Here is a 55106-nt window from a genome sequence, read left to right on the forward strand (position 1 = left end):
TAAACGCGCGCTGGTCGAGGCCGACAATGCGCTCTCGCCGGAACTGGTGCGCATGAAGGTTGACCTCGCCCGCATCGAGGCGATGCCCTCGATCATTGCAGAGATGGTGAAACCGGCCGAGAAAATCGACTCGATCAAGATCCATCAGGTCGGTGGCGTCGGCGGCGGCGCGGCCTACAGCAGCGCAGGTGCCGGCGCCGGGGCCTCTGGCGACAAACCCGTGGTCAATCAGGCGCTGGATTCCATCATGGGCATGGCGGTGCAGATGCCCGCACTGAAAACGCTGGGGCGTGAGCTGGGCATTTCCATGGAGGACGGCGTGTCCGGCGTGGTGAATGGCATGCTGGACGGCACTGACATCGCCCCCGAAGTCGCTGCCGACGTCGCGTCCGATCCGGAGGCCACCGATGCAGCGAAGGCCTCAGAGGTGCACTGAGATTTAGAGGTGCACTGAGATACTGTGCACGGATGCGTTGAGACATCAGGAAGGGCCGGCCACGGGCTAGCCCTTCCTATCTGATCCACAGCCGGCACACCGCGCACCGCCGTTTTTGTGTCTACAGCGCCCGGGCAGGTTTGCTCACCGAGGCGCACCAATGGCGCGGCCCAGTCCCTCGGGCGCAGGCAGTGCTTCATGTGCCGCCGCGATCTTCGTCAGATTGGCCTCGATCTGTGCCGCGGGCGGGGCGGAGCGACGGGTCTTCAGGTCCACATGCAAGAGCATATGCTCCCCCGTCGCCAGCAACCGGTCGCCCTCATACATCTCGTGCCAGAGGTGCATTTTCTTGCCCGCACCCATGATGACCCGGGTCCTCACCTGGATCGGGTGGCCCGCGTGCACCTCGTCGATATGGCGGATGTGGGTCTCGGCGGTGAAATAGCTGCCGCCAGAGGCGATATAGTCGGCGTCACAGCCGATGATCTCCATCAGCCGGTCGGTCGATTGCGCAAACGCATCCAGATAGCGGCTCTCGGTCATATGACCGTTGTAGTCGGTCCAATCGAGCGGCACGGTGCGATTTTGGGTCAGGATCGGCTGTGCGAGATCGGCAAGGTCATCCATGCTGCGCGCCAGTCCCGCCTCCTGCATGCGCGCCGCATCATGTGCGTTCTGAAGCGCGCCCGCGCCCCAGTCGTTGGCGCCCAGCGCGCGCATCATGCCCACGAGGTTGTCGTCGCGGATGCGCTCCAGCTCGCGGATCGAGTGATGTCCGGATTGCGCGTCGGACTGACCGGCGATCAGGTCCACCAGCGCGTCATTGTAGTCCGGCACATCCATCAGCTTGGTCCAGGGCCAGCTGAGCGCCGGGCCGAACTGGGCCAAGAAATGCTTCATCCCGGCTTCGCCACCTGCGACGCGATAGGTCTCGAACAGGCCCATCTGCGCCCAGCGGATGCCAAAGCCATAGCGGATGGCGTTGTCGATCTCCTCGGTGGTGGCGATGCCGTCCTTGACCAGCCAGAGCGCCTCGCGCCAGACCGCCTCGAGGAAGCGATCCGCCACATGGGCGTCGATTTCCTTCTTTAGGTGCAAGGGATACATGCCAATGGCGTTGATGATCTCCTTGGCCTTGGCGATAATCTCCGGGCTGTTTGCCTCGGTGGTGACCACCTCAACCAGCGGCATCAGGTAGACCGGGTTGAACGGGTGCGCGACCAGGATCTGCGCGGCGTTGGTGAACCCCTCCTGCAATTGCGAGGGTTTGTAGCCGGAGGTTGACGAGCCGATCACCGCGCCGCGCGGCACATGCGCCTGCAATTCGCCATAAACCTTCTGCTTCAGATCTAGCCGCTCCGGCACGCTTTCCTGCACCCAGTCGACGCCCTGAACGGCTGCCTCGATGGTGTCGTGAAAGGTCATCGTGCCCTCGGGCGGCAGGGCGACATTGCCCAAGCCCGGCAAGGCGCGGCGGGCGTTTTCCATCACCTCGGCGATCTTGCGCGCCGCCTCCGGGTCGGGATCGAAGACACGCACGTCCCACCCGTTCAGAAGGAAGCGCGCCGCCCAGCCGCCGCCGATCACACCGCCGCCGATGATTGCTGCTGTTTTCATCTCGTTGTCCTCAATACAAAAGGGTGGAGTTGAGCGGGGGTCCTGGCCTGCGGCCAGGATCCGCGCCGGTCTGGCCCTCGACGGGCCAGACCGGCGCTCCCCCTTCCTCGACCTCTGACTATTTCGCGACGGGCGCTTGCTTGGTCAGCCCGAGCCGCGTGCGCACCTCTGCCGGGGAAATCACCCGGGCACCGAGGTTGGAGATGATGGTGCCAGCACGCTCCACCAGCTGCCAGTTCTCCGCCAGCACGCCCTTGTCGAGGTAGAGATTGTCCTCCAGCCCTACACGCACATTGCCGCCCGCCAGCACCGAGGCCGCCACATAGGCCATCTGATCGCGGCCCAGCGAGAACGCCGACCAGTTCCAATCATCAGGCACATTGTTGACCATCGCCATAAAGGTATTGAGGTCATTGGGCGCACCCCATGGCACCCCCATGCACAGCTGCACCAGCGCGTTCGCCTCAAGGACACCATCCTTCACCAGCTGCCTAGCATACCACAGATGGCCGGTGTCAAAGGCCTCGATCTCCGGCTTCACGCCCAGATCCGTCATCATCTTGCCCATCGCCTGCAACATGCCGGGCGTGTTGGTCATGACGTAATCGGCCTCGGCAAAGTTCATGGTGCCGCAATCCAGCGTGCAGATCTCCGGCAGGCACTCGGCCACATGCGCCACCCGTTCGGTGGCGCCGATCATGTCGGTGCCCGCCGTGTTCACCGGCAGCGGGCTCTCCACCCCGCCAAAGGTGATGTCGCCGCCCATGCCGGCGGTCAGGTTCAGCACTACATCGGTGTCGCTGTCGCGGATACGGTCGGTGACCTCGCGATACAGCCCAAGGTCGCGCGAGGGCGCGCCGGTTTCGGGATCGCGCACATGGCAGTGCACAATCGCCGCGCCTGCCTTGGCAGCGGCAATGGCGCTGTCGGCGATTTCCTTGGGCGAGCGGGGCACATGCGGGCTGCGATCCTGCGTCCCTCCGGAGCCGGTCACGGCACAGGTGATAAAGACCTCGCGGTTCATGGAAAGCGGCATTTTTGATTTTCCCTCTGATGTACAGGGTTGTGCCACGGGTTATCCCCAGGCTTCTCCCCGGATTCCAATTTGCGCTGATCCTGACTCTCGCTCAGCCTTGGCGGCAAGAGTTTACGCGAAGCGAATCGAAGTTGATGAAATCCGCAAAAAACATCCTCCAGCCGGAGAACCGCCCCCTCAAGACCGCCGTTCTGGTGATGGATGAGTGTAACACACTCTCCTTTGCCGCGGCGGTGGACCCGATGCGTGCCGCCAATCGGCTGGCCGGACGCGCGGCCTTCGACTGGGACTATATCAGCGCCACGGCCGAGGCGCCGATGCTCACCTCCGGCCTCACCGTGCCCACCACACCGCTGGCGCGGCTGGATGGCTGTGATCTGCTGATCGTGGTGGCCGGCTTCCAACTGGCCCGCCACGCCACCCCAAGCCTGCTGGCCGGTCTGCGCCGCATCGCAGGCACCGGCGCCACCCTTGCGGGCATCGACGGCGGGCCCTGGCTCCTGGCCGAAGCCGGGTTGCTGGACGGTCATGCCGCCACCACCCATTGGGAAGACTTGGAAAACTTCTCCGCCCGCTTTCCCGACATTCACTGCCGCACCGACCGCTTCACCGTCTCCGAGGGCCGCATGACCTCCGGCGGGGCGACGCCGGCGATCGAGATGATGCTGCATATCATCGGCGCGCGCCACGGCCACGGCTTTGCCTCACGCGTTGCCGGGCTGTTCCTCTACGACGGCATCTCCGCGCCCCAGCGCGGACAAAGCCGTCTTGGCCATCACAAACACAACGCCCTCACCGCCAAGGCCAATGCGATCATGGAAGCGGCTCTGGACGACCCCAAACCCCTGGCGGAAATCGCCGAGGTTCTGGGCACCAGCCCCCGCAGCCTGCAACAGCAATTCCGCCTGCGCCTCAATACAACGCCGCAGGACCACTACCTGCAATTGCGCCTGGCCGAGGCCCGCCGTCTGGTCACCGACACCAACCTGCCCCTGATGGAGATTGCAGTGGCCACCGGCTTCACCTCGCAATCCACCTTCGCCCGCGCCTTCCGCACCGCCCATGGCCTGTCGGCGCGTGAACTCCGGCAGAGCGGGGCAGAGACGGCCTTCGCAAGCTATCCGGCGCTGCAGGCCAATAGCCACGCCAGCCACAGCACCAACTAGCCCCTTCAGCTTTTTATAAATATCTCGGGGGTGAATTGCCCCTTGGGGCAAGAGGGGGCAGCGCCCCCTCCCGTTGTTCAATAGGGCATCGGATGGGCACGATGGGCATGGTCGATCTCGGCCAGAACCTCCGGCGCCAGCTCCAGATCAGCGCCCTCCAGGATATGCGCCAGCTGGTCCACATCCGTCGCACCAAAGATTGCGGAGGCCATAAAGGGCCGTGTCCGGCACCACGCCAGCGCCATATGCACCGGATCAAGCCCGTGATCGGCGGCAATCGCCAGATAGGCCGCCACCGCAGCCTCCACCCGATCCGACTGACGCCCGCCCATGGTGGCGTTGATCGACTTGCGCGACCCGTCCGGCACCGCACCGCCCTGATACTTGCCGGTCAGATAGCCCGCCCCCAAGGGCGAGAAGGACAACAGCCCCACATCCTCGTAATGGCTCAGCTCCGCCAGATCGGTGTCATAGAGACGGCACAGCAAAGAGTATTCGTTCTGGATCGAAGCCACACGCGGGCCTTTGCCCTCTTCGGCCAGACGCAGCCATTGTGCCGTGCCCCAGGCGCTCTCGTTCGAGAGGCCAAAGGCGCGGATATTGCCCTTGTCGACCTGCGCCTGCAACGCGCCAAGACAGTCTTCCATATCCGCAATCACCTGCGCGCGGTCATAGCTTGAGGCGGTCGGATCATAGGTCCAGTTCTTGCGGAACATATAGCTGCCGCGGTTGGGCCAATGGAACTGATAGAGGTCGATGTAATCGGTCTTCAGCCGCCTCAGAGACGCCTCGACCGTTGCCCCGATGGTCTGGGCCGTGATCGGCGCGCCGTCACGTGCCACCGATCCCTCGCCGGAATGTTTGGTAGCAAGAATGTACTCCCCCCGCCGGCCGGTCTTTTCATTCCAGCTGCCGAGGATCTCCTCGCTGCGCCCCAATGTCTCCAACCGGATCGGGTTCACCGGATACATCTCTGCGGTATCGAGGAAATTGATCCCCGCATCCAGCGCCATGTCGATCTGCGCGTGGGCATCCGCCTCGTCGGTCTGGGTGCCATAGGTCATGGTGCCCAGGCACAGATCCGTGACCATCATGTCGGTGCGGCCAAGCCGGTTCATCTTCATCTCGTGCTCTCCTGCAATGCGGTGTCGCGCGGACCCTAACCCGCCGGGGACGCGATGCAAGCAGATGCCCCCGACCTGCCCAAACATTAACCATTTGGTAGCTTTGTTGCGCGTTCAGGTTGTGTGCCGTGGTATACTTCTCGCATCCCCTTCCAGACCAAGGAGGCACGCATGACTTTCATTTCCACCAAGACCCATCAGGATCTCGTGGCAGAAGCAGAGGCCGAAATTTCCTTCGTCCCGGTCACGGATGCGCAACAGCTGCAAGAGGCGGGCGACGCCGAATTCATCGATCTCCGTGTCTTTCGCGAATTGGAAAAGACCGGTGTCATCCCCGGCGCGCATTCCTGCCCGCGCGGGTTGCTGGAATTCTGGCTCGATCAGGACAGCCCCTTCGCGCGGGAGGTCTTTGGCCGCGACAAGATGTTCATCTTCTACTGCGACAACGGCTGGCGCTCGGCGCTGAGCACGCATCAGGCCGAGACCATGGGGCTGCAGAATGTGCATTGCCTCAAGGGGGGCCTCGACGGCTGGATGGACGCTCAGGGTCCGCTGTCGCCCTATCACTGGTAGTCCCGGCGACATCATCAGGGACGCGCGCCGCCGGACCGGCGTGCGGTCACATACGCAGCGGTGCGGCGGTGCGATGCCTGCCGTGGCGTCCGGCGCTGTGCCGAGCGGCCTGAGACGGCTGGCGCCGCGCGGGGCAGGGGGCACATCCGCGCCGGATTGGCCACAGCACCAGAAAAACGACCCCGCCCGTCGAAAACACGACTGCACCGGCCGGACGAATCCGTATGGTCGGGCCTGTTATGCGCACGATCCTCTCTTTTGCCGCCCTCTTTCTGTCCGTCATTCTGCTCCAGCTCTCTACCGGGGGCGTGGGGCCACTGGATGCGCTCTCGGGTGCGGCGATGGGGTTCGACAACCGCCAGATCGGTCTTTTGGGCTCGGCGCATTTCCTGGGCTTTTTCATCGGCTGCTGGTGGACGCCCCGGCTGATGGGGCGCGTCGGGCATTCGCGCGCCTTTGCGGTCTGCACGGCGCTTGGTGCAATGGGGCTGCTGGCACATACGCTCACCGACAACCCCTATGCCTGGGCGGCGATGCGGATTGCCTCGGGCCTTTGTGTGGCGGGCTGTTACACGGTGATCGAGGCTTGGCTGAACGCCAAGGTCACCAATGAAAACCGGGGCCGGACCTCGGGGCTCTACCGGATTGCCGATACCGGCGCCTCGCTGGCGGCGCAGCTGATGATCGCGGTGCTGCCACCCGCAAATTACATCTCGTACAATCTGTTGGCGATCCTGTGCTGTGCCACACTGCTGCCGCTGATGATGACCCGCGCCAGCCAGCCCAAGATGCCCTCTGCGCCGCGCCTGCGCCCCGGGCTGGCATGGCGCTGCTCGCCCCTTGGCGTGGCCGGTGTCCTGGTTTCGGCGCTCAGCGGCGCATCGTTCCGGATGGTGGGGCCGATCTACGGCCAGGAGGTCGGCCTGATGATCGACCAGATCGCCTTTTTCCTCGCGGCCTTTGTTCTGGGCGGGGCGCTGGCGCAATACCCCGTGGGCTGGCTTGCGGACAAATTCGACCGCCGCTGGGTGCTGATCTGGCTATCGGGCGTGTCGATGCTGGCCTGCGCGGTGACCCTGCCGGCAAGCGGCGGCGGCACCCTGGCGATCATGGTCTCGGCGGCCTTTTTCGGGCTTACCACGGTGCCGATCTTCTCGGTTTCGGCCGCCCACGCCAATGATTTTGCCACCTCCGAAGAACGGGTGGAGCTGTCGGCGGCCTTGATGTTCTTTTATGCCAGCGGCGCCATCGCCGCACCGCTTCTGGCCTCCGCCCTGATCGAGGCCTTCGGCCCCGGCGCGCTGTTTGTGTTTATCGCCGTGGGCCATGCGGGGCTGATCGTCTTTGGCCTTGCCCGGATGCGCAGCCGCGCCACCCCGACGGAACGCACCCGCTACGTCTATGCGCCGCGCACGTCGTTCACCATCGGCAAGATGCTGAAGCGCGCGCGTGAGGGGCGGCAGTAGGGCGACCCCGCGCGCCGCATCACGACGTTCCCCCGATCTGCGCCCTGAGCGCCCGCACCCGGCGCGGCATCTGCCGGGCCGTGATGTCCGCCTCGCGCACCAGCCGGTCGAAATGACCGGTATAGGTCTCGATCCGCTCTCGGTCGCGAAAGGCCATATAGTGGCTGCCAGCATAGAACACGCACAGCAGCGGGCCGAATATGGTCAGCGGCGAGGAATAGAGCCGCTTGGCATCATAGAGATAGATCCGGAGCCGGGGATAAAGCTGCGTGGTCAGCTGCTCTAGGTGTTCCAGCTGCTCGATCCGGATCTCTGCGGGCAGCCCCTCGTAATAGCCCACGCCCTTGGCAAAGCTGTCGATCTCGTAGATCGGCATGGCGATCTCGTAATCCGACCCCGCCTGCTGCATCCAGGTCAGCCGGTCCTGCGAGGCGCCGATGGCCTGATCGGCGGTGCGCCCCAGATGCGGCGCGTATTCCCATTCCAGCACCGCGCGGGTCTTCAGCATGTCGGGCAGGGTCGCGGGCACGTGGCGGATCTTGTAGCCCGCCGCCTCCCGGTGCCACTCGTAGATGCGTTCGTCCACCAGCGCCCGGGGGGCTTCGGTCATGGCGATCGAGGAGGCGAGCAGCTCGGCGGCGCTCTCCGGTCGGTCCGACAGGCTCAGGAGCCAATCCGCCGAAACCCCGAGCACCGCCGCACAGGCGCCCACCACATGGGCGTTGGGCAGGCGCGCGCCCTCGTCGGTCAGCAGCTGTGAAATGGTGGACCGGTCCACACCGGTTTCCCGCGCCAGGGCGCTCTGGCTCAGGCCGCTGTCGCGCAGGGCGCGATTGAGACGGTCCCGAAACTGCGTGGCGCGCAGACGCTTGTCGATATTTTCCCTCATGTGGTGACTTATATCACCATTGATGGATTTTGTTAATCACATACGGAATTCTGCACAGCTTCGGCTCTTGCTAATGTGACCACACACAAAAAATCAGGAGGCATTATGGAAACGCGTGGGCGCTCCCTCGTGAAGGCTGTCGTATGGAATGTGATCGGGTTGGTCTCGATGACGCTGGTGGGATTTCTCGCCACCGGCTCTGTCAGCGCGGGCGGCAAGATGGCCGCAGTGAATACCGCGCTGGGGTTCGCCACATACCTGATCTACGAGCGGGTCTGGGCGCGCATTTCCTGGGGCCGGCTTGGCCATCAGACCGGAGGCCACCGGCATGCGTGACCTCACCGAGGAAGAGCAACTGGCCGCGCTGTTGAACGACCCGCTTGCACAGGGGGCGGGGGGCGCGGCGGCCGAGGCGGTCGATCCCGCAGATGTCGCGGCGCGCGCCGCGCTGCCGGCGCATCCCGAATGGGGCACCTTCGCGCTGATCGTGGCCTGCCATTGTGTCTGGGCCGGGGCGCTGTTTGGTCTGGCGCAGCTCTCCACCGTGCTGGCGGTGGGGCTGGCCGGGGTCACGGTGGCGCTGCATTCCTCGCTCTGCCACGAGGTGCTGCATGGTCATCCCTTCCGCAGCCGCCGCCTGAATGAAGCGCTGGTATTCCTGCCGCTGAACCTCGCGGTGCCCTATGGCCGCTTTCGCGACACCCATTTGCAACATCACCAGGACGAGAACCTGACCGATCCCTATGACGACCCGGAGAGCAATTTCCAGGACCCGGAGGTCTGGGCGCAGCTGCCCGCCTGGCGTCAGCGTCTGCTGCGGGTCAACAACACGCTACTGGGGCGCATGCTGCTGGGGCCGGTGATCGGGCAGATCAGCTTTATGCAAATGGACTGGCGGCTGATGCGCCGGGGCACGCCGGGCATCCTGCGCGACTGGGCGCTGCATGCACTGGGCGCTGCCTTGGTCCTGTGGGTTGTGTCGCTGTCGGCGCTGCCGGTGCTGGCCTATCTGGGTGCGGCCTATATCGGCCTCGCGCTGCTGAAGATTCGCACCTATCTGGAGCATCGCGCGCATGAGGACATGCATGGCCGCACCGCGATCGTCGAAGGCCGCGGCCTTTTGGGGATGGTGCTGGGGTTTCTGTTCCTGAACAACAACCTCCACATTGTGCACCACCTCTATCCCGGCGTTGCCTGGCACCGGTTGCCGGCTCTCTACCGGCGTCACCGCAGCCGGTTTCAGGCCCGCAATGACGGCTATGTGCTGACCAGCTATGCCAGCGTGTTCCGGCAGTTTGCCCTGCGGGCCAAGGATCCGGTGCCGCATCCGCTCTGGAAATCGCCGGAGTAAGGGGGCACAAGAGCGGCATGTGATAGTCTGACACCAAGGTTCGTCGATGCCGCTCTGGATCCCCGTCACCCTCGCCGCCGCCACGTTTCAGACCATCCGCTTCATGCTGCAAAAGGTGCTGAGCGCGGTCACCCTCAGCGCCGCGGGGGCGACGTTTTCGCGGTTTGTCTATTCCGCGCCGGTGATCCTGCTGGCGCTCTGGGCCTATGTGGCCAGCACGGAAGCGGAGCTGCCGGCGCTGTCGCTGCGGTTCTGGGGCTTTGCCACCATCGGCGGGCTGTCGCAGATCCTGGCCACGGTCTGCGTGGTGGCGCTGTTCAAGCAACGCAATTTCGCCGTCGGCATCACCTTCAAGAAAACCGAAGTGATCCAGACCGCCATCGTTGGGCTGGTGGTGTTGGGGGATGAGGTCTCGGCATTGGGCTGGCTGGCGATCCTGATCGGGCTGGTCGCGGTGCTGGTCCTGTCAAAGACAAAGGACGGCCCCAAAGGGCTCTGGCGTCAGATGAGCGGCCGCGCCCCGCTGCTGGGGCTGGGGTCGGGGGTGCTGTTTGCGTTCTCAGCGGTCAGCTATCGGGGTGCATCGCTGCAATTGCAGGAGCCGGACGCGGTGCTGCGCGCGGCGGTGACGCTGGCGGTGGTGGTCTGCTTGCAGACGGTGATGATGCTGGTCTGGCTGGCGCTGCGCGACCCGGGCGAGATTGCGCGGGTCTGGGCGGCACGTCGGGTGGCGGTCTGGGTGGGGCTGACCAGCATGGGCGGGTCTTTCTGCTGGTTTCTCGCCTTCACGCTGCAGAATGCGGCCTATGTCAAGGCGCTGGGGCAGGTGGAGCTGCTGTTGTCTTTGCTGGCGTCCCTGCTGGTGTTCCGCGAGGAGGTGACGCGGCGTGAAATCTTCGGCATGGGGCTTCTGGTTTTGTCGATCTTGGCCCTGATCCTGGCGATCTGAACGGGCGCTGGCGAGCCGCACCCGCGTGGCGCTGTGTCGCCCGGGGGGCTCCCGCCCGTCGCATCTGCGCCCCTTTTTGCAAAGGGGCACCGTGCTCCCGTTGGGCCTGGCACCGCGCGTTCCGCGCGGTGCCGCAGCCAGCCCCTTTTTTCAAAAGGGGCTGGCTGCCCGGCCCAAGACTGACTGGCGGTGCGCCCTTTGCCCCAAAGGGCGTGCAGCCGAAGGCGCGGGAGCGCCCCCGGTCACCGAGGTTGACGGACGCCTGCGGTTGCGACCCGCGCGGCTGGGTCAATCCCGCCCCGCCATCGGTCGTCCGTGCAACTGCAGGAACAGGCTTTCCTCGTCGTCATTGAGAAAATAGGGGGTGGTCTCGGGGCGGGTGCCGCTGCGCAGGTTGGCCGCGACCTCCGCCAGCACGACTTCGGTGATGAACGGAAGATCAAAGCGCCGCACCTGGCTGAGCGGAATCCACTGGAGATGGGACAGCTCGTCCGAGGCGCGGGAAAAATCATCCAGGTCCCCTACCAAAGCTTCGGCGGCCACCTGGAAGAACCGCGCGTCAAAGCGGCGCGGACGGCCGGGCGGGGTCAGGGCGCGGAACACGAAGCTGAGCGCGGAGGCATCCGGCACATGGCCGCTGGCGGCAAAGCTCTGCCAGTCGGGCGGCACCTCTCCGCTCCAGGTGCCGGGGCATCCCAGGATCAGCCCGGTTTCCTCCCACAATTCGCGCGTCGCCGCCGCACAGAGCGCCTGCCAGACCTCGGCGCCGCCATCGGCTTGCAACCGCTCCCGACAGGGGGGCGGGATGTCTGCCGCCAGCGGGATGTGACGGTCGCCGAGATCCATCGCCCCGCCGGGAAAGACAAATTTGTTGGGCATGAAGGCCGCCTTGGCCCCGCGCTGCCCCATCAGCACCCGCGGATCGTCGCTGTCGCCGTCGCGCACCGCGATCACCGTGGCGGCATCGCGGATCGCGGCCTTGTCCACGGGCATGCCGCCGTGCGGCCCGCTCGCGCTGCCCGAATTGCCTGGGGTGCCTGTCATGGCTCTGGTCCTCCTGTCCTCACCGGCCCGACCGGCCCAAGCAATCTGGCCCAAACAATCTGGCCCAAGCGATTCTGGCCAAGGGTCCTGTCGCGCCGATGCTGCGCCCGCCGGGGGCTGGCGACAGTCTCCTGTCTTTGGCGGGGAAAGAAAAGGGGCGGGGGCCGGATTTTGATCAAACGACGCCGAGAAACAGGGTCAGCGGGATCTGATCCCGCTGACCCGGGGTGGGCAGCGGCCGTGCGGCGGGGTACGCGCCGGTGCCCTCGCCGAGGGTCCCGTCTTGCCCCCGGGGCGCGCACGCCCGCGCGGGCCTGCGGGCCACGGGGGGGGCGTCAGCGATGCGGCATCAGCCGGCGGATCGTGCGGCCTTGTCGAACCCGTGCATGCGCTTCGCCCATTGATAGGCCACCACCACGCCCTTCAGCCGCGGCAGCAGGTAGAGCGACGCGGCGATACAGGTGACCGAGAACACCGAGGCCATCACCCAGGGCGAGGGGCGCCATTCAAACGCCATATAGTGCATCAGGGGCGCCATGATGTGGCCGACAGCCAGAATGGTCAGATAGGCGGGGCCGTCGTCGGCGCGATGGTGGTGAAACTCTTCGCCGCAGTTTGCGCAGCTGTCATTCACCTTCAGGTAACTGTGCAACAGCTTGCCCTCGCCGCATTTGGGGCAGCGCTGGCGCCAACCGTTCCAGAGTGCGGGTTTTGTCGGGCGGTCGTCGGTCAGCGTCTCTTGCTGGGCGAGGCCGTGCGTCTGGGTCATCTCGAAGCTCCGTCACCTTAAATAGCCGCATCGAAATCCGGGCAGAATTCCCTCTGTGGCAATGCTCAGTTTCAATACATTGGACCAAATATGCAAATCACAGGTGTATTTCGCTGTGACCGGGTGACGCGGCGGGGGCAGGTGACGCTACGTCGAAACCGGCCGCAACAGAAAAATGCGCCCCCCGCGACGGAAAGCGGCCCGTGGCCCGTTTCACTTCTACATCGGGCAGCATGGTGCTGCTGAGGCTGATAGAAGGAACGATGTGATGAAGAAACAGATCCTGATTGCCACTCTGCTCACGCTCTCCACCGCCGCCACGGCGACCCTTGCGGTTGCCAAACCCGGCTTTGGCCCCGCCCGCGAGCGTCCGACCTTTGAACAGCTGGATGCCGATGGCGATGGCGCGCTGAGCCAGGCCGAACTGGCCGCCCAGGGGCAGAAACGCTTTGCGGCGGCCGATGCGGATGGGGACGGGCTGCTCAGCGCCGAAGAATTGGCGACCCGGGCGCAGGAAAGGATTGCCAAACGCACCGATGCTATGATCGAACGGTTCGACGAAAACGGCGATGGCGCGCTCAGCGCCGAGGAAATGCCGCAGCACCGAGGTCCGCAACGGATCCTGGAGCGGGCAGACACCGACGGCAATGGTACGATCTCCAAGGCGGAGTTCGATACCGCGCAGGCGATCCTCGATGCCGTGATGAAGAAGAAACATCACCGTGGCGGCCCGGACAAACGGGATCACGGCGCAGACGCGGAGTAAGTCGGATCCGGACGCAAGACTGCATATGCGGACCGTCAAACACCTGCCTCCCCATACCGGGGGGGCATCCATGATGGGGTTCGGACGGGCTGCGTCGGCACCGGCCCCCCGTGCGCCTGCGCCGGCAGAAGCGCCGGCCAGCGATGACGCCCTGCTGGTGCTCTATGCCAATGGCGATCCCGCCGCCGCGACGGAACTGACCCGGCGCCATGCGCCTCGGGTGCTGGGCGTGGCAACGCGGGTGCTGGGCAGCCGGGCCGAGGCCGAGGACGTGACCCAGGATGCGATGCTGCGCCTGTGGAAGATCGCGCCGGACTGGCGCCCGGGCGAGGCGCAGGTGTCGACCTGGCTCTACCGGGTGACGATGAACCTCTGCATCGACGTCAAGCGCAAGGCGCGCGGCGGTCATGTGGACCTCGATGCCATTCCCGAGCCGCCGGATCCCGCTGCTGGCGCGGCGGAGACGCTTCAGAACAGCGCCCGCCACGATGCCTTGCAGGCGGCGCTGATGACCCTGCCGGAGCGGCAGCGGCAGGCGGTGGTGCTGCGCCACATCGAGGAACTGACAAACCCGGACATCGCCGGGATCATGGAGATCAGCGTGGAGGCCGTCGAAAGCCTGACCGCGCGCGGCAAACGGACACTGGCCAAGGCTCTGGCCGGTCGTCGAGAGGAATTGGGGTATCAAGATGACTGATCGCGAGAACCACCAGAACCAGCAGCAGGACGTCGACGCCCTGGAAACGCTCTTTGCCGAGGCGCGTGCGACACGTCCCGATGCGGTGCCCGACGGGCTGATGTCCTCGATCACCGCCGCCGCCGCGGCAGAACAGGCGCTCCGGGCAACGCCGACGCCAGGACCTGCCGCTGCCAACCGCAACCGGAGCCCGCTTGGCCTTCTATTGGCCGCCCTTGGCGGATGGCCCGCGGTGGGCGGCCTGGTGGCGGCCAGCTGTACCGGGCTGTGGATCGGCGTAGCGGGGCCGGAGGCGCTGTTGGGCGCGCCGGGGCTCGACAGCCTCGCGACCTCCGCTACGGTAAGTGCCGATTACGCGGCCTATGAAACCTTCGATCTGGCCAGCGTTCTGGCCGAGGATGTGCAATGACACAGACATCAGACCCCAGAGCTTCGTCCCGGATGCCGCGCTGGCTGAAGGCGGTGTTTGCCCTGTCGCTCGCAGGCAACCTGGCGGTTGTCGGGCTGGTGGCCGGGGCGGCGCTGCGCGATGACGGGCCACGTCGTCCACGCCACAAGGCGCCGCCGCCGCCCGCCGCCGCCGAGGCGATCGGCGCGGTGATGTACCGCAGCTTTGAACCGGAACAGCGCCGGGCGCTGCGGCAGCTGGCGGACGGGCCGTTTGAGAACATCGTCGAACGCCGCATCGCGGAATTGACCGACCTGCTCGGCGTGATCCGGGCGGAGCCGCTGGATGTGGCGGTGCTGCGGACGCGGATCGACGCACAGGCGCAATCCATCCAGCAGTTCCGCGGCGCCATGCAGGAGGCCTGGATCACCGAGCTGGAAAATATGACCCCGCAAGAGCGCGCCGCCTTTGCGGATCGGGTGGAGAAACACATCGCCCGGTTCCGCAAGCCGCGCCAGCGGGGCGGCAAGGACGGGGCTGCGTCCGGGCGCGAGACCCGCGCGGATTGAGGCACCGCCGCGCGCCCCCACGTTGGGGCGGTCAGGGGCGCGCCGTCCGATCCCTGCCGGGGATGCGCCTCATCTCATCGGATGTCTGCTCAATGGGCGCCTGCCCGCCAGCCTCGCATCCCGCAGGGCCGGCAGGATCGACGATCAGGCGCCCGTGGCAAGCGGCGCGGCACCGGTGCCGAGCGGTTTTTCAAAGCGCCAGATCTCCAGCGGAAAAGCGCCCTCTGCGGTCTCCAGATCCACCACCTGCCGACCGGCATGGCTCCAGCCCGATTTCTCGTAAAAGCGGGCCGCGCGGGTGTTGCCAATGGCACAGGCCAGCCAGGCCCGGTGATGTCCGGCTTCGCGGATTCGGGTTTCCCCATCCTGCATCAGGGCGGCGGCGACGCCGGCAGCGCGCGCTTGGGGCGCGACATACATCTGGTAGATCTCATCGTCCTTGACCATGCAGAACCCAAGCACCTCGGCGCCGTCGCGGGCCACCCGCGTCAGCGCCAGGTTGCTCTGGCTGCGGTCGTGAAAGCTCTGCGGTGTGCGCAGGGCGCACAGCTCCGCAGGGACGATGTCACCATGTGCCTCATGCCACCCCGCCGCCCAGATTGCAGCAATCTGGCGGACCTGGGTCGTGGTTGGAGTGTCCAATGTGAATGCCATGGCGCAAGGCTATCGGGCTGGCGGCGTTTCGACAACCGGCGGATGTGGCCCGCTGCACGGATCCGATGCACGCACCCCGACAGGTCGCGGCATATGGCGCGGTGTGTCCAGTCACCGCCCTGAGGCCGGTTGTGGCGGGCGGATCGGCGGGGTGGGGGGCGGTCCTGCGGGCTCAGGCGGCGGCGGTGCGCGGCGGCGCCTTGATCGCGGTGCGGTTGCGGCCCGCATTCTTGGCATCATAGAGCGCCCGGTCGGCGGCCGCAAAGAGCTCCTCGACCGCCAGGTCCGGACAGCCATCGCCCCCGCCGCCGCCGACCACTGCGCCAATGCTGACGGTGACCGCGATCTGGGGGCCTCCGTGAAGCGCAAACGGGCTGGCGTTGATGGCATTGCACAGGCGGGTGGCCATGGCGGCGGCGTCACCGGCGTGAATGGCGGGCATCACCACCAGGAACTCCTCGCCGCCGATCCGGGCCAGCAGGTCGCCGCCGCGCAGCTCCGCCTTCAGGCGGCGGGCCGCCTCCACCAGCACCGCATCCCCGACCGGGTGGCCGTGCTCGTCATTGATGCGTTTGAAATGATCGAGGTCGGCGATCATCACCGCGAAACTCTCGCCGCGATCCTGTGCATCCTGGGCCACCCGCTCCAGAAAGGGCTTGGCATAGCGGCGGTTGTAGAGCCCGGTCATCGGGTCCTCCATCGCCGCGCGCAGACCGTTGCGCAGGTTGTCGCGGATCACCTCGGCGCGGTGCTTGTGCTGCAGCTGGCTGGAGATCCGCAGTGCCAGCTCATCGACCTGAAACCCGCAGTGCAAGACGTCATGGGCGCCGCGGTCAAGCGCTTCGGCCGCGATCATCGCATCGGCCGGGTTGGGCACCGCGATCACCACGCTGTCGCGGGTGCTGATCCGCGCCCGCAGATCCGCCAGCAGCCGCAGGGCCAGCCCGGCGCAGGTCTCGTTCAGCTCGATCACGATCACATCGGGCACCGGGTTGCGCATCAGATCCTGGATCGCGTCGACGGTATAGGCCCGCAGGTCGTGGTCGACTTCGCCCGCCAAGCGGTGGCGCCATTTTTGCGCCGTCGCCAGATCATGGCAGACCAGGGCGACCCGGGCCGTCGGCTGGGGCAGCGGGGCGGTGCCGGTTGCCTCTTTCAGCGGCATCACGAAAGACGGCACGCCATCTTCGCGCAGATGCAGGTCCTCGTCCTGCAACCGCATGCGCAACAGGCTGCGGATGCGGGCCTGGAGGATCATGTCGTCCACCGGCTGCGGCAGCACCTCGTCGATCCCGGCCGAGAGCGCCATGATCCGGGTCGACCGGTCGTTCTGCGCACTCAGCGCGATAACCGGCACATTGGCCATCTGCGGGATCTGCGCCATCGCGCGCTTGATTCCGGCGGCATCGGCATCGGGCAGGGACATCGCGGTCAGGATCAGGTCCGGGCGATTGTCGGCCACCAATGCCAGCGCGCTGGCCAGGCTGTCCGCCTGCAAAACGTGATAGCAGGCGGCCGTCAGCTGCACCTTCAGAACGATGCGATTGGTGGAAACCCCATCTATGACCAGGATCGTGCCTTGCACGGCGAAACACCTTCATTTTCGGCTATGAGTTAATTTTGAGTGTTGATGAGACTGGTTAACAAACCCTTTCGGGGTTAGTGCAAATTGACGTAAAAGTGTCGACAAGGAGGCCGATATGCCAATTTCCGCCGATCACGCCGAGGTTTTGGGCTTAAAAGCGCTGAGCTGGCTGGCCAGCAACGATGAACTGCTGCCGGTGTTCCTCGGCTCCAGCGGGGCGTCGATCTCGGACCTGCGCGATCGGGTCAACGATCCGGCGTTCCTCGGTGCCGTGCTCGATTTCCTGCTGATGGATGACGCCTGGGTGATAGCCTTCTGCGACAGCGCGGAGGTGGGCTATTCCGCCCTCACCGAGGCACGCGCGATGCTGCCCGGGGGTGAACAGGTGCATTGGACGTGATAAGCGCAGGCGCATCACATTGGCCGATCAAGGATGCCCCATGAACCTCTCCGCGCTTCTCTTTGACAAGGACGGCACGCTGTTCGACTTCGCCATGACCTGGAACGGCTGGGCCAAGGCCATGCTGACCGATCTGGCCGCAGGTGACGACCAGCGCCTGTCCGCCATGGCCGCGGCGGTGCGCTATGATCTTGCCACGGCGGCGTTTCGCCCCGACAGCCTGGTGATCGCCGGCACCAATGACGAGGTGGCCGAGGTGCTGGCGCCGCATGTGCCCCACATGGACCGGGTCGCGCTGGCCGACTACCTGATCCGCACCGCCGCCGAGGCGGAGCTGGCACAGGCGGTGCCGCTGGCGCCCTATCTTGCGGCGCTGCGCGAAGGCGGGCTGAAGCTTGGGGTGATGACCAATGACGGCGAACATTCGGCGCGCCGCCACCTGACCCGGTCCGGGGTTTATGACCACTTCCACATGGTGATCGGTGCCGACAGCGGCTATGGCGCCAAACCCGATCCGGAGCCGCTCCTGGCCTTCTGCGCCGCACAGGGGGTACGCCCCGAGGAAACCGCGATGGTGGGCGACAGCCGCCATGACCTGATCGCGGGCCGCGCGGCCGGCATGCGCACGATCGGGGTGCTGACCGGCATGGCCAGTGCCGAGGACCTCGCGCCCCTGGCGGATGTGGTGCTGCCGAACATCGGCCATATCCCCGACTGGCTGGCAGCAGGGGACCAGCCCGCCTGACGACGCCCGGCGACCTGAATTTCGCGGCATATACAGGCGGGAAAGCGACATCGCGTGTCGGTAATGGACAGGTGTGTCTGGTTCTCGCCGGGGCACAGTAAGAGGGAACGGAAAACCAGGCATCACAGGGGGCATCATGTCGGAGACAGTTGCACGCAAACGCCGCGGTGGCGGCAGGGCGGGGGCGGCGGCACGCCGTGGCACCGCCACGTTGGAGCAGATGCCCTGGAACCCTCCGACCAATATCGACCGTCCGATCGAGCCGCTGACCGAAGAGGGGATCGCCGCCATCCATGACGGGGCCATGCGCATCCTCGAGGAAATCGGCGTGCAGTTCCTCAACGACGAGGCGCTGGAGATCTTCAAGCAGGCCGGCGTCAAGGTCGAGGGCGAGCTGGTCCGCATGGACCGCGACTTCGTGATGGAGATGGTGGCCAAGGCCCCGCGCGACTTCACCCTGACGCCGCGCAACCCCGACCGAGCGCTCCATGTCGGCGGCACCACGATGCTGTTCGGCAATGTCTCCTCGCCGCCCAACTATTGGGACATGGAGCTGAAGCAGAAAATCCCCGGCACCCGCGAACACTGCCGCAACCTGTTGAAGCTGACCCAGTATTTCAACTGTATCCACTTTGCCGGAGGCTACCCGGTGGAGCCGGTGGACCTGCATGCTTCGGTGCGCCACCTCGATGTGCTCTATGACAAGCTGACCCTCACCGACAAGGTGATGCATGCCTATTCGCTGGGCAAGGAGCGGGTCGAGGATGTGATGGAGATGGTGCGCATCGCCGGCGGCCTCAGCCATGAGGAATTCGACGCCAAGCCGCATATGTATACCAATATCAACTCCACCTCGCCGCTGAAGCATGACGAGCCGATGATCGATGGCTCGCTGCGGCTGATCCGGCGCGGCCAGCCGGTGATCGTGTCGCCCTTCACGTTGGCGGGGGCGATGGCACCGGTGACCATGGCAGGTGCCGTGGCGCAGTCGCTGGCCGAATCGCTTTGTGCGATCGCCCTGTTCCAATACGTCGCCCCCGGCGTGCCCTGCGCCATCGGCACCTTTACCTCCAACGTGGACATGAAATCCGGCGCCCCGGCCTTTGGCACCCCGGAATACATGCGCTCCACCCAGATGACCGGCCAGATGGCGCGCTTTTACGGCCTGCCGATGCGCTCCTCCGGGGTCTGTGCCGCCAATGTGCCGGACGGGCAGGCGATGTGGGAGACCTCCAACTCGCTCTGGGCGGCGGTGCAGTCGGGCACCAACATGGTCTATCACGCGGCGGGCTGGCTGGAGGGCGGGCTGATCGCCAGCCCGGAGAAGTTCATCATGGATTGCGAAGTCCTGCAGATGATCCAGCGCTACATGGATCCGGTGATCAACGCCACCGGCCCGGACGAGATCGCGCTGGATGCGATCCGCGAGGTCGGCAACGACGGCCATTTCTTCGGCATCCAGCACACCCAGGACCGCTATGCCACCGCCTTCTACCAGCCGTTCCTGAGCGACTGGCGCAATTACGAGGCCTGGGAGGCCGCCGGCGCCACTTGGACCGCCGAACGCGCCCACGGGATGTTCAAGCAGATTCTGGGCGAATTCGAGGAGCCGCCGATGGATCCGGCCATCCGCGAGGAGCTCGCCGCCTTTGTCGAACGCCGCAAGGCCGAGGGCGGAGCGCCAACGGATTTTTAACGTTCTGTCCGGATTCCGGTCAATCAGGCAGTTTTCCGCAAAATGCCGCCCGCACCAGCCAATAATCGGTTGGAGCGGGCGGTTTTCTTGTCTTATGATGCTCGGGTAACGATCAAACGCGAAGACAGGATACGAGTTTTTGGGCACCTCTCCCGGCAGCTTTACGCATCATTTACGACGCAGGCTGTAGAGGGCATAACTGGAAAACATGCAGGCAGGGGAATGCAACAGCCGTGGCGCCAGGTCACCGGCCAGCGGGCTATTACCGCTGCGGGGCGGCGCAGGGGCGGAGCAATGACGGGGGTTTCCCCTGTTTCAAATGCAGGTTCAATTTTAGCTATTCGGCCTTTCTTAAGCATGCTCGCCTAGGATCGGGTCAGGGTGAAGTAGGGAACAACCGTATGCACGGTTTGATTAACAGAGCTGTCCAGGCCTTTGTCTCCAGCACCTATGGAACGGGACGCTGGACGGAAATCATGGACGCGAGCGGGCTTGGGTTTACCGAGTTCGAAGCGATGCTTGTCTACTCGGAAGAGCAATCCGAGCGCATGCTGCGCGCCGTGGAGCAGAATCTGGAACGGCCCTTGCCCGAGATCCTGGAGGATGTGGGGACATTTCTGGTCTCCAACCCTCAGGTCGAGGCCCTGCGCCGCCTGCTGCGCTTTGGCGGCGTCAACTACGTCGATTTCCTGCACTCGCTGGATGACCTGCCGGACCGCGCCCGGCTGGCGGTGTCGGACCTGCGGTTGCCGGGGCTGGAGCTGATCGAACAGGCGCCGGGGCAATTCGACCTGCTGTGCCAGCCCGGGGTGCCCGGATATGCCCAGGTGATGACCGGCGTGCTGCGCGCCATGGCCGATGACTACGGCGCCCTTGTGTTCCTGGAGCAATCCGGCAGCCAGGACGGGGCGGATGTGATCTCCATCACCCTGGTAGAGAGCGAATTTGCCGAGGGGCGGACCTTCGATCTGGGAGCGCATACACTATGATGAGCTTTGACGATCTCGCCGGGTTTGCAAACCAACTGTGCCCGATGCATGTCATCATCGACGCCGAGGGTCAGGTGCTCAGCCACGGGCCGACCCTGCACAAGCTTTCTGGCGAGGACAGCTGGACCGGCAAGCCCTTCTTTGAGGTGCTGGACCTGCAACGCCCGCGCTGGATCAAGACGATTTCGGATCTGATGGAAACCGCGGGCACCAAGCTGCATTTCCAGCTGCGCGCCGCGCCGCACACCCGCATGAAAGGCGTGCTGGTGCCGCTGCCAAACGGGCAGGGGGCCTTTATCAACCTGTCGTTCGGGATCTCGGTGCTGGATGCGGTGCGCGATTTCAACCTGACCAGCCAGGATTTCTCGCCCACCGACCTGACCATCGAAATGCTCTATCTGGTAGAGGCGAAATCCGCCGCGATGGAGGCCTCGCGCCAGTTGAACCTGCGCCTGCAAGGGGCCAAGATCGCGGCCGAGGAACAGGCCTTTACCGACACGCTGACCGGGCTGAAGAACCGCCGCGCGATGGATCATGTGCTGAACCGCCTGATCCTGGGCGGGCGCGATTTTGCGCTGATGCATGTGGATCTCGACTTCTTCAAGCAGGTCAACGACACCTACGGCCACGCGGCAGGCGACGCGGTGTTGCAGCGCGTGGCGGCGATCATGGTCGAGTGCACCCGCAAATCCGACACTGTGGTGCGTGTTGGTGGCGATGAATTTGTGATTATTTTCGAAGGCTTGCTGGATCGCAAGCGGCTGTCCGATCTGGCCTGCCGCCTGATCACCCGCCTCGAAGAGCCGATCCAGTACGGTGCCGAGAGCTGCCAGATCTCGGCCTCGGCGGGCACCACCCTGTCGACCTCCATGGCGCAGCCCGATGCGGCCGTGCTGCTGCACCAATCCGACGTGGCGCTCTATGCTGCCAAACGGGCGGGCAAGGCGCAGCACATGTTCTACACCCCGCATCAGGAAACGGAGATGGTGGAGCCGGACAGCCGCTCCGCCTGATCCGTTCAATCCCAATCTGCCAAGGTCTCTGGCCCGTCCGCAATGACGCTGCGGGGGGGCTATAGTGAGATCGCGCGCCGGGCGATGGCCGTCGGAGGGGGCTGCCGTGCACTGGCTTTCTGAAAACGGGGCTGCGGACAATTGGTCTGCCCGGATTGGCCTCTATTGGAGCTTTTGACCGGGCCTGCGCTGCGCTACCCCGGTGGCACAGCCATCGTGGAGCACAGCCATGTCCAGCCATTCCCCCTCCGCCGCCACCCCGCGCATCCTGCCCAGCGTCTGCCCGTTGGATTGCCCCGACACGTGTAGCCTCAGCGTTGAGGTCACGGGCGATCAGATCACCTCCGTGCGCGGCTCTGACGCCAATCCGTTTACCGCCGGAGTGGTCTGCAACAAGGTCACGCGCGCCTATCCCGATTTTGTCCACGGCCCTGCGCGGCTGACCCATCCTTTGCGACGGGTTGGCCCGCGCGGGTCTGATCAGTTTGAGCGCATCAGCTGGAATGCGGCGCTGGACCTGGTGGTGGCGGGCTTTCGCGCGGCGATCGACGCCCATGGCGCGCAATCCATCCTGCCGCTGAACTACGCCGGCCCGCATGGCGAACTGGCCGGCGGCTCGCTGGATCGGCGGTTCTTCTATCGCCTCGGGGCCACCCGCATGAACCGGGGCCCGCTCTGCGGTGGGGTGCGCGGCCTCGCTTACGAGAGCCTTTATGGCAATGCGCCCGGCATGCCGCCCGAGCAGGCGCAGCACGCCGATCTGATCGTGGTCTGGGGCAACAATGTCACCGTCTCCAACCTGCATCTGACACGCGTCGTGAAGGCCGCGCGGGCCAAGGGTGCACGGCTGGTGGTGATCGACCCCAAGCGCATCAAGATTGCGCAGCAGGCGGATCTTTATCTTCAGGTCAAACCGGGCACCGATGTGGTGCTGGCCCATGCGCTCGCGACTGAACTGGAGCGGCGCGGGGCCTTTGATGCGCAGTTCATCGCGCAGTGGGTACATGGAGCGGAGGCCTATATGGCCGAGGCGCGCAGATACTCCATTGAAGACGCAGCAGAAATCTGCGGCCTAGAGGCGCGCGACATCCTGCAACTGGCCGACTGGATGCAGGCGGCAGAGCGGCTCGCGACCTCCACCGGCAACGGGATGGAGCGTGGCCGCTCTGGCGGGTCCGGCCTGCGTGCGGCCATGGCGCTCAATGCACTTCTGGGTCAGCACGGGCGGCTGGGGGCCGGGGTGGTGGCCAAATCCGGCCTTGCCTCACCCAAGACCCGGGCGCGGCTGCAAGGCGACCACCTGATCGATCCGGATACACGGGTTGTGAATATCCTCGACGTGGCACGGCTGATGCTGGACCGGGACCAGCCCACGCCGATCAATGCGGTGATGATCTACAACCACAACCCCGTGGCCACCCATCCGGATCAGGCCCGCATGATTGCGGCGCTCAGCCAGCCGGAGATGTTCACCGTCGGCTGCGACGTGGTGATGACCGACAGCATGGCCTATTGCGACGTGATCCTGCCTGCGGCCACCCATTTTGAGCATGATGAGATCTTTGCCGCCTATGGTCAGAACTACGTGCAGCGCGCCGAGCCGGTGATCGCGCCAGTGGGGGAGAGCCTGCCCAATACGGAAATCTTCCGCCGTTTGGCGGCGCGCTTTGGCTATACCGAAGCCGCCCATCAGGCCTCGGACGTGCAGCTGATGGATGACGCCATGGATGCCAGCCATCCGCAGTTTCAGGGCCGCCCCCCCAGCCAGATGCCCACCGACCGCGCGCTGGAAATGCAAAACAGCGACGGTGCAGCGCTGATCCTGTGCGATACGGTGACGCCGGACACGGAAACCGGCCGGATTGAACTCTTCAGCGCCGCGCTGGAGGCTGAAACCGGCTTTGGCGTGCCGCGCTTTGATCCGGTGCCGCAGGATCTGCCCCTGGTGCTGATTACGCCCAGTTCCGATAAACGCATCAACGCGACCTTCGGCAGCGCACCGCTCTCTGCCGGTCCCGAAAGCATCGAGGTCCACCCCGAGGACGCCGCCGCACGCGGGCTTGAGGAGGGTGATACGGTCGAGGTCGCAAATGCCCGTGGGGCTGTGACCTTCCGTCTGAAACTCTCGGACGCGATGCAGCGGGGGGTGGTCTATGCGCCCAAGGGCACATGGCGCATCAGCTCCGAAACCGGCCTCACCGCCAATGCGCTGATCCCGGTGGAGGTGCGCACGGATATCGGTGACGGAGCCTGCTATAACGAGACCTTCGTGGAGCTGCGCGCCTACGACGGGCGTCACGCGGCCGAGTAGTGATCCCGCCGAACGCGACCAAAAGGCCGGGCCATGTGTCCGGTCTTTGCTTGTGTACAAATTGGCTGGGGCATATCTTTGGCTTTGGATCATTCCGAACGGACCAATTCCATGCCCGGTGACACGCCCGCCTTTATGCCGGATCGCACGTCAGATGTGCCGATCTTCGAACAGATCTGTGCCTCGTTTCGGGGCCGCATTCGCTCCGGCGCGCTTGAGACCGGTGCCCGGCTGCCCGCCACCCGCGCGCTTGCGGGGGATCTGGGGGTGGCGCGGGCCACGGTGGTCACCGCCTACGAGCAGCTCGTCGCAGAAGGCTATCTCGCGTCGCGTCGCGGTTCTGGCTACACGGTCTGCGCCATGGGTGAGGTGGAGCTGTCACCGGGCGCATCCGCAGCCCCTGCGCCCAAACTCAGCGAACGCGGCGATCTGCTGCTGGAGGCGGGCCAGCCCGATATGCGGCTGTTTCCGCATCGTGCCTGGGCGAAATGCGTCGCGCGCCTGTGCCGGACCCGGCCCGAGGATATGCTGACGGGCTGTGGCCGCTTTGGTCACCCGGAGCTGCGGCAGGCCATCGCCAGCCATGTGCGCGACTGGCGCGGGATTGCGGCGCGTCCCGAACAGGTGCTGGTGACCTCTGGCGCGACCGAGGCGCTGGATATTTGCCTGCATGCGCTGGCCTCGGCTGAGGGCCGCGTCGGTGTCGAGGATCCGGGCTACCCGCCGATCCGCCGCTTTGCCGAGGCACAGGGCCGCCGCACCCGCGATCTGGCGCTGGATGCACAAGGGGCAGAGGTGCCGAGGCTTGGGGATGAGACCGATGTGGTGGTGCTCACCCCCTCGCATCAATATCCGCTGGGCGGCGCGATGAGTGCGGGCCGACGGCAAGAATTCGTGCGCTGGGCGGCGCAGTCGCAGGGCTGGATCATCGAGGATGATTACGATTCGGAGTTCCGCTACGCAGGCCGACCGATCCCGGCGCTGGCGGGCGTCGACGGGCAGGGGCGCACCGTCTACATCGGCAGCTTTTCCAAGATCTTCTCCAACAGCCTGCGGATGGGTTACATCGTGGCGCCCGAGGGGCTGATCGACCGGCTCGCGCAGGCGATGCGCATGAAGGGCGCGCGAGCCAGCGCCATGCCGCAGGCAGCATTGGCAGAGTTCATGCAGCGCGGCGAGTTCTATCGTCATCTGCGCCGCGTGCGCCGCACCTACGCCGAACGACACCGCACGCTCATCGAGCGCCTGCGCCGGGATTTTGCCGATGTGGGCCATGTGGAGGATCATCACGCGGGCATGCAGGTGGTGCTGCATCTGCACCCGGAGCTGTGCGATCAGGCCATCACCGCGGCAGCCCGCGCGGGCGGGGTGGGGGTGGAATCGCTCTCGACCTACAGCCGTCGCGCCGGGGCATATAATGGGGTGGTTCTGGGGGCCTGTCTCAATGATCTGGAGGAGCAGGCAGAGGCGCTCTCACGCTTGCGGCGGGCGATTTCCTCAACAGGATAATCCCCCGCCGCGCATGCAAATGGGGCGTGCGTGAGTGGTGGAACGTGCCAGTTTTCAAAATGAAAAATGGTACTCCGTAGGGGAATCGAACCCCTCTTTCCAGGTTGAAAACCTGGCGTCCTAACCGATAGACGAACGGAGCACACTTGGTGTGAGCGGGTGTTTACTGAAGCCACCCGGGCCGTGCAAGAGGAAAAATGCACAAACTGCAAAGTTTTTGCGACAGCGCGGGGTTTCCGAATAATAGCAGTTATATCAACGTATTAAGCGCCGCATCTGGACACAGAGCAGCGCAATCGCGACATCCACACGGGATGCGCAGCAAATTTCTACGGGAGGAGGAAATGGTACTCCGTAGGGGAATCGAACCCCTCTTTCCAGGTTGAAAACCTGGCGTCCTAACCGATAGACGAACGGAGCACTCTTGGTGTGAGCGGCTGTTTAGGGTTTTGCGCCCGGTGCCGCAAGCGAAAAAATAGCCTGCGGCGCAAAATTCTTATCCACAGGCAAAATCCCCGCCAGATCTGGCGCGGCTCAGGCCTCCGCCGCATCCTCCAGCCGCAATTGCGCGCTTTGGCGGCCGCCCCAGGTGTTCACTTCCAGCCGTCCGGCCACATGAAACCGCGCGCCACCATGCTCCAGCAGGCGCGGACCAAGGGGCGTGTCAAACGCGCCAAAGGCGATGGCGTCGATGTTGCCGCCCATACCATCGGTGAAACTCACCTTGAGGTGCGATTCCCCAACCCGCTTGGCAAAACGCACCGCCAGATCGGGAAAGCCATAGCGCGGGGCAGGGGCTCCGGCCCCAAACGGCCCGGCCTGTTCGATCTGCTCGATCAGCTCCACCGTGGCGGCGCCGGGCATCAGCATCCCGTCCAGCTTCAGATCCGCCGGGCCCAGATCGCCCGCGCCCTGTTTGTCCAGGAGCTCCGCCAGCCGCGCCATCGCAGGCTCCAGCTGGTCGCGCGCCACCGTGAGGCCTGCCGCCATCTTGTGGCCGCCGCCTTTCAGCAAAAGCCCCTCCATCGCGACCTTCTGGATCGAGGCCCCAAGGTCGATGCCGGACACAGACCGTCCCGACCCTTTGCCCTCATCCCCATCAAGCCCGATCACCACCGCCGGGCGACCGGTCGCTTCTTTCAGGCGCGAGGCCACGATGCCTACCACGCCCGGATGCCAGCCTTCGCCCGCCGCCCAAACCAGCGGCGCGTCAAAGCCGCGCTCCTCCGCCTGTTCCAGGGCGGCGGCGCGCACGGCGTTTTCAATGTCGCGGCGCTCGGTGTTGAGTTGATCCAGCCGTTCGGCAAGGGCGGCGGCCTCATGCGGATTATCCGTCGACAACAGCCGCGCACCCAGATCCGCCTTGCCGATGCGCCCGCCTGCGTTGACGCGCGGCCCCAGCAGGAACCCGAGGTGATAGGTGGAGGGCGCCGAATCCATCCGGCTCACATCCGCCAGCGCCACCAATCCTGCGCGCTGACGCCGCCCCATGACCTTGAGGCCCTGCCGCACCAGCGCTCGATTGGCCCCAATGAGCGGTGCCACATCCGCCACCGTCGCCAAGGCTACCAGATCCAGCATCGCCATCAGATCCGGCCCCGCGCCAAGCCCCTTTTCACGGGCCTGACGGCGAACCTCTACCAGCATCAGGAACACCACACCGGCAGCACAGAAATAGCCCAGATCGCCGTCTTCATCCTGCCGGTTGGGGTTCACCACCGCCACGCAGTCGGGCAGGGTCTCGCCGCCGAGGTGGTGATCCAGCACCACCACATCCGCGCCCTTGGCCGCCGCGATCGGCCCATGCGAGAGCGTGCCGCAATCGACACAGACAATCAGGTCGTGATCGCGCGCCAGCGCCGCCATCGCCTCGTCATTAGGGCCATAGCCCTCGTCGATCCGGTCGGGGATATAGAGCGTCGCCTGCTGACCCATCTGCCGCAAATACACCAGCAACAACGCCGCCGAAGATCCGCCATCCACGTCATAATCGGCAAAGATCGCAATCCGCTGGCGCCGCTCCACCGCCTGCAGGAACCGTGCGGCGGCGGTCTCCATGTCCTTCATTCGGCGCGGATCGGGCAGCAGCTCCTTGAGTTGCGGTGTCAGAAACCCTGTTGCCTCATGGGCGGGCACCCCGCGTCGTGCCAGCACCTGACAGACCGCCGCAGGCAGGCCGGTTTCCTGCGCCAGATGTTCACCAGCACGGGCCTGCTCCACACCGGGACCGATCCAGGACCGCCCGGTCAGAGAGGTCTCAACACCCAGAAAACTCAAATCCACTCTCCCGATCTTTTTGCAGAAAAGGCCGGACCCGCGCGGGACCCGGCCTTTCATCTTTTCCCAAATACCTAAATCCCGACCGCAGCTGCAAGCGCCGCGGCCCGATCAGGATTACTGATGCGCGCTCAGCGGCGTGCGGTAGGTCATGCGGCGCACCGAGCCGGTCTTGGAGCGCATCAACAGCGTGGTGGTCTCGACCCAGCCCGGCTGGCGCTTGATGCGCGGCAGCAGCGAGCCGCCGGTGACGCCGGTGGCGGCAAAGATCACATCCTGCGTCACCATCTCGTCACGGGCATAGACGCGGTCCAGATCGGTGATACCGGCCTTGGCAGCGCGGGCTTTTTCATCGTCGTTGCGGAACAGCAGACGGCCAAAGATCTGGCCCCCCATGCATTTCAGCGCCGCCGCCGCCAGCACACCCTCGGGTGCGCCGCCCTGGCCCATATACATGTCGATGCCGGTGACCTCGGCCTCGGCGCAGTGCATCACGCCCGCGACATCGCCATCGGTGATCAGCCGGATCGAGGCGCCGGTTTCGCGCACCTCGGCGATCATCGCCTCGTGGCGGGGGCGTTCCAGAATGCAGACGGTGATATCCGAGGGCGCGCAGCCCTTGGCCTTGGCCAGCGCCTCGACCCGTTCACGCGGCGACATATCGAGCGAGACCACGCCCTCAGGGTAGCCCGGACCCACGGCCAGCTTGTCCATATAGGTGTCGGGCGCATGTAGCATGGAGCCACGCGGCCCCATGGCGATCACGGTGAGCGCGTTGGGCATGTCCTTGGCGGTCAGCGTGGTGCCTTCCAGCGGGTCCAGCGCAATATCGACGCCGGGGCCGTTGCCGGTGCCCACTTCCTCGCCGATATAAAGCATCGGTGCCTCGTCGCGCTCGCCTTCGCCGATCACCACCACGCCGGCAATGTCCAGAAGGTTCAGCTGCTCGCGCATGGCGTTCACGGCGGCCTGGTCGGCGGCCTTCTCGTCGCCGCGCCCGATCAGCGGGGCAGAGGCCAGGGCGGCCTGTTCCGCAACCCGGGCCAGGCCCAGGGACAGCAGGCGATCATGAAACGGCGCGTCGGCGGTGGTCGATGTCATTCCCAATATTCCTATCTCAAACTTGCGCGATCCAGCCCGGCATAGCCCGCCCGGCCCCAAAGGGGCAAGGCTGCGGCAGGGGTGGTGTCGCTAACAACACGTCTTTTCGTTTCTCTGGCGCGGATCGGCGGCGCGTTGCCAGCCGCCGGTCCGCATGCGCCCATCCTAGGGCCGCAATGTCACAGTTCTTCTATGCGCAGCGCCACGGGCGCGCCTTCGACCACACCGGTGGCTTCCAGCGCCTCCAGCGCCTGGTCCAGCATTGCGGAGGTGCATTTGTGGGTCACGATCAGCACCGGCGCGACGGTGGTCGCGTGGTCATACTGGCGCATCCGGTGGATCGACACGCCCGCATCCCCCAGCGCCGAGGCCACTTTGGCCAGCGCGCCGGGTTTGTCCTGCAAGGCCATGCGCACGTAGTAGGGCGCCGGCAGGCCGGTCTGGGCGGCGGGTTCCTCGGAGAGGGTGGATGCGGGCTGACCAAAGGTGGCAATCCGCAAGCCGCGCGCGATGTCCAGCACATCGCCCATCACCGCGCTGGCGGTGGGGCCTTCACCGGCACCGGGGCCGCGCAGCACCACCTGGTCGATGGCGTCGCCCTCGATCACCACCATATTGGTGCCGCCCTCCAGCTGCCCCAGCGGCGAATTCGCGGGCACCAGGCAGGGGGTCATGCGCTGCTCCAGCCCGCGGGCAGAGCGCTGCGCCACGCCCAGAAGCTTGATCCGGTAGCCCATGTCGGCGGCGTGGCGGATGTCCTCGATGGCGATGCGCTGAATGCCCTCGAGCTTCACATCGTCAAAGGCGGGTTTGGTGCCGAATGCGATCGAGGCCAGCAGCGCCAGCTTGTGACCGGCGTCGATACCGCCCACGTCCAGCGTCGGGTCGGCCTCGAGAAAGCCCAGGTCATCGGCCTCCTTGAATACGGTCGCATAGGGCAGGCCAGCGGTCTCCATCCGGGTCAGGATGTAGTTGCAGGTGCCGTTCATGACACCCATGACGCGGGTGATCTCGTTGCCCGCCAGCCCCTCGGTGAGGGATTTGATCACCGGGATGCCGCCCGCAACGGCGGCTTCAAAGCGGATCACGCGGCCGTTGGCCTCGGCCTGTTCGGCCAGCGCCTGACCGTGGATGGCCAGCAGCGCCTTGTTGGCGGTGACCACATCCTTGCCTGCGGCGAGTGCGGCCTCGGTTGCAAGCTTGGCGGGGCCTTCGTGGCCGCCCATCAGTTCGACAAACACATCCACATCATCGCGGCGCGCCAGTGCAACCGGATCGGTCTCCCAGGCGTAGTCCTTCAGCGACACGCCGCGATCCTTGGTGGCGTCGCGGGCAGAGACGGCGGTGATGACCACCGGACGACCAGTTCGTGCCTCCAACAGGGCAGCATGGCGGCGAATGATTTTCACCACGCCAATGCCGACCGTGCCCAAACCTGCAATCCCCAGTCGAAGCGGTTCAGTCATAGTGGAGGTCCTTATTGTCTTGACGGTCTATGGGTTCGATGTCGCCTTAGCGACTCTGGCCCGGCGGTGCAATGTTCAACACGGTGAAGCTGCGGATCAGGGCTGGCGGCGGCGCAGCGCCTCCGCCCGGCTGCGCAACCGGTCCGCGCGGGCATCCAGCGCCTCCGAGAGTTCGGCGCTTTCCTCCTCGGGCAGCGGTTCCTGCGCCAGCGCGGTGTCCAGCGGCAGTAGCTGCGGGTAGGGCTGGCTGCGCAGATCCGCGGGCAGGCGGTCCTCCAGCTGCGGCACCCGCGAACAGGCCGCCGTCACGCTCAGGAGGGCACAGGCCGACAGCACCGTCAGGCGCGCCAGTCGGGGCGCAAGAGGCATCGGGGTGGTCTGTCTGGCAGGCATGGCAATACCGCGTGTTCGGTCCTGGATTTCGCCCTTGATGCACAAATGCGCCTGCGGGTACAAGTTAATCCGCGCCGTGCGCCATGGTGCTTTTATCTGAACGTATGTTCAGTTAATGTGGTCATATGGCACGTACCCAAGGTTCTCATTCCGATATCACCGGCCCCCGTATCCGCGCCGCAGCGCAGGAGCTGTTTGCCCGTCACGGCTATGCCGCCGTCTCCATGCGTCAGATTGCGGGCGCGGTCGGGGTGCAGGCCGGGGCGCTTTATAATTATACCGCCGACAAGCAAAGCCTGCTGTTCGACCTGATGCAGGCGCATATGGAGGGGTTGCTGTCCGCATGGGCCGCAGAAGAGGTGCCGGTCGATGTGATGGGGCAGCTTGAGGGCTTTGTGCGGTTTCACATCCGCTACAACCTGGAGCGCCCGGATGCGGTTTTTATCGCCTATATGGAGCTGCGGAACCTGACGGAAGAGAACTTTGCCAGGATCGAGGACCGCCGCCGCGCCTATGAGGATCAGCTTGAAGGCATCCTGAAGGCCGGTGTGGCCCAGGGGCTGTTCCGGGTGCCGGACACCAAGATCGCGGCACTCGCGGTGATTGCGATGCTGAACGGGGTTTTGACGTGGTATCGCGACGGCGGGCGGCTGTCTTTGGTGGAGGTGGAGACGCTCTATTGGGATATGGTGCGCAAGTCGGTGGGGGTGTAGGTCACATGGCACTGTTGGATTTGCAGTCGGAGCGGTTGCGGGCGGTCCCCGTCGCGCGACTGTCGCCACAGGATCGCGAAGCGCTGTTCGAGCCCGAGGTGGTTGCCTATCTGCCGGACGGGTTCCAGGGACAGGAGACGGACGCCGCACGCTGCGCGCTGCTGGACGGGGTGCAGCAGGAGGCAGAGGTCGTGGCGCTGGCAACCCGGTCCGGCGAGGCGATCGGTCTGCTGATCCTGTCGCATGGGGCTGCGGGAGATCGCCTGCGCCATCTCGGCTATCTCTTTGTCCGGGCGGCCTGGGGGCAGGGATACGCCAGCGAGATGCTGCGCGCGCTTCAGGACCTGTATCGTGGCCAGCCTGTGGTCCTGTCCGGTGGTGTGATGGCGGACAACGCCGCCTCTGCCCGGGTTCTGCAGAAATGCGGTTTTGTCCCGGGAGAGGCGAGCGAGGCTGGTGAGGTCACCTATATCTGGGATGCGCAGCGCGGCTGAGGGTGCCAAGCGGAGCGCTTCCGCGCGCTTTTATTCAGCTGGGGGCGAGGTGATGGCTGTTTGCTGGGCGGAGTGTTTGGCGCTGGCGTTTTAGAACAAGGCTGCTGAGACGGTCCTGAGGGGCAGGTCTGCCCTCAGGAGCCGCTTTCAAGTGTGATGAGGTTGGGCGCGTCAAGGGCACGCCGCCCGTGCCGGGCGGGGCCGCTGGCCCCCTTGACCCGATCCGCGCCTGTTGTGGACGATTGCAACATGAAGAGTGAGCAGCGCTGAAGCGCCGCTCACAGGAACAAGTGGGCACCGGTTCGTCCGATCAGGGGGCGGGCCAGCGCCGCTCACAGGGACAAGTGGGCACCGGTTTTCCCGATCAGGGGGCGGGCCGACGCCGCTTGCAGGGAAAAGTGGGCACCGGTTTTCTCGATCAGTGAGCGGGCCGACGCCGCTCACAGGGAAAAGTGGGTACCGGTTTTCCCGATCAGTGAGCGGGCCTAATAAACGTCCCGTTGCGCAGCTCGGCAAAGGCTTTTTGCAGCTCGGCCTGCGTGTTCATCACGATGGGGCCGTGCCAGGCCACGGGCTCCTCGATCGGGGCACCGGAGATCAGCAGGAAGCGCACGCCTTCAGGGCCGGCCTGCACGGTGATCTCGTCGCCGGTGCCAAAGCGCACCAGCGTGCGGTCGCCGGACATGTCGCGGATGTTGACCTCCTGGCCTGCGACCTCTTTTTCCAGCAGCACGCCTGTGGGGCGCGAGGCATCGGCAAAGGCCGCCTGACCGTCAAAGACATAGGCGAAGGCGCGGCGGTAGGTGTCGATCTTGAAGGTCTTTTTAACACCCGCTGGCACATAGACATCGAGATATTGCGGATCGGCTGCAATACCGTCGACCGGGCCGCGCTTGCCCCAGAATTCGCCCACGATCACCTTCACGCGGGTTCCGTCGTCGTCGATCACCTCGGGGATGTCCTTGCCCTGCACATCCTGATAGCGCGGCGCGCACATCTTCTGGCTGCCGGGCAGGTTGCCCCAGAGCTGGAAGCCGTGCATCTGGCCCTTGGTGTTGCCGCTGGGCATCTCCTGATGCAGGATGCCGGACCCGGCGGTCATCCACTGCACATCGCCCGCACCCAGGGTGCCGGTGTTGCCGAGGCTGTCGCCATGTTCGACAGAGCCTTCCAGCACATAGGTGATGGTCTCGATGCCGCGGTGGGGGTGCCAGGGAAACCCCTGTTGGTAGAGCTCCGGGTGGTCGTTGCGAAAGTCGTCAAACAGCAGGAAGGGATCCAGCTCGCTGGGGTCCTGAAACCCGAAGGCACGGTGCAGATGCACGCCGGCGCCCTCCATCGTCGGTTGGGCGGCGCGTGTTTCCAGAATCGGACGCAGGGACATGGGGGTTCTCCTGATGAGAGGTTGCTGAGCCAAAGATAGGCGGATCCCGCGCCCGGTAAAATCTGCACAGGCTCACCGGGGCTGTGCATGGGTGCAGAGGAGGGGCGTCTGCTCCATTCCCGGCACCGGGCGCTGCGCCGATGTCGTTTTCACACGCGCCAGCGGCGGTGCGGCGGGTCAGGCTGGGGCAAACAGGGCGGCAGGGAGCGCAGATCATGAGCGAAGCAATGAAGGTCGGATTTGTCGGCCTGGGCAATGTCGGGGGCAAGCTGGCGGGCAGCCTGCTGCGCAACGGGATCGACCTGCGGGTGCATGATCTCGACGCGGAGAAATGCGCCGATTTTGTCGCCCGGGGCGCCACGCTGGCCGAAAGCCTGGCGCATCTGATGGCGACTTGCGAGGTGGTGATCACCTGCCTGCCGTCGCCCGCCGCCTGCGACGCGGTGCTGCGCCAGATGCTGCCGGAGGTGCGCGCCGGCAAGATCTGGATCGAGATGTCCACCACCGACGCCGCCGAGGTGGCCCGGCTGGCCGAGCTGGTGGAGACCCGCGGCGGGCTGGCGATGGAATGTCCGGTTTCGGGCGGCTGTCACCGGGCCGACACCGGCAATATCTCCATCTTTGTGGGTGGTCCGCGCGCGGGCTTCGACCGCGTGCTGCCGCTGATGACCATCCTCGGGCGGCGGGTGCTGCACACCGGCGACCTCGGCACCGCCAGCACCCTCAAGGTGATGACCAACTACCTGGCCACCGCCAATCTGCTGACGCTCTGCGAGGCGATGGTGACGATGAAGGCCGCCGGCATGGACATGGCCACCACCTATGAGGCGATCCGGGTCTCCTCCGGCAACAGCTTTGTGCATGAGACCGAAAGCCAGCTGATCCTCTCCGGCGCGCGCGACGTGAATTTCACCATGGATCTGGTGATGAAGGACATCGGCCTGTTCCAGGACATCGCGGATCGTCACAACGTGCCGCTGGAGCTGTCGCCCGAGATCATCCGCATCATGGCCGACGGGCAGGCGCGGTTTGGCGAGCGGGCGCAGTCCGACCAGATCATCGAGCGGCTGGAGGAGGTCGCGGGTGTCAGCGTGTTGGCCGACGGGTTTCCCACCGCGCTGGTCGACGACGAACCCGAAGAGCGCGGCTATGAGGTCAGCGCCCGCCGCCGGGACGCGCAATAGGGCTGTTCGCGGCGGATGTTTTTCGCTACCCCTGCCACGACGATCTGAGGGAGACGCGATCCATGACCAGCCCGCATGACACTGACGAGGTCTTTGCCACCGTTGCGGCCTCGCCCGCACGCCGGGTGATGGGGGTCTCCATGCTGGTGGGGCTGGGGCTGCTGACGCTCTATGTGGCGATGGCCAGCGCGCCGGGGCTGGCCTGGCAGGGGTTTCTGCTGCTGGTCTCGGGCGGTGCGCTCTGGATGGGCCATCGCATGTGGCAGGCCACCGCCCATCATATCGAGCTGACGGCCAATGGGCTGCGCTGCTCCGACGGGACCGAGATCATCCGCATCGCCGATCTTGAAGTGCTGGATCGCGGGTTCTTTGCCTTCAAGCCCTCCAACGGCTTTCTGATGCGCAGCAAGACCCCGGGCACGCGCTGCTGGTATCCCGGCCTCTGGTGGCGCATGGGCCGCCGCATCGGCATCGGCGGCGTGACGCCGGGCTCGCAGACCAAAACGATGACCGAAATCCTCGCCGCCATGATGGTCGAGCGCGACGCGGGCTGAGGCTGAGGGATGCGGCGCTCCCCTGTGGGCGTGAATGGTCCCGGGGGTAAGCGGATGTTCGAAGTAGGGTGCGGCATAGGTCCGCTTTGAGCCCCACCTTGCAGATTTTCTGCAACGCAGCCAACGTCTGCCACCGCGTCAAGGTCATAGTCGAGAGACGGTTACAGGTCGTGTTTTCGACCAGATATCTTCAAGCGGGCTGACCTTCAGGATTAGACGCGGGCTTAATCAAGAGTACTCTCCTTTTGCGCCCAGCCCGAGTGACGAAAATAAGCTCTTCAGAGCCATCTGCATTGACTACATATTTCAATCGATGAACTGAAAATACTTGGCCATCAACTGATACTTCTTTTTGGTCATCGGAAAGTTGAACGCGATCCAACTCAAAAGACAGCCGTTTCAGTATGGCTTCCAATGATTGTGCTTCGAGAAGACGCACTTCCTTCACGATCTGGGGCATGGAGATAGGGCCTAGGCCGCCTTTTTCACGCTCTTCATTGATCCGTCGCATTATTTTGCGGGTGAAGTAGAAACCGAGAGTTGAAGCAATTACCAAACTTGTTCCGGCAACAGCCCATCCGGCAGGCGTTAGACCTAGAAAAGTTGCTACAGGTGCAATGCCGAGTGAGCTCGCAAGACCGCCCAGGCCCACCGCGGTTAGTGCCGAGCCGACCGAAAGCGCGGCACCTGAGGTCAGTGCTGCTAGGCTTCCAGTAGCTCCGAAAATGCCTGCGGCAGATACGAGACCCAAGCTGCCTAGCAATGTGCTATTCCCCAGTACGAATGCTCCGATCCAAGTGCTGGACAATGTGCCTGCGATGTAACCGGTGGCACCTGTGGTGGCGATCCACGCTCCAGATGAATGCAGGACCGGGATGGCAATGGTAAGCAAAGGCAGTGGCATAAATGGTTTCCTCAAAAGTCTGTGTCCAAAGGATGAGATAGAAACTGACAGGCTTATATTCAAGTTTTTGTGATCACTGCATACTGATTCAAGAGTTCGGAAAAAATTACTCCCGTGTGCTCGACGCCCTACAACCTAGCGTCTGGTTGATTGTTTCGTCAGAGCCGACATTGGAGCAGCGAAAGCACGCTTCGTTGCGCACTGCGGCCCTTCACTTCCTGTCAAGCACAGCCCCCCGGTTCCCGCCGGGGGGCGATCAGGCCAATATCGCGGGGCGCACATCCCGACAGGCTTGACGCAGGCCCGGGCAGGGGCTATGCGCGGGGCAGGGGCGCAGACCCCCGCCGCCTGCGGGCCCTCGGCCTTGGTGAAGTTCTGCGGACGTCTCTGTCTATCGATCATCCTCCACGCATATCGCGCGGATGGGAATGCGGGCTCCATCCTGTTCTTGCGCGATACCTGCAAGAGGAGATCGGGGATATGACATCTTCCCCTACCAATCACTTTTTGACCGGACGACTGGGTCCGATCTATGCCAAGACCGCCTTGCCCATCATTTTTGTGATGGGCATGAACGGGTGTCTCACGGTGGCCGATGCGCTGTTTCTGGGCCATTTCGTCGGGCCGGAGGCGCTGGCCGCCGTCACCCTGATGTTTCCCGCCTATATGCTGGTGGTGGCGCTGGCGACGCTGGTGGCCAGCGGCATGTCGAGCCGCCTTGCGAGGCACCTCGGGGCGGGCGACACACCTGCGGCGCAGGCGGATTATGCCGGGGCGCACGGGCTGGCGCTGGCGGTTGCGGTGGCGCTGATGGTGGCCTTTGTGCTCTGGGGCGATGCGGTGACGCAGGCCGCTGCCGGGGGCGATGCCACACTGGCCGCCATGGGCCACACCTACCTGCGCATCACCGTGGGCTGTACGCCGCTGCTGTTTGTGCTGTCGGTCAACTCCGACGCGCTGCGCAACGAGGGCCGCGCCGGGCTGATGGCGCTGATGAGTCTTGTGGTCTCGCTCTCCAACATCGCCTTCAACTACCTGCTGATCGCAGAGGCCGAAATGGGCGTGGCGGGCTCGGCGCTGGGCACCGCCCTGGCGCAGGCCCTGGCGCTGGCGCTGATCCTGGGGTTCCGGCTGCGCGGCGAGACGGTGCTGCGCCCGGCCGTGCTGTGGCAGCAGAGCCTGCTGTCGGGCTGGGGGCGGATGCTGGCGCTGGGTGCACCGCAGAGCCTCAACTTCATCGGCATCGCGCTGGGATCGGCGGCGATCATGGTGGCGCTGCAATGGCTGCGCACCCCGGAGTACGCCCAGACCGTCGCGGCTTACGGGGTGATCACCCGGCTTCTGACCTTCACCTTCCTGCCGCTTCTGGGGCTGTCGCACGCGATGCAGAGCATCACCGGCAATCTCTTTGGCGCGGGCGACGGGCCGCGGGTGCGTCAGAGCCTCCGGCTCGCGATCTGGATCGCGCTGATCTACTGCGCGGTGACGCAGGCGACCCTCAGCCTCGGGGCCGGGTGGATCGCGGGCTGGTTCGTCGCCGATCCGGGGGTGATTTCCGAGGTGGCGCGCATCCTGCCGGTGCTGGGCGCGTTGTTTGTGCTGGCGGGGCCGCTGATGATGGTGGCGATGCATTTCCAGGCCATCGGGGATGCGGCGCGGGCGGCGCTTCTGGGGCTGTCCAAACCCTATCTGTTCTCGATCCCGCTGACCTTTGTGTTGGCGGCGCGGATCGGCGAGGGGGGCATCTGGCTGGCGGCCCCGGCGGCAGAGGCGTTGTTGTTGCTGCTGACCCTTGTGGTGCTGTGGCTGCGGCGCCGGTCACACAGGGGCGCCACCGTGCCCCGCGCCGGGGCGGAGGGACGCGCATGAAACCCGCTCTCCCCTCCCTCGCCGAGGCGAAGGTCCGCGCCCGCGACTGGCGTCGCCAGCAGGCCGACGCCGGCACCCCGGTGACCCACAGCGCGGCGCTGGAGCATGTGGCGCATGCGCTTGGCTTTCGGGACTGGAACGCCTGCGCGGCAATGCTGGGCCGGCAGCGGGCGCAGCGCCTTGCCCCCGGCGCCCGGGTGGCGGGCCGCTACCTGTCGCAGCCCTTCACCGCGCGGATCATCCGTGCCACCCCGGCGGCGGGGCGGCACGGCTGGGTCCGGCTGGAACTGGATCTGGATCAGCCCGTGGATGTTGTCACCTCGACGCGGTTTTCCAACCTGCGCCGGCGCATCAGCGGGGTCATCGGCCCGGACGGCCACAGCCGCGAAAAGACCTCGGACGGGCAGCCGCATCTGGTGATCGACCCGGGTGCCCCGGACAGCGACAGCTAGCGGGCGTCTTGGGAGCGTCTGCGGGGGCGCGCGTCTGGGGGACGTCCTGGGGGCACAAACCAAATGGACCGCCGGCATTCTGCGCGGCGGTCCGATGTGCCATGTCCAGACAGCACCTCTGTGATGTGGGGCGATCCCGCTGCCGAGGGCAGCATTACAGGATCGCGTCATCCACTTCGTCATCATGGGCCGGGCCATCGCTGATGACCGAGCCCTCATAAGCCACCTGAGAGGCAAAGCGCGGGCGGGTGAACACGAGATTGTACATGTTTTGCGTGCCGATATTGACCGCAAAGACCGGCTCCACCACGTTCCAGGTTTCCACCACGATCACCCGTTCCTCGTCCGGCATGATGGGCAGCTTGTCGGCGATGCCGCTGACGGTGTCGTCGGTCCAGACGTCCATCTCGTCGCCGCGTTCCACCGACCAGTCGACGTAATAGGCCTCGGTGTCCTCGTCCCAGCGCACCACCGACACCCGCATCGAGATCTCGGTGTCGGAGCGGATCATCGCCTGTGACAGCGCATAGATACTGTCGATGTAGTCGTCGTTCAGCGCCGTCGTCTCGCGCGAGATCAGATCGGCGATCGTATAGGTCGCCTTGCTGTTCACCGCCTCCTGCCGGAACAGGTCAAACAGCGTGTAGGAGACGGCAAAGACGATCAGCAGCAGCGGCAGCGACAGCGCCGCCTCGACAGAGACAAGACCGTCTTCGCGATGCCGGAACCGGCGCAGGGCAGGGAGAATACGCTGAAACATGATCTACTTTGGCTCCTGTACAAAGGCGCTGGCGGCATAGAGGCGGATGCGCCCGTCACCGTCTTTCTGCAACTTGTCGCCCAGCCCCCAATAGGGAAACAGCGGCGAGAAGCTCATGCAGGCGCGCAGGAACATCAGGTCGTTGGAGTCGCCGTTGACGAAGGTGGTGACCGGATTGACCTCCTCGACGGACTCGACGCAATCGGGGGTGGTGTCGACCCCGGCCCAGTTGAACGGATCGAGCTGCACCATTTCCAGCCGCAGCGACTGTGTGCAGGTGGTGACCAGCCCGGTGCGGGCACAGATCGCATCGCGAATGGTGTCATGCTGCATGTTGCCGCCCGTGCCGAGCCGGATGTCGCGCACCGTCAGGTCCACGGCCCGGTCCAGCATCACCTGGCGCAGGGTGATGACGCCCAGCTCCACCGAGGAGAACAGGATCAACATCAGCAGCGGGAACAGCAGCACGAATTCGACCGTTGCAACACCCTCCTCGTGCCGGCGAAACCGGCGCAGGCAGCAGGCAAGCCGCAGGTGACGGGGCAGGCGGCGGGTCATTCTGTCAACCTCAGCTGGCGGATGGCAGAGGCGATCGAGGCAAAGGCGTCCGAAATCTCCAGCCCGTCCACATCATAGTAATGCGAGTCGGAGCTGGCGCATTGACGCAGCACTTCCTGGCCGCCGTAGGGGGCTTCGAAACCGATGGTGAAGACGATGATGCCCGCATCCTTGGCTGCGGTGCAGATCGCCTGCGTCCGGGTGTTCTTGGCGCTGGCGCCCACAGAGTTATAGACGTCGTAGTACCATTCGTCCCGGGCGTCGTAGAAATTCATCCAGTCGTAGAACAGGTAGTAGTAGATGTACTGCAACGGGGTGTCCGCAAACAGCTCGGCAAAGCTCAGCTCCTCGGCCGTGCCGGGTTCGTCCACGGTCACGGTCTTCCAGCGCCCGTAGTAGCAGTAGCCGTTATAGACCGTGCCGGTGCAGACCTCGTCCTCGTAGGAGCCATTGCCATAGGGATGATCCATCCAGCGGTTCTTGTTGTGCCAGTAATATTTGTTGTAGGACCGCTCCGGATTGTAGGTGGAGTAGACGTTCGCGTCCTCATTGTACCAGACTTCTGAATTGCCGCTGCGGCGGCTGTCGTTGACCCGGGGCTGGTGGGTGTTCTGACCGTCGGTCATCAACACCACCACCTTCAGCGTGTCGGTGTCGGAGTAGCTGGTGGGACGGCTGGCAAACTTGGCGTCGACCAGCGCATCCTCACCCACCGTCAGGGCCGAGATGATCGGCTGAACCGACGGGTCGAGCAGCGCAACGCCCCATTTCATGCCGATGTCCAGCGACGTGTTCTCTGAATGGTTGAAATCGTCGATATAATCCTGAAGCGTGTCGACATCGTCTTCGAGCAGGATCGTCGTGCGCTCCGGATTGTCATCATGAGAGGCGCAGGTCGGCTGGTAGACATGCCGATTGTTATCGCGCTGGTCACTGGTGTTCCAGATGCTGAAATGCATCGTGCGTTCATAGGTCTTCAGCGTGCTGAGGCTGGTGGTGGAAAAATCACTGCTGTCGAAATTCAGGCAGTAGGAGTAGTCGTGTTCGTCCTCGACCGAGAGCTGGTCGAGGAACTGCGCCGGCATCGACACCTGGGTCGAGTAGGGCACGATCGACATCGACATCTTGTCGTCCTCGGTATTGTCCGACATGGTCTGGACAAATTCCTTGGCCGCCAGCTTCAGGTTCACCAGCCGGTCGTTGTGCTGCATGGAACCGGACACATCCAGCACCAGCGAGATTTCCACATTGCCGATGCTTTCCTCGGCGGTGGCCGCCGCATAGAGCGGCAGCGGATCCTTGACCCCGGCGACTTGCATCCATTCGGGATCGAAATCGGCATCAACGCTGGCAGAGACCCGTTTCGAGGTGGGCGTCACCTGCGCATCCGGGGTGCGGTAGTATTCGCCAACGCCGGATTTGCTCATGTAGTCCTGCACCACCGCCGCCGGTTCCAGCTCCTGATCGAGGTCGGCAGCCGCCAGCACCGCCCGGTCCAGCGCGTATTGCACATGGGTGCGGTCGCGCTCCAGTCGCACCAGGTCGACCCCGATGCCAAGCACGGCCAGCATGCAGATGAGGGTCACGAACATCGGGTATTGCAGCACACCGCTCTCGTCGGCGCGGAACCGGGCCAGGCCCGCACGTCCGCGCGCCCGCCAGCTGTTCAGGCGCCCTGTTCCGGCCAGAGCTGTCGTCGTCCAGAAACTCACAGTCATGTGTCCATACTTTCCATCGGCCCGCAGGATCCCGGTGCGAACCCGGCGCGATCCCGTGCATCCCCTTGTCGCGGTCAGAATGGTCCACGCGTCCCGTTCCAAAGGGCTGCCAAGCCGTGCGGGTCTGCCCGGTTGGTGCGGGCGGTGACTCGCAGCAGGCAGGGCTGCACAGCTGGTGTCGCGCGGACGTGGTGCCGCTCTTTAGGATTGATTGACAAAGATGGCTGAACTGGGGCAGCTCCGCGCCGCAAATGGCACTTTTCAGAAGAGTTTGAAGCTAATCCCAACAAGCGCCGCGCGGTTGTTTTCAGTCCGGAAACAATCCGCCGGACCGCCGGGAAACGGTGTTCATTTCCGATTCGTTTCCGCTAACGTTTTCAAACTGCCGAAAATTTGTGCAAAAGCCCGGGATAAATGGTCGCAGTCCGTAACGTTCTCTGCATAGATGGGGGGCACCATAACTCCTTGAGTCGTTTCAGAAGGACGGGATCATCCCATGAGCAATCTCAAAGAACCCAGCTTCCGCGAAAGTGTGGATCTCATGTTCAACCGCGCGGTGGCGCTGATGGACCTGCCGCCTGGACTTGAGGAGAAGATCCGCGTCTGTAACGCCACCTACACGGTGCGTTTCGGCGTGCGCCTGCGCGGTCAGATCCATACGTTCACCGGCTATCGCTCGGTCCATTCCGAACATATGGAACCGGTGAAGGGCGGCATCCGCTATGCCATGGGCGTGAACCAGGACGAGGTGGAGGCGCTGGCGGCGCTGATGACCTACAAATGCGCCCTGGTCGAGGCCCCCTTCGGTGGCTCCAAGGGCGGTCTGCGCATCGACCCGCGCCAATACGAAGAACACGAACTGGAATTGATCACCCGTCGCTTTGCCTATGAGCTGGCCAAGCGCGACCTGATCAACCCCTCGCAGAACGTGCCCGCGCCCGACATGGGCACCGGCGAGCGCGAGATGGCGTGGATGGCAGACCAATACGCCCGCATGAACACCACCGACATCAACGCCCGCGCCTGTGTCACCGGCAAACCGCTCAACGCGGGCGGCATCGCTGGCCGGGTCGAGGCCACCGGTCGCGGCGTGCAATATGCGCTGCAGGAATTCTTCCGCTACGAGGAAGACAAGGCCAAGGCCGGTCTCTCCGGCACGCTGGATGGCAAGCGCGTCATCGTGCAGGGTCTCGGCAACGTGGGCTATCACGCGGCCAAGTTCCTCTCGGAGGAGGACGGCTGCAAGATCGTCGGCGTGATCGAGCGGGACGGCGGGCTGTTTGATGAAAACGGTCTCGACATCGAGGATCTGCGCGCCTGGATCGCCAAGCACGGCGGCGTCGATGGTTACCCCTCGGGGCGCTACATCAAGGACGGCGCCAAATATCTCGAGGCCGACTGCGACATCCTGATCCCGGCGGCTCTGGAAGGGGTCATCAACCTCTCCAACGCCGAGAACATCCAGGCCAAGCTGATCATCGAGGCCGCAAACGGCCCGGTGACCGCCGGCGCCGACGAGATCCTGCGCAAGAAGGGCGTCGTGATCATTCCCGACATGTATGCCAACGCCGGCGGTGTGACGGTCTCCTACTTCGAGTGGGTGAAGAACCTGTCGCACATCCGCTTTGGCCGCATGCAGCGCCGCCAGGAAGAGGCGCGCCACCAGCTGGTGGTCGATCAGCTGGAAATGCTGTCGGAAAGCATGGGCAAGGCCTGGTCGCTCGATCCCAAGTTCAAGGAGAAATACCTCCGCGGCGCGGGCGAGCTGGAACTGGTGCGCTCGGGGCTCGATGACACCATGCGCATTGCCTACCAGTCCATGCGTCAGGTCTGGCACGAGCGTGACGACGTCACCGACCTGCGCACCGCCGCCTATCTGGTCTCCATCGACAAGGTGGCCTCCAGCTACCGCGCCAAGGGCCTCTGAGGCGCGCGCAGGGCAATCAACAACAACGGCGGGTCTCCACCCGCCGTTTTTTGTTTCAGCTCCCGTGGAATATGTGCCGTTGTCGCGGAGCGGCGATGTCTCCGCAATCCGGGCCCGCGTGGCTAGCCAAAACCCACGTCGGGTGCGATGACCTGACTGATCCGGCCCCCGGTGTTCACCGCGCTGTAGATCGATCTTGGCGGGCGGGCGGCGCTATCGACGCTGCGGCAGACCCAGTCCCGGGCCTCCATGGATTTCAACGACTGCGACAACGCCCGATCCGTGATCGTCGGCAGCTGCCGCTTGATCTCGGTGAAATGGCTGGGCCGGTGCAGCGATGTCAGAACCGGCAACGTCCATGACCGGCGCAGCAGGGGCCAGTCTTCCTCTGTTGCAACATCGTGGATCTTGTCGGCCAGCGCCGCCACCGTCTTGCCCAGAGGTGTCAGCCGGAATTCCGGCCGCAGCGGGTGGCCGTAGCCCGGGTTGCGCTCCAGCAGGCCCAGGTCGATCAGGTGATCCATGCTCTGTGCAAAGGCGGTCCTGCCGGCCCCCGTCGCCGCCAGCAGCGGCGCCTGTCGCCCGGCGACACCCGAATGCAGGCTCGACAAGATCGGCAGTGCCCAGGCTCGCGAGGTGATGTTGACAAACAGCCTAATGTCCATAAAGTATAGTTAGTATATTTTGAATCATAAGGAAAGCCCATGTCTCTTATTTCAGTCGATCAGACCATCACCCTTGCCCTGTCCGTCACCGACCGCCATGCCAGCGCCGACTGGTATCAAAACATGCTGGGGTTCGAGCTGCTCTATCATGCCGATGACGCGGGCTGGTCCGAGATTCGCACCAACACGCCCGGTGTTGTCATTGGCCTGGGCGAGCACACCCGGCCCGCGCCCGGCAACTGCGTGCCGGTCTTCGGGATCGCGGATCTGGACGCGGCGCGGCAACAGCTGGAGCAGGCCGCGGTGAAATTCGATGGCGAGACGGATGTCGTCGAGGGCATGGTCAAGACCGCGACCTTTTACGACCCCGACGGCAATGCGCTGATGCTGGCGCAGGACCTGACCGGCGCAAACGCGTAACCCGCCGCTTCCGCCAGGCCTCCGCGCCGCGCTTGTGTCTTGCAGGCGAGGCGTTCTTTGCATCCGATGGGCGGGCGCGGCACATTTCAGTGTCGCGCCCGTTTGCGTTGTGTCCGGGCGCTTGGCCGGGCGCGTGGTCGGGCTTGCCCCCGGCGCGGTGATTTTGCTCTAAAATTGCACTGGACATAAGTGCCCAGTTCGTGGCCATCTGCGCAAGAGACTGCCGCGATGTCGCTGGTGGGGCTAGGAGCGGGCGCGCAAACCCGCTAGCACTAGGGCGACAGGGCGGGCCATCCGGCATGGCGCGGCAGCAAGACACCGTTTTGGGGAGTGGGCCATGGGGATTTCAGATCGATTTTCGGGCTGGCGGGTGCTGAAGGAAGGGCTGACCGGCAACAAGGGCTGGACCGCCCATTGGCGCGACCCGGAACCGAAACGCGACTATGACGTGGTCATCGTCGGCGGTGGCGGTCACGGGCTGGCGACCGCCTATTACCTCGCCAAGGAACACGGCCTGCGCAATATCGCGGTGCTGGAAAAGGGCTATCTCGGCGGCGGCAATGTCGGGCGCAACACCACCATTGTGCGGGCCAATTACTACCTGCCGGGCAATTCCGAATTCTATTCCCACTCGCTGAAGCTCTGGGAGGGGATGGAGCAGGACCTCAATTACAACGCCATGATGTCCCAGCGCGGCATTCTCAACCTGTTCCACAACGACGGGCAGCGCGATGCCACCATCCGGCGGGCCAATTCGATCATCAACCAGGGGGACGATGCGGAGATCCTCTATCGTGACGAGCTGAAAAAGCTGGTGCCCTTCCTGAACTACGACAACAACCGCTTTCCAATCATGGGCGCGCTGTTGCAGCGCCGGGCGGGCACCGCGCGCCATGATGCGGTGGCCTGGGGCTATGCCCGCGGGGCGGATCAGTTTGGTGTCGACCTGATCCAGAACTGCGAGGTCACCGGCATCGATGTCGAGGGCGGCAAGGTGGTGGGCGTGCAGACCGCGCGCGGCCCGATCCGGGCCAAGAAGGTCGCTTTGGCGGCAGCGGGCCGGTCGAGCCAGGTGGCGGCGATGGCGGGGCTGACCCTGCCGATCGAGAGCCACGTGTTGCAGGCCTTTGTCTCCGAAGGGCTGAAGCCGGTGATCGACCATGTGATCACCTTTGCCGAGGGGCATCTCTACATCAGCCAGTCCGACAAGGGCGGGCTGGTCTTTGGCAGCTATCTGGATTTCTACAGTTCTTACGCGGCGCGGGGGAACCTGCCGATGCAGGAACACACGATGGAGGCGATCGCCGCCATGGTGCCCGCCGTCACCAAGGCGCGGCTGCTGCGCAGCTGGGGCGGCATCATGGACATGACGCCGGATGGATCGCCCATTATCGATCACACGCCGATCGAGGGGCTCTATCTCAATGCGGGCTGGTGTTATGGCGGCTTCAAGGCGACGCCGGCCTCGGGGCATTGCTTTGCCCATCTGATCGCCACCGACCGCCCGCATGCGGCGGCCACGGGGTTCAAGCTGGACCGCTTCCGCAGCGGCTATGGTCTGATGGATGAGGAGGGCACCGGTGCGCAACATAATCTGCACTAAGCGCCTGTGGCGCAGCTGGGGAGCCTCCGGCGGGGATATTTTTAAGAAGATGAAGGGGCGGTTGTCATGAGGATCACCTGTCCGCTGTGCGGCGCGCGGGATCGGCGCGAATTCACCTACAAGGGCGCGGCCCTGCCGGTGCCGGCGCTGGAGGATGGGGTGGCGGAATGGGACGCGCATGTGCATCTGCGCGACAACCCCGCCGGGCCCCTGGAGGAGCTGTGGCAGCACGAGATGGGCTGCGGCGCCTGGCTGAAGGTCACGCGCAACACCGCCACCCATGAGATGCTGGGCGTGGCGCTGGCGCAGGACGCGGGGCTTGCCACCAAGGAGGGCCAGTCATGAGGATCGCGGGCAAGGGGCTGGTCTCGGGCAATCGGACCGTCAATTTTTCGTTTAATGGCAAGGATTATATGGGGCTGGAAGGCGACACGCTGGCCTCGGCCCTGTTGGCCAATGATGTGCATCTGGTGGGGCGGTCGTTCAAATATCACCGTCCGCGTGGCATCCTGACCGCAGGGTCTGAGGAGCCCAACGCGCTGGTCAGCACCGGCAAGGGTGCGGCGCGCGATCCCAATATTCGCGCCACCCAGCAGGAGCTGTTTGAGGGGTTGGCGGCGCAGAGCCAGAACTGCTGGCCCTCGGTTGAGCGCGATGTCATGGCGGTGAACGATCTGGCCGCGCCCTTTCTAGGGGCGGGGTTTTATTACAAGACCTTCATGTGGCCCGCGCCCCTGTGGGAGAAGGTCTACGAGCCGATCATTCGGCGCGCGGCGGGGCTTGGGGCCTTGTCCGGGGCGGCCAACAAGGACCCTTACGAGAAGGCCTTTGCCTTTTGCGATCTGCTGGTGATCGGGTCTGGCCCGGCCGGGCTGATGGCGGCATTGACGGCGGGGCGAGCGGGGGCAGATGTGATCCTCGCCGAAGACGACAGCCGCATGGGCGGGCGTCTTCTGGCCGAGGTTGAGGAGATCGACGGCAAGCCTGCGCATGTCTGGGTGGCAGAGGCTCTGGCCGAGTTGGAGGCTATGGACAACGTGCGCCTGATGCCGCGCACCGCGGTCACCGGCGTCTATGATCACGGCACCTATTCGGCGCTGGAGCGGGTCTCGCACCACCTGCCGCCGAGTCAGTCCTTGAAGACCGCGCATCGCCCGCGCGAGTGTTTCTGGCGCATCGCCGCGAAAGCCTCGGTGCTGGCGGCGGGGGCCATTGAGCGCCCCATCGCCTTTCGCAACAACGACCGCCCCGGCATCATGATGGCTGGGGCGGTGCGAGCCTACCTTAATCGCTGGGGGGTGGCCCCGGGCGCGCGGGTTACGGTCTTTGCCAACAACGATGACGCCCACCGCACCGCGCGGGATCTGGTGGCGGAGGGCGTGCATGTCACCGCCGTGGTCGACAGCCGCCATGACGCGCCCGACAGCGGCGAATTTCCCGTCATCAAGGGCGCGATGATTTGCGACAGCGCCGGGCGGCACCGGCTGGAGAGCGTCACCATCCGCAGCGTCAATGGCGAGGAAAAGCTGCAAACCGATTGTCTGGCCGTATCCGGCGGCTGGAACCCTTCGGTGCATCTGACCTGCCACATGGGCGCGCGCCCGGAGTGGAACCGGGAGCTGGCGGCGTTCCTGCCAAAACCGGATGCCGTGCCGGGCATGGTGGTCGCAGGGGCCGCCAATGGGGTGTTTTCCACCCATGGCGCCTTGCAGGATGGCGCGCAGGCCGCCGTCACCGCACTGGCCAGAATTGGCACATCGGTTGACGCTGTTCCTTTGCCAGAGGCCAGTGATGCGCCCTACCGGATCAGCCCCTTGTGGGCGGTGCCGGGCAAGGGGCGGGCGTGGCTGGATTTCCAGAACGACGTCACCGTCAAGGATGTGGCGCAGGCGGCGCGGGAGAACTTCCGCTCGGTCGAGCATATGAAACGCTACACCACCCAGGGCATGGCCACCGATCAGGGCAAGAACTCCAACGTGGCCGCCTTGGCGGTGCTGGCCGATGCCACCGGGCGCAGCATTGCGGAAACCGGTGTCACCACCTTCCGCCCGCCCTTTGTGCCCACGTCCATTGCCGCGATGGGGGCAGGGGCCGAGGATCAGGGCTTCAAGCCGCAGCGCTATCTGACCTCGCACAAGGCATCGCTGGCGCGCGGTGCCGCCAATATCGAGGTCGGCCTATGGTATCGCGCCAGCTATTTCGCCAAGGACGGCGAGAGCACCTGGCGGCAATCCTGCGACCGCGAGGTCACCATGGTGCGCAATGCCGTGGGCGTCTGCGATGTCTCGACGCTGGGCAAGATCGACATTCAGGGACCGGATGCGGCAGAGCTGCTGGATCTGGTCTATACCAACCTCTTCTCGACCTTGAAGGTAGGGCGCGTGCGCTATGGTCTTATGCTGCGCGAGGACGGTTTTGTCATGGATGATGGCACCACCGCGCGGCTGGGGGAAAACCACTATGTGATGACCACCACCACCGCCGCCGCCGGGCAGGTGATGGCGCATCTGGAATACCTCACGCAGGTGGTGCGCCCGGATCTTGATGTGCGCTTCACGTCTGTCACCGATCAATGGGCGCAGTTCTCGGTGGCCGGTCCCAAGGCGCGCGATCTGATCGACGGGCTGGTGGATGAGGACGTCAACGGTGAGACCTTCCCCTTCATGGCCTGCGGGGCGATCACCGTGTCGGGCGTGGCCGGGCGGCTGTTCCGGATCTCGTTTTCCGGCGAGCACGCCTATGAGATCGCGGTGCCCGCGCGCTATGGCGAGGCGCTCTATCGCCTGCTGCTGGAGCGGGCTGACCCCCTCGGTGGCGGCCCTTACGGGATGGAGGCGCTGAACGTGCTCCGGATCGAGAAGGGCTTTATCACCCATGCGGAGATCAACGGCACCGTCACCGCCTTTGACCTCGGCATGCAGGGGCTGGTCTCGAAAAAGAAATCCTGCTGGGGCAAGGCTCTGTCGGAACGGGACGGGTTGATGGATGACGACCGGATGCGGCTTGTGGGCCTCAAACCCGTGGGCGCGATGCAGGCGCTCAGCGCCGGGGCGCATCTGTTTGACCCGGACGCCACGGTGGAGCGGGTCAATGACCTTGGCTATGTGACCTCGGTGGGGTTCTCGCCGACGCTGGGGCATATGATCGGGTTGGCGATGCTGTCGGGCGGACCGGACCGGATGGGCGATACCATCCGGCTGGTGGATCACACGCGGGGCATCGACACCCTGTGCGAAGTGGTGAACCCTGTGTTCTTTGACCCTGAGGGAGGGCGCGTTCGTGGCTGAGACTGAGATGCAACTTGCCGCAAAATCCCCCTGCGCGGGGCTGTTGCCGCTGACCATTGGTGATGTGACTCTCACAGAGGACACACCTGCCGCCATGACCCTGATCGCGCCCTACAAGGGGCAGGAAAAACCGCTGAGCGATGCGTTGAACGCCGCGCACGGCATGGGGTTTCCCGCGCCCAATCGCGCCACGGGTAAGGCAGAGGCCCGCGCGATCTGGTTTGGTCGGGCGCAGGCGCTGTTGGTCGGTCCCATGGCCGATCCCAAACTGGCGGCACATGCCGCGCTCACCGACCTCAGCGATGGCTGGGCGGTGGTGCGGCTGGAGGGCGCGCACGCCGAGGAGGTGATGGCCCGTCTGGTGCCCATTGATCTGCGGCCACAGGTGTTCAAACGCGGCCACACCGCCCGCACCGAGCTGAAACACATGATGGCGTCGATCACGCGGGTGGGGCCAAACACCTTGCAAATCATGGTGTTCCGCTCTTTTGCGGCGACGCTTGTTCACGATCTGAAAAGAGCCATGGAAGCCGTGGCGGCACGGGGCTAGATTAACCGGGATCACGAAACTGATTCCGGAGCTGATCCATGATCCGCAAGATCCTCGTCGCCGCGACCCTCGCGGCGCCCCTTCTCGCCACCCCCGGGTTCTCCGCTGCCGAACTGGGCAAGGAGGAAAGCTGCAAATACCAGGGGCAGGTGATGGCCGCCGTGCAACAGGCGCGGCTTGACCGGGTGGCCGAGGACAAGGTCGAAGAGACCATCCGCGCCAGCGATCCCGAATGGCCGGAGAATTTCTCCAATGCGATCCCGCAGCTGACCCAGCACGTCTATCAGATGAAGCGCCGCGATCTGAAGAACATCGACCTGGGCGAGATTTTCGAAACCCAATGCGTCGACAACTGGGACCAGATTCAGGAAATGAAGAAGAACCTCTCTGGAAACTGATCTGAACCTGCGTTTGGGCGGCCCCGCACCGGGCCGCTCATCCCGCACACAACTGGATTTTGTGTGAATGTCGCTGCCGCCCGGATTCCTTGATGAATTGCGCACCCGTGTCAGCCTGACCGACGTCGTCGGGCGCAAGGTCATGTGGGATCAGCGCAAAAGCCAGCCGGGCAAGGGCGACATGTGGTCTCCGTGCCCCTTTCACCATGAAAAAACCGCATCTTTTCATGTGGATGACCGCAAGGGGTTCTATTACTGCTTTGGCTGTCACGCCAAGGGCGATGCGCTGAAATTCGTGCAGGAGACGGAGAATGTCTCCTTCATGGAGGCGGTGGAAATCCTCGCGGGGGAAGCGGGCCTTGAGATGCCCAAGCGCGACCCAAAGGCGGCCGAGAAACAGGACCGCCGCACGCAATTGGCCGAGGTGATGGAACAGGCGGTGCACTACTTCCGCCTGCAACTCAAAACCCAAGGGGCGAGCGAGGCGCGCGCTTATCTGGCCCGCCGTGGGCTGGACCAGGCGGCGCTGGACCGCTGGGAGATCGGTTTTGCCCCCGATGGCTGGCAGAACCTCTGGGATGCGCTCAAGGGTAAGGATGTTGCCGACGATCTGATTCTTGGCGCGGGGCTGGCCAAACCCTCCAACAAGGGCAAGAAGCCCTATGACGTGTTTCGCAACCGGATCATGTTCCCGATCCGTGATGCGCGGGGCCGGGCCATTGCATTCGGGGGCCGCGCCATGGACCCCAATGACAACGCCAAATACCTGAACTCGCCGGAAACCGAGCTGTTTGACAAGGGGCGCAACCTCTACAACCACGGCCCCGCACGGGCGGCCTCGGGGCGGGGCAGCACGCTGATCGTGGCCGAGGGCTACATGGATGTGATCGCGCTGTCCGAGGCGGGGTTCGCCTCTGCCGTGGCGCCCCTGGGCACGGCGGTGACGGATAATCAGCTGCATTTGCTGTGGCGGATGTCGGACGAGCCGGTGATTGCGCTCGATGGGGATACCGCCGGTCTGCGCGCGGCGATGCGGCTGATCGACATGGCGCTGCCCTTGCTGGAGGCGGGCAAGAGCCTGCGCTTTGCCATCATGCCCGAGGGCAAGGATCCGGACGATCTGCTCCGCGCCGAGGGGCCGGAGGCGGTGCAGGCGGTGCTGGATCAGGCGATCCCGATGGTGCAACTGCTGTGGCGTCGCGAGACCGAGGGCCGCGTCTTTGACAGCCCTGAACGCAAGGCGGCGCTGGACAAATCCCTGCGCGAAAAGATCAAGCTGATCCGCGATCCTTCGATCCGCCTGCACTATGCCGAGGACATCAAGGAGCTGCGCTTTCAGCTCTTTCGCGGCAACCGCGGTGGCGGCGGGCAGGGGGGCACCGGCTATGGCCAGCGTCCCGGTGGCTACCAGCCGCGCTCCCGTGCCCAGGGCGGGTTTCGCGACGGCCAGCGGGTGCCCTGGGGCGCGCCGCCGCCGCCGCGCAGCACCACCCGGGCCTCGATCGTGGCCGCGGCCGAGGAGCAGGAGTTCGCCCGGGTGCGCGAGGCGGTGATCCTGGCCACCGCGATCACCACCCCGACGGTGATCCCAGAATTCGAGGTCAACCTGGAACGGCTGCAATGCCAGGACATGGAGCATGCGCATCTGCGCGACCTGATCCTGCGCTATGGAATCGACGCGCCGGAGCGGCTGCGCGATGAAATTGCCTATGCTCTGGGGCCGGATGCCCTTGAAAACCTGCTGTCGCTGCGCCATGTGGCTATTAGCCCCTGCGTGCGAAAACCCGGCGATCTGGATATGGCCAGCCTGACCCTGGCGGAGGAATTCGCAAAACTCGAAAGCATGGCGGGGCTTCATGCCGAGCTGGCGGAAGCCGAGGAGGATCTGGACGGTCTGGCGGACGAGGCCCTGACCTGGCGTTTGCGTCAGGCGGCAGAGGCCCGCAACCGGGCTGTACGCAGCGAGAATGAGGACAAGGCAACATATGATGTGGGTGAAAACGGGGCGCGACTCAATCGGGATGAGCGCGATGCCTTCGGCGACCTGCTCAAGCGAATCGGTTTCACTGGCGAATGACGAATCAGCGATGTTTGTGGCGGTCAACTGTGACCCCGACGCCGCGATGAGTCGTTTTGCTAAGGAAGCCTGAAGAAAAATTGGGTAAACGGGGTGACGAATCAGATGACCGCTCTAAAGATTCGCTCCACCCGAATCGCCCGCAGCCCCTTAGAGGAGCAATGAATGGCCGCCAAAGATACTGACGACCGCAAGCCTGACGACCAGGAGCCTGAAATCTCGCTCGACATGAGCCAGGCCCAGGTCAAGAAGATGATCGCCGAAGCCCGTGAAAAGGGCTACATCACCTACGATCAGCTCAACCAGGTCTTGCCGCCGGATCAGGTCTCCTCCGAACAGATCGAGGACGTGATGTCCATGCTGTCGGAAATGGGCATCAACATCATCGAGGATGAAGAGGCCGAGGAGGAGGAGAACAAGGGATCCACCGAGCTGGTCTCCACCGAATCCAACCGCGAAGTGGCGGTGGCCGGGGCCCAGGCGGAGAAGCTGGACCGCACCGACGACCCCGTGCGCATGTACCTGCGCGAGATGGGCTCGGTCGAGCTGTTGTCGCGCGAGGGCGAGATCGCCATCGCCAAGCGCATCGAGGCCGGTCGCAACACCATGATCCTCGGGCTCTGCGAAAGCCCGCTGACCTTCCAGGCGATCACCATCTGGCACGACGAACTGCTGTCCGAGGACATTCTGCTGCGCGACGTCATCGATCTGGAGGCCACCTTTGGCAACCAGATGGATGAAGAGGGCGACGTGGCCGAGCCGGTCGTCGACACCAGCGCCGTTGCCGGTGCCGCCAAGCCGGAAAAGGACAAGGACGCCAGCCCGGAGCTGGACGCCGACGGCAACCCGATCCTCAACAACGACGACGATGACGACGATGATGACGATCAGGCCAACATGTCCCTCGCGGCCATGGAAGCGGCGCTGAAGGATCGGGTGCTGGAAACGCTGGAACGGATCTCCAGCGACTTTGCCATGCTGTCGGAAATGCAGGACCTGCGGATCTCGGCGACGCTGAACGAAGACGGGTCTTTCTCGGCCGAGGACGAGGCCAAGTATCAGCAGCTGCGCTCCGAGATCGTTGAACTGGTGAACGGGCTGCATCTGCACAACAACCGCATCGAGGCACTGATCGACCAGCTTTATGGCATCAACCGCCGCGTGATGCAGATCGACAGTGCCATGGTGAAGCTGGCCGACCAGGCCCGCATCAACCGCAAGGAATTCGTCGACGCCTATCGGGGCCGCGAGCTGGACCCGAACTGGCTGGCGGAAATGGGCGAAAAGCCCGGTCGCGGCTGGCAGATGTTCATCGAACGCTCCACCGACAAGGTTGAAGAGCTGCGCGCCGACATGGCGCAGGTGGGCCAGTACGTCGGTCTCGACATCTCGGAATTCCGCCGCATCGTGCAGCAGGTGCAGAAGGGCGAAAAAGAGGCCCGTCAGGCCAAGAAGGAAATGGTCGAGGCCAACCTGCGCCTCGTGATCTCCATCGCCAAGAAATACACCAACCGTGGCTTGCAGTTCCTTGATCTCATTCAGGAAGGCAACATCGGCCTGATGAAGGCCGTGGACAAGTTCGAATACCGCCGCGGCTATAAATTCTCGACCTATGCGACGTGGTGGATTCGTCAGGCGATCACCCGCTCGATCGCCGATCAGGCGCGCACCATCCGTATCCCGGTGCATATGATCGAGACCATCAACAAGCTGGTCCGCACCGGCCGTCAGATGCTGCACGAGATCGGCCGCGAGCCGACGCCGGAAGAACTGGCCGAAAAGCTGCAGATGCCGCTGGAGAAGGTCCGCAAGGTGATGAAGATCGCCAAGGAGCCGATCTCTCTCGAGACCCCGATCGGGGACGAGGAAGACAGCCAGCTGGGCGATTTCATTGAGGACAAGAATGCCGTGCTGCCCTTGGACAGCGCCATTCAGGAAAACCTCAAGGAAACCACCACACGGGTCCTGGCCTCGCTCACCCCGCGCGAGGAACGGGTTCTGCGGATGCGGTTTGGCATCGGCATGAACACCGACCACACGCTCGAAGAGGTCGGCCAGCAGTTCTCGGTGACCCGCGAACGGATCCGTCAGATCGAGGCCAAGGCGCTCCGGAAGCTCAAGCATCCGAGCCGGAGCCGCAAGCTGCGCAGCTTCCTCGACCAGTAAGCGCGACCAGACTGGCGCGACCAGACTGGCGCGATCAGGTCGGCGCGAGCCGTCCGGCGCGACAGGACTGGCACATCAAAACGGGCGTCCCTCGCGGGGCGCCCTGTTTTTTGCGACAATCGGTTGCCCTCGGCGGGCCCTTTGACCGCTGGCGGAACGGCCCTGCACCGCGCCCTGAGCGCCATAGGTCGGGGGCGTGCGTTAACCATTCGGAAACCCGGATTATTGATTAGAATTTTCGATCAATTATTTTCCTCCTGCGGGGCTGTGCTAGCCTGCGCACAGACACCGGGGGGTGAAGATGAGTGGACAAAACGACATGGCGGGCGCACTGGGGGCGCTCGACCGCAAGCTGGATGCGCTGGACACGATGACGGAGGTGAACTCCTTTCTGGTGTCGGTGCTGCGCGAGCATGAGCAGGACCTGATCCGCATGAGCCCGCA

At 64.7% G+C, this 55106-nt stretch carries 52 protein-coding genes and 2 tRNA genes (2 of these 54 running past the window's edge); 34 read left to right on the plus strand and 20 right to left on the minus strand.

The genetic code is table 11. The features are described 5' to 3' along the window. Nucleotides 1-436: the end of a flotillin family protein gene (locus ACXAF5_RS05910; protein ID WP_474945897.1), read on the plus strand. 1277 nt of this gene lie to the left of the window's left edge; the window shows 436 of its 1713 coding nt (coding positions 1278-1713); its start codon lies beyond the left edge, outside the window; the stop codon is at nucleotides 434-436. A gap of 144 nt (nucleotides 437-580) precedes the next feature. Here ACXAF5_RS05910 and ACXAF5_RS05915 read toward each other — a convergent pair whose 3' ends face one another. Together ACXAF5_RS05915 and bcoG are read right to left on the minus strand one after the other, a co-directional pair. Further along, a complete protein-coding gene (locus ACXAF5_RS05915) occupies nucleotides 581-2053 on the minus strand; it encodes a carnitine 3-dehydrogenase (protein ID WP_474945898.1) in 1473 nt (490 codons plus the stop codon). A gap of 118 nt (nucleotides 2054-2171) precedes the next feature. Further along, nucleotides 2172-3089, minus strand: a complete 918-nt coding sequence (gene bcoG / locus ACXAF5_RS05920) for a 3-dehydrocarnitine:acetyl-CoA trimethylamine transferase BcoG (protein ID WP_474945899.1) — start codon at nucleotides 3087-3089, stop codon at nucleotides 2172-2174. A 134-nt stretch (nucleotides 3090-3223) separates the two neighbouring features. Here bcoG and ACXAF5_RS05925 point away from each other — a divergent pair, with 134 nt between their 5' ends. Then, entirely contained in the window at nucleotides 3224-4255 is a 1032-nt protein-coding gene (locus ACXAF5_RS05925; RefSeq protein WP_239322994.1) for a GlxA family transcriptional regulator, read from the plus strand. 77 nt (nucleotides 4256-4332) lie between these two features. Here ACXAF5_RS05925 and ACXAF5_RS05930 read toward each other — a convergent pair whose 3' ends face one another. Continuing rightward, nucleotides 4333-5379 (minus strand): aldo/keto reductase, encoded by a 1047-nt coding sequence (locus ACXAF5_RS05930; RefSeq protein ID WP_474945900.1) that lies wholly within the window; start codon nucleotides 5377-5379, stop codon nucleotides 4333-4335. A gap of 171 nt (nucleotides 5380-5550) precedes the next feature. On the opposite strand from ACXAF5_RS05930, the gene ACXAF5_RS05935 reads away from it, so the two are divergent. Together ACXAF5_RS05935 and ACXAF5_RS05940 are read left to right on the plus strand one after the other, a co-directional pair. Continuing rightward, on the plus strand, nucleotides 5551-5952 hold the full coding sequence (locus ACXAF5_RS05935) for a rhodanese-like domain-containing protein (RefSeq protein ID WP_474945901.1): 402 nt from the start codon (nucleotides 5551-5553) through the stop codon (nucleotides 5950-5952). Between the two features lie 239 nt (nucleotides 5953-6191). Further along, nucleotides 6192-7418, plus strand: a complete 1227-nt coding sequence (locus ACXAF5_RS05940) for an MFS transporter (RefSeq protein WP_474947804.1) — start codon at nucleotides 6192-6194, stop codon at nucleotides 7416-7418. 19 nt (nucleotides 7419-7437) lie between these two features. On the opposite strand, the gene ACXAF5_RS05945 is transcribed toward ACXAF5_RS05940, so the two are convergent. Continuing rightward, nucleotides 7438-8307: a helix-turn-helix domain-containing protein gene (locus ACXAF5_RS05945; protein ID WP_239363015.1), complete on the minus strand. Its 870-nt coding sequence runs from the start codon at nucleotides 8305-8307 to the stop codon at nucleotides 7438-7440. A 105-nt stretch (nucleotides 8308-8412) separates the two neighbouring features. Between ACXAF5_RS05945 and ACXAF5_RS05950 the strand changes: the two genes are divergently transcribed. From ACXAF5_RS05950 to ACXAF5_RS05960, 3 genes are read left to right on the plus strand one after another with little or no spacing between them, the layout of a single operon-like run. Beyond that, nucleotides 8413-8643 (plus strand): DUF2061 domain-containing protein, encoded by a 231-nt coding sequence (locus tag ACXAF5_RS05950; protein ID WP_474945902.1) that lies wholly within the window; start codon nucleotides 8413-8415, stop codon nucleotides 8641-8643. Then, nucleotides 8636-9658 (plus strand): fatty acid desaturase, encoded by a 1023-nt coding sequence (locus tag ACXAF5_RS05955; RefSeq protein ID WP_474945903.1) that lies wholly within the window; start codon nucleotides 8636-8638, stop codon nucleotides 9656-9658. Before ACXAF5_RS05950 ends, ACXAF5_RS05955 begins: the two co-directional genes overlap by 8 nt. A 46-nt stretch (nucleotides 9659-9704) precedes the next feature. Continuing rightward, nucleotides 9705-10607: an EamA family transporter gene (locus ACXAF5_RS05960; RefSeq protein ID WP_474945904.1), complete on the plus strand. Its 903-nt coding sequence runs from the start codon at nucleotides 9705-9707 to the stop codon at nucleotides 10605-10607. A gap of 288 nt (nucleotides 10608-10895) precedes the next feature. On the opposite strand, the gene ACXAF5_RS05965 is transcribed toward ACXAF5_RS05960, so the two are convergent. Then, nucleotides 10896-11651 carry an NUDIX hydrolase gene (locus ACXAF5_RS05965; RefSeq protein WP_474945905.1) on the minus strand — a complete coding sequence of 252 codons (756 nt, stop codon included), beginning with the start codon at nucleotides 11649-11651 and terminating at the stop codon, nucleotides 10896-10898. Nucleotides 11652-12000: 349 nt separating this feature from the next. Continuing rightward, nucleotides 12001-12420: a DUF983 domain-containing protein gene (locus tag ACXAF5_RS05970; RefSeq protein ID WP_239323001.1), complete on the minus strand. Its 420-nt coding sequence runs from the start codon at nucleotides 12418-12420 to the stop codon at nucleotides 12001-12003. Between the two features lie 268 nt (nucleotides 12421-12688). On the opposite strand from ACXAF5_RS05970, the gene ACXAF5_RS05975 reads away from it, so the two are divergent. From ACXAF5_RS05975 to ACXAF5_RS05990, 4 genes are all read left to right on the plus strand, one after another. Beyond that, on the plus strand, nucleotides 12689-13186 hold the full coding sequence (locus tag ACXAF5_RS05975) for an EF-hand domain-containing protein (protein WP_239323002.1): 498 nt from the start codon (nucleotides 12689-12691) through the stop codon (nucleotides 13184-13186). Between the two features lie 73 nt (nucleotides 13187-13259). Beyond that, nucleotides 13260-13883, plus strand: a complete 624-nt coding sequence (locus ACXAF5_RS05980; protein ID WP_474947805.1) for an RNA polymerase sigma factor — start codon at nucleotides 13260-13262, stop codon at nucleotides 13881-13883. Further along, nucleotides 13876-14292: a hypothetical protein gene (locus tag ACXAF5_RS05985; RefSeq protein WP_474945906.1), complete on the plus strand. Its 417-nt coding sequence runs from the start codon at nucleotides 13876-13878 to the stop codon at nucleotides 14290-14292. The genes ACXAF5_RS05980 and ACXAF5_RS05985 overlap by 8 nt, the downstream gene beginning before the upstream one ends. Next, nucleotides 14289-14840 carry a periplasmic heavy metal sensor gene (locus tag ACXAF5_RS05990; protein WP_474945907.1) on the plus strand — a complete coding sequence of 184 codons (552 nt, stop codon included), beginning with the start codon at nucleotides 14289-14291 and terminating at the stop codon, nucleotides 14838-14840. The genes ACXAF5_RS05985 and ACXAF5_RS05990 overlap by 4 nt, the downstream gene beginning before the upstream one ends. A gap of 144 nt (nucleotides 14841-14984) precedes the next feature. Here the strand turns inward: ACXAF5_RS05990 and ACXAF5_RS05995 are convergent, their stop codons facing one another. Together ACXAF5_RS05995 and ACXAF5_RS06000 are read right to left on the minus strand one after the other, a co-directional pair. Then, complete coding sequence (locus ACXAF5_RS05995; protein WP_474945908.1) at nucleotides 14985-15494, minus strand: GNAT family N-acetyltransferase; 510 nt, start codon at nucleotides 15492-15494, stop codon at nucleotides 14985-14987. 172 nt (nucleotides 15495-15666) lie between these two features. Next, entirely contained in the window at nucleotides 15667-17079 is a 1413-nt protein-coding gene (locus ACXAF5_RS06000) for a diguanylate cyclase (RefSeq protein WP_474945909.1), read from the minus strand. Between the two features lie 115 nt (nucleotides 17080-17194). On the opposite strand from ACXAF5_RS06000, the gene ACXAF5_RS06005 reads away from it, so the two are divergent. From ACXAF5_RS06005 to pdxR, 7 genes are all read left to right on the plus strand, one after another. After that, the gene (locus ACXAF5_RS06005; protein WP_474945910.1) at nucleotides 17195-17479 is read left to right on the plus strand and encodes a DUF3572 domain-containing protein; all 285 of its coding nucleotides are present in this window, start codon (nucleotides 17195-17197) and stop codon (nucleotides 17477-17479) included. A 40-nt stretch (nucleotides 17480-17519) separates the two neighbouring features. Continuing rightward, nucleotides 17520-18224 (plus strand): HAD family hydrolase, encoded by a 705-nt coding sequence (locus ACXAF5_RS06010; protein ID WP_474945911.1) that lies wholly within the window; start codon nucleotides 17520-17522, stop codon nucleotides 18222-18224. 136 nt (nucleotides 18225-18360) lie between these two features. Beyond that, nucleotides 18361-19920 (plus strand): trimethylamine methyltransferase family protein, encoded by a 1560-nt coding sequence (locus ACXAF5_RS06015; RefSeq protein ID WP_239323009.1) that lies wholly within the window; start codon nucleotides 18361-18363, stop codon nucleotides 19918-19920. A 401-nt stretch (nucleotides 19921-20321) separates the two neighbouring features. Beyond that, nucleotides 20322-20909 carry a heme NO-binding domain-containing protein gene (locus tag ACXAF5_RS06020; RefSeq protein WP_474945912.1) on the plus strand — a complete coding sequence of 196 codons (588 nt, stop codon included), beginning with the start codon at nucleotides 20322-20324 and terminating at the stop codon, nucleotides 20907-20909. Continuing rightward, nucleotides 20906-21922, plus strand: a complete 1017-nt coding sequence (locus ACXAF5_RS06025) for a diguanylate cyclase domain-containing protein (RefSeq protein ID WP_474945913.1) — start codon at nucleotides 20906-20908, stop codon at nucleotides 21920-21922. The genes ACXAF5_RS06020 and ACXAF5_RS06025 overlap by 4 nt, the downstream gene beginning before the upstream one ends. Nucleotides 21923-22151: 229 nt before the next feature. After that, nucleotides 22152-24233, plus strand: a complete 2082-nt coding sequence (locus ACXAF5_RS06030; RefSeq protein WP_474945914.1) for a molybdopterin-containing oxidoreductase family protein — start codon at nucleotides 22152-22154, stop codon at nucleotides 24231-24233. Nucleotides 24234-24344: 111 nt separating this feature from the next. After that, the gene (gene pdxR, locus ACXAF5_RS06035; RefSeq protein ID WP_474945915.1) at nucleotides 24345-25742 is read left to right on the plus strand and encodes a MocR-like pyridoxine biosynthesis transcription factor PdxR; all 1398 of its coding nucleotides are present in this window, start codon (nucleotides 24345-24347) and stop codon (nucleotides 25740-25742) included. Between the two features lie 67 nt (nucleotides 25743-25809). Here pdxR and ACXAF5_RS06040 read toward each other — a convergent pair. From ACXAF5_RS06040 to ACXAF5_RS06065, 6 genes are all read right to left on the minus strand, one after another. Then, nucleotides 25810-25884, minus strand: a tRNA-Glu gene (locus ACXAF5_RS06040). 203 nt (nucleotides 25885-26087) lie between these two features. Further along, nucleotides 26088-26162 (minus strand) — tRNA-Glu (locus ACXAF5_RS06045). A gap of 114 nt (nucleotides 26163-26276) precedes the next feature. Further along, a complete protein-coding gene (recJ, locus tag ACXAF5_RS06050) occupies nucleotides 26277-28019 on the minus strand; it encodes a single-stranded-DNA-specific exonuclease RecJ (protein ID WP_474947806.1) in 1743 nt (580 codons plus the stop codon). A gap of 117 nt (nucleotides 28020-28136) precedes the next feature. Continuing rightward, complete coding sequence (glpX, locus tag ACXAF5_RS06055; protein WP_474945916.1) at nucleotides 28137-29120, minus strand: class II fructose-bisphosphatase; 984 nt, start codon at nucleotides 29118-29120, stop codon at nucleotides 28137-28139. A 179-nt stretch (nucleotides 29121-29299) separates the two neighbouring features. Beyond that, nucleotides 29300-30586: a homoserine dehydrogenase gene (locus tag ACXAF5_RS06060; protein ID WP_474945917.1), complete on the minus strand. Its 1287-nt coding sequence runs from the start codon at nucleotides 30584-30586 to the stop codon at nucleotides 29300-29302. A 96-nt stretch (nucleotides 30587-30682) separates the two neighbouring features. Next, nucleotides 30683-30955, minus strand: a complete 273-nt coding sequence (locus ACXAF5_RS06065; RefSeq protein ID WP_474945918.1) for a hypothetical protein — start codon at nucleotides 30953-30955, stop codon at nucleotides 30683-30685. Nucleotides 30956-31104: 149 nt separating this feature from the next. On the opposite strand from ACXAF5_RS06065, the gene ACXAF5_RS06070 reads away from it, so the two are divergent. Both ACXAF5_RS06070 and ACXAF5_RS06075 read left to right on the plus strand, forming a co-directional pair. Next, nucleotides 31105-31692, plus strand: coding sequence for a TetR/AcrR family transcriptional regulator (locus ACXAF5_RS06070; RefSeq protein WP_474945919.1), 588 nt, complete (start codon nucleotides 31105-31107; stop codon nucleotides 31690-31692). A 5-nt stretch (nucleotides 31693-31697) separates the two neighbouring features. After that, entirely contained in the window at nucleotides 31698-32186 is a 489-nt protein-coding gene (locus tag ACXAF5_RS06075; RefSeq protein ID WP_474945920.1) for a GNAT family N-acetyltransferase, read from the plus strand. Between the two features lie 472 nt (nucleotides 32187-32658). Here ACXAF5_RS06075 and ACXAF5_RS06080 read toward each other — a convergent pair whose 3' ends face one another. Further along, nucleotides 32659-33570: a pirin family protein gene (locus tag ACXAF5_RS06080; RefSeq protein WP_413221623.1), complete on the minus strand. Its 912-nt coding sequence runs from the start codon at nucleotides 33568-33570 to the stop codon at nucleotides 32659-32661. Between the two features lie 140 nt (nucleotides 33571-33710). On the opposite strand from ACXAF5_RS06080, the gene ACXAF5_RS06085 reads away from it, so the two are divergent. After that, complete coding sequence (locus ACXAF5_RS06085; RefSeq protein ID WP_474945921.1) at nucleotides 33711-34754, plus strand: NAD(P)-dependent oxidoreductase; 1044 nt, start codon at nucleotides 33711-33713, stop codon at nucleotides 34752-34754. Nucleotides 34755-34816: 62 nt separating this feature from the next. Next, nucleotides 34817-35308, plus strand: a complete 492-nt coding sequence (locus tag ACXAF5_RS06090; protein WP_474945922.1) for a hypothetical protein — start codon at nucleotides 34817-34819, stop codon at nucleotides 35306-35308. A gap of 190 nt (nucleotides 35309-35498) precedes the next feature. On the opposite strand, the gene ACXAF5_RS06095 is transcribed toward ACXAF5_RS06090, so the two are convergent. Continuing rightward, complete coding sequence (locus tag ACXAF5_RS06095; RefSeq protein WP_474945923.1) at nucleotides 35499-36212, minus strand: hypothetical protein; 714 nt, start codon at nucleotides 36210-36212, stop codon at nucleotides 35499-35501. Between the two features lie 480 nt (nucleotides 36213-36692). Between ACXAF5_RS06095 and ACXAF5_RS06100 the strand changes: the two genes are divergently transcribed. Both ACXAF5_RS06100 and ACXAF5_RS06105 read left to right on the plus strand, forming a co-directional pair. After that, complete coding sequence (locus ACXAF5_RS06100) at nucleotides 36693-38081, plus strand: MATE family efflux transporter (protein WP_474945924.1); 1389 nt, start codon at nucleotides 36693-36695, stop codon at nucleotides 38079-38081. Beyond that, nucleotides 38078-38533 carry a glyoxalase superfamily protein gene (locus ACXAF5_RS06105; RefSeq protein WP_474945925.1) on the plus strand — a complete coding sequence of 152 codons (456 nt, stop codon included), beginning with the start codon at nucleotides 38078-38080 and terminating at the stop codon, nucleotides 38531-38533. The genes ACXAF5_RS06100 and ACXAF5_RS06105 overlap by 4 nt, the downstream gene beginning before the upstream one ends. Before the next feature lie 154 nt (nucleotides 38534-38687). Here ACXAF5_RS06105 and ACXAF5_RS06110 read toward each other — a convergent pair whose 3' ends face one another. From ACXAF5_RS06110 to ACXAF5_RS06120, 3 genes are read right to left on the minus strand one after another with little or no spacing between them, the layout of a single operon-like run. Next, the gene (locus ACXAF5_RS06110) at nucleotides 38688-39293 is read right to left on the minus strand and encodes a TadE/TadG family type IV pilus assembly protein (protein WP_474945926.1); all 606 of its coding nucleotides are present in this window, start codon (nucleotides 39291-39293) and stop codon (nucleotides 38688-38690) included. Between the two features lie 3 nt (nucleotides 39294-39296). Then, entirely contained in the window at nucleotides 39297-39851 is a 555-nt protein-coding gene (locus ACXAF5_RS06115) for a TadE/TadG family type IV pilus assembly protein (RefSeq protein ID WP_474945927.1), read from the minus strand. Beyond that, the gene (locus ACXAF5_RS06120; RefSeq protein ID WP_474945928.1) at nucleotides 39848-41569 is read right to left on the minus strand and encodes a TadE/TadG family type IV pilus assembly protein; all 1722 of its coding nucleotides are present in this window, start codon (nucleotides 41567-41569) and stop codon (nucleotides 39848-39850) included. The genes ACXAF5_RS06115 and ACXAF5_RS06120 overlap by 4 nt, the downstream gene beginning before the upstream one ends. 496 nt (nucleotides 41570-42065) lie before the next feature. Here ACXAF5_RS06120 and ACXAF5_RS06125 point away from each other — a divergent pair, with 496 nt between their 5' ends. Then, nucleotides 42066-43496, plus strand: coding sequence for a Glu/Leu/Phe/Val family dehydrogenase (locus ACXAF5_RS06125; protein WP_239323027.1), 1431 nt, complete (start codon nucleotides 42066-42068; stop codon nucleotides 43494-43496). Nucleotides 43497-43618: 122 nt separating this feature from the next. Here ACXAF5_RS06125 and ACXAF5_RS06130 read toward each other — a convergent pair whose 3' ends face one another. Beyond that, entirely contained in the window at nucleotides 43619-44161 is a 543-nt protein-coding gene (locus tag ACXAF5_RS06130; RefSeq protein ID WP_474945929.1) for a winged helix-turn-helix transcriptional regulator, read from the minus strand. 39 nt (nucleotides 44162-44200) lie between these two features. Between ACXAF5_RS06130 and ACXAF5_RS06135 the strand changes: the two genes are divergently transcribed. The 9 genes from ACXAF5_RS06135 to ACXAF5_RS06175 all read left to right on the plus strand — a co-directional run. Next, nucleotides 44201-44581, plus strand: a complete 381-nt coding sequence (locus ACXAF5_RS06135; RefSeq protein ID WP_474945930.1) for a VOC family protein — start codon at nucleotides 44201-44203, stop codon at nucleotides 44579-44581. A gap of 337 nt (nucleotides 44582-44918) precedes the next feature. Then, a complete protein-coding gene (locus ACXAF5_RS06140) occupies nucleotides 44919-46184 on the plus strand; it encodes a sarcosine oxidase subunit beta family protein (protein WP_239323030.1) in 1266 nt (421 codons plus the stop codon). Between the two features lie 66 nt (nucleotides 46185-46250). Beyond that, the gene (locus tag ACXAF5_RS06145) at nucleotides 46251-46529 is read left to right on the plus strand and encodes a sarcosine oxidase subunit delta (RefSeq protein ID WP_474945931.1); all 279 of its coding nucleotides are present in this window, start codon (nucleotides 46251-46253) and stop codon (nucleotides 46527-46529) included. Further along, complete coding sequence (locus tag ACXAF5_RS06150) at nucleotides 46526-49471, plus strand: sarcosine oxidase subunit alpha family protein (RefSeq protein ID WP_474945932.1); 2946 nt, start codon at nucleotides 46526-46528, stop codon at nucleotides 49469-49471. Before ACXAF5_RS06145 ends, ACXAF5_RS06150 begins: the two co-directional genes overlap by 4 nt. Before the next feature lie 7 nt (nucleotides 49472-49478). Continuing rightward, complete coding sequence (locus ACXAF5_RS06155; RefSeq protein WP_474947807.1) at nucleotides 49479-50021, plus strand: sarcosine oxidase subunit gamma; 543 nt, start codon at nucleotides 49479-49481, stop codon at nucleotides 50019-50021. Between the two features lie 38 nt (nucleotides 50022-50059). After that, on the plus strand, nucleotides 50060-50419 hold the full coding sequence (locus ACXAF5_RS06160; protein ID WP_474945933.1) for a hypothetical protein: 360 nt from the start codon (nucleotides 50060-50062) through the stop codon (nucleotides 50417-50419). A 67-nt stretch (nucleotides 50420-50486) separates the two neighbouring features. Further along, nucleotides 50487-52496 (plus strand): DNA primase, encoded by a 2010-nt coding sequence (gene dnaG / locus ACXAF5_RS06165; RefSeq protein WP_474945934.1) that lies wholly within the window; start codon nucleotides 50487-50489, stop codon nucleotides 52494-52496. Between the two features lie 165 nt (nucleotides 52497-52661). Continuing rightward, complete coding sequence (gene rpoD, locus ACXAF5_RS06170; protein ID WP_239362855.1) at nucleotides 52662-54662, plus strand: RNA polymerase sigma factor RpoD; 2001 nt, start codon at nucleotides 52662-52664, stop codon at nucleotides 54660-54662. Nucleotides 54663-54963: 301 nt separating this feature from the next. Next, nucleotides 54964-55106, plus strand: the 5' end (the start) of a protein-coding gene (locus ACXAF5_RS06175; RefSeq protein WP_474945935.1) for a hypothetical protein. It continues 151 nt past the right edge of the window; the window shows 143 of its 294 coding nt (coding positions 1-143); the start codon lies at nucleotides 54964-54966; the stop codon falls past the right edge of the window.

This window comes from Epibacterium sp. ABV4_022, assembly GCF_056159345.1.

What these genes read in the sequence shown, in the direction of transcription:
- ACXAF5_RS05915 (WP_474945898.1), bottom strand. Translation starts at nt 2,053, where the DNA reads ATGAAAACAGCAGCAATCATCGGCGGCGGTGTGATCGGCGGCGGCTGG.
- bcoG (WP_474945899.1), bottom strand. Translation starts at nt 3,089, where the DNA reads ATGCCGCTTTCCATGAACCGCGAGGTCTTTATCACCTGTGCCGTGACC.
- ACXAF5_RS05925 (WP_239322994.1), top strand. Translation starts at nt 3,224, where the DNA reads ATGAAATCCGCAAAAAACATCCTCCAGCCGGAGAACCGCCCCCTCAAG.
- ACXAF5_RS05930 (WP_474945900.1), bottom strand. Translation starts at nt 5,379, where the DNA reads ATGAAGATGAACCGGCTTGGCCGCACCGACATGATGGTCACGGATCTG.
- ACXAF5_RS05935 (WP_474945901.1), top strand. Translation starts at nt 5,551, where the DNA reads ATGACTTTCATTTCCACCAAGACCCATCAGGATCTCGTGGCAGAAGCA.
- ACXAF5_RS05940 (WP_474947804.1), top strand. Translation starts at nt 6,192, where the DNA reads ATGCGCACGATCCTCTCTTTTGCCGCCCTCTTTCTGTCCGTCATTCTG.
- ACXAF5_RS05945 (WP_239363015.1), bottom strand. Translation starts at nt 8,307, where the DNA reads ATGAGGGAAAATATCGACAAGCGTCTGCGCGCCACGCAGTTTCGGGAC.
- ACXAF5_RS05950 (WP_474945902.1), top strand. Translation starts at nt 8,413, where the DNA reads ATGGAAACGCGTGGGCGCTCCCTCGTGAAGGCTGTCGTATGGAATGTG.
- ACXAF5_RS05955 (WP_474945903.1), top strand. Translation starts at nt 8,636, where the DNA reads ATGCGTGACCTCACCGAGGAAGAGCAACTGGCCGCGCTGTTGAACGAC.
- ACXAF5_RS05960 (WP_474945904.1), top strand. Translation starts at nt 9,705, where the DNA reads ATGCCGCTCTGGATCCCCGTCACCCTCGCCGCCGCCACGTTTCAGACC.
- ACXAF5_RS05965 (WP_474945905.1), bottom strand. Translation starts at nt 11,651, where the DNA reads ATGACAGGCACCCCAGGCAATTCGGGCAGCGCGAGCGGGCCGCACGGC.
- ACXAF5_RS05970 (WP_239323001.1), bottom strand. Translation starts at nt 12,420, where the DNA reads ATGACCCAGACGCACGGCCTCGCCCAGCAAGAGACGCTGACCGACGAC.
- ACXAF5_RS05975 (WP_239323002.1), top strand. Translation starts at nt 12,689, where the DNA reads ATGAAGAAACAGATCCTGATTGCCACTCTGCTCACGCTCTCCACCGCC.
- ACXAF5_RS05980 (WP_474947805.1), top strand. Translation starts at nt 13,260, where the DNA reads ATGGGGTTCGGACGGGCTGCGTCGGCACCGGCCCCCCGTGCGCCTGCG.
- ACXAF5_RS05985 (WP_474945906.1), top strand. Translation starts at nt 13,876, where the DNA reads ATGACTGATCGCGAGAACCACCAGAACCAGCAGCAGGACGTCGACGCC.
- ACXAF5_RS05990 (WP_474945907.1), top strand. Translation starts at nt 14,289, where the DNA reads ATGACACAGACATCAGACCCCAGAGCTTCGTCCCGGATGCCGCGCTGG.
- ACXAF5_RS05995 (WP_474945908.1), bottom strand. Translation starts at nt 15,494, where the DNA reads ATGGCATTCACATTGGACACTCCAACCACGACCCAGGTCCGCCAGATT.
- ACXAF5_RS06005 (WP_474945910.1), top strand. Translation starts at nt 17,195, where the DNA reads ATGCCAATTTCCGCCGATCACGCCGAGGTTTTGGGCTTAAAAGCGCTG.
- ACXAF5_RS06010 (WP_474945911.1), top strand. Translation starts at nt 17,520, where the DNA reads ATGAACCTCTCCGCGCTTCTCTTTGACAAGGACGGCACGCTGTTCGAC.
- ACXAF5_RS06015 (WP_239323009.1), top strand. Translation starts at nt 18,361, where the DNA reads ATGTCGGAGACAGTTGCACGCAAACGCCGCGGTGGCGGCAGGGCGGGG.
- ACXAF5_RS06020 (WP_474945912.1), top strand. Translation starts at nt 20,322, where the DNA reads ATGCACGGTTTGATTAACAGAGCTGTCCAGGCCTTTGTCTCCAGCACC.
- ACXAF5_RS06025 (WP_474945913.1), top strand. Translation starts at nt 20,906, where the DNA reads ATGATGAGCTTTGACGATCTCGCCGGGTTTGCAAACCAACTGTGCCCG.
- ACXAF5_RS06030 (WP_474945914.1), top strand. Translation starts at nt 22,152, where the DNA reads ATGTCCAGCCATTCCCCCTCCGCCGCCACCCCGCGCATCCTGCCCAGC.
- pdxR (WP_474945915.1), top strand. Translation starts at nt 24,345, where the DNA reads ATGCCCGGTGACACGCCCGCCTTTATGCCGGATCGCACGTCAGATGTG.
- glpX (WP_474945916.1), bottom strand. Translation starts at nt 29,120, where the DNA reads ATGACATCGACCACCGCCGACGCGCCGTTTCATGATCGCCTGCTGTCC.
- ACXAF5_RS06060 (WP_474945917.1), bottom strand. Translation starts at nt 30,586, where the DNA reads ATGACTGAACCGCTTCGACTGGGGATTGCAGGTTTGGGCACGGTCGGC.
- ACXAF5_RS06065 (WP_474945918.1), bottom strand. Translation starts at nt 30,955, where the DNA reads ATGCCTCTTGCGCCCCGACTGGCGCGCCTGACGGTGCTGTCGGCCTGT.
- ACXAF5_RS06070 (WP_474945919.1), top strand. Translation starts at nt 31,105, where the DNA reads ATGGCACGTACCCAAGGTTCTCATTCCGATATCACCGGCCCCCGTATC.
- ACXAF5_RS06075 (WP_474945920.1), top strand. Translation starts at nt 31,698, where the DNA reads ATGGCACTGTTGGATTTGCAGTCGGAGCGGTTGCGGGCGGTCCCCGTC.
- ACXAF5_RS06080 (WP_413221623.1), bottom strand. Translation starts at nt 33,570, where the DNA reads ATGTCCCTGCGTCCGATTCTGGAAACACGCGCCGCCCAACCGACGATG.
- ACXAF5_RS06085 (WP_474945921.1), top strand. Translation starts at nt 33,711, where the DNA reads ATGTCGTTTTCACACGCGCCAGCGGCGGTGCGGCGGGTCAGGCTGGGG.
- ACXAF5_RS06090 (WP_474945922.1), top strand. Translation starts at nt 34,817, where the DNA reads ATGACCAGCCCGCATGACACTGACGAGGTCTTTGCCACCGTTGCGGCC.
- ACXAF5_RS06095 (WP_474945923.1), bottom strand. Translation starts at nt 36,212, where the DNA reads ATGCCACTGCCTTTGCTTACCATTGCCATCCCGGTCCTGCATTCATCT.
- ACXAF5_RS06100 (WP_474945924.1), top strand. Translation starts at nt 36,693, where the DNA reads ATGACATCTTCCCCTACCAATCACTTTTTGACCGGACGACTGGGTCCG.
- ACXAF5_RS06105 (WP_474945925.1), top strand. Translation starts at nt 38,078, where the DNA reads ATGAAACCCGCTCTCCCCTCCCTCGCCGAGGCGAAGGTCCGCGCCCGC.
- ACXAF5_RS06110 (WP_474945926.1), bottom strand. Translation starts at nt 39,293, where the DNA reads ATGTTTCAGCGTATTCTCCCTGCCCTGCGCCGGTTCCGGCATCGCGAA.
- ACXAF5_RS06115 (WP_474945927.1), bottom strand. Translation starts at nt 39,851, where the DNA reads ATGACCCGCCGCCTGCCCCGTCACCTGCGGCTTGCCTGCTGCCTGCGC.
- ACXAF5_RS06120 (WP_474945928.1), bottom strand. Translation starts at nt 41,569, where the DNA reads ATGACTGTGAGTTTCTGGACGACGACAGCTCTGGCCGGAACAGGGCGC.
- ACXAF5_RS06125 (WP_239323027.1), top strand. Translation starts at nt 42,066, where the DNA reads ATGAGCAATCTCAAAGAACCCAGCTTCCGCGAAAGTGTGGATCTCATG.
- ACXAF5_RS06130 (WP_474945929.1), bottom strand. Translation starts at nt 44,161, where the DNA reads ATGGACATTAGGCTGTTTGTCAACATCACCTCGCGAGCCTGGGCACTG.
- ACXAF5_RS06135 (WP_474945930.1), top strand. Translation starts at nt 44,201, where the DNA reads ATGTCTCTTATTTCAGTCGATCAGACCATCACCCTTGCCCTGTCCGTC.
- ACXAF5_RS06140 (WP_239323030.1), top strand. Translation starts at nt 44,919, where the DNA reads ATGGGGATTTCAGATCGATTTTCGGGCTGGCGGGTGCTGAAGGAAGGG.
- ACXAF5_RS06145 (WP_474945931.1), top strand. Translation starts at nt 46,251, where the DNA reads ATGAGGATCACCTGTCCGCTGTGCGGCGCGCGGGATCGGCGCGAATTC.
- ACXAF5_RS06150 (WP_474945932.1), top strand. Translation starts at nt 46,526, where the DNA reads ATGAGGATCGCGGGCAAGGGGCTGGTCTCGGGCAATCGGACCGTCAAT.
- ACXAF5_RS06155 (WP_474947807.1), top strand. Translation starts at nt 49,479, where the DNA reads ATGCAACTTGCCGCAAAATCCCCCTGCGCGGGGCTGTTGCCGCTGACC.
- ACXAF5_RS06160 (WP_474945933.1), top strand. Translation starts at nt 50,060, where the DNA reads ATGATCCGCAAGATCCTCGTCGCCGCGACCCTCGCGGCGCCCCTTCTC.
- dnaG (WP_474945934.1), top strand. Translation starts at nt 50,487, where the DNA reads ATGTCGCTGCCGCCCGGATTCCTTGATGAATTGCGCACCCGTGTCAGC.
- rpoD (WP_239362855.1), top strand. Translation starts at nt 52,662, where the DNA reads ATGGCCGCCAAAGATACTGACGACCGCAAGCCTGACGACCAGGAGCCT.